This is a genomic window from Comamonas trifloxystrobinivorans (assembly GCF_043359985.1).
Classification (GTDB): domain Bacteria; phylum Pseudomonadota; class Gammaproteobacteria; order Burkholderiales; family Burkholderiaceae_C; genus Comamonas; species Comamonas trifloxystrobinivorans.
The window spans coordinates 164831-219241 of record NZ_JBHZGV010000010.1 but is presented as its reverse complement, the minus strand read 5'-3'; the positions used below and the strand labels follow the sequence as shown (position 1 = coordinate 219241).

Below are 54411 nucleotides of genomic sequence, written 5' to 3'. Positions count from 1 at the left end.
AAGCCCACCAGCAGGGACACCTGGTCACTGAACAGCAAGCCGCCCGGCCAGTACTGGGTATAGATCTGGATCACCCGCTGCGGGTCGCTCACCATGTCGTCGCTGGTGAGTTCTTCAAACTCGGCACGCACCGACTCTGGCAAGGCCTGGTAGAAATAATGGTCTTGTGCTTTGGAGATGCCCCAGGCGCTGAGCGAGAGCAGCGCCATCGTGCTCAGGACCGTGCCGGCAATCCACAGCCCAAAGCGCACCCAGATGCGGTTCAGTCCTCGGGCCATAGCCGGTAACCGATGCCGCGCACGGTCTCAATCAATTGTTCCTGGCCGGCCAGCTGCAGCTTGCGCCGCAATTTGGAGAGATGGGAGTCGATCACGCGCTCAAGCGCATCGCTCTCGGGCAGGCAGTGCTCAATCAGGTGCGCCCGCGAAAAACAACGCTTGGGCTGGGCCGCGAGCAGCGCGAGCAGCCGAAACTCGGTCAGCGTCAGCGACAAGGGCTTGCTGCGGCCGGCCTCGTCATAGACCAGGGCGCTGTGCTCCTCGGCATTGATCTCCAGCGCACCCACCCGGATCGGTGCCGCCTGGGGCTCGGCTTTTGCCTGGCTGCGGCGCAAGACCGCCCGCACCCGGGCCACCACTTCCGCCGGATTGAAGGGCTTGACGACATAGTCGTCCGCCCCCAGGCGCAATGCCACCAGTTTGTCTACGTCGTCGGCCAAGGCAGTGACCATGATCACCGGCGTTTGCCCCTGGTCCCGGATGCTGCGCAGCACGTCGATGCCGTCCATCGTTGGCAAGTGGATATCGAGCAACACCAGGTCGGGCCTCAGGCTGCGAAAAGTCTGCAGGGCTTCGGCACCATCTTCGGCCAGCTGGGCTCGCAGGCCGTCTCGCTCCAGATAGGCTCGCAAGATGGTGGCAATGCCGGGCTCATCCTCAACGACCAGGACCAAAGGTGCAGCAATAGGGGCTTGATTAGGTTTCATCACAAGGCAGTGCCGGGCGCGGGAAACGCCTGGGTGGCACAAATTTCTGGGGCCATTATGGCGTTGAGTCGGTTTTTTGGGGGCACTGTCGCGCCTCCATGTTTTCTCCATCAATAGTGCACCTTTGCGCAAGCTTGCTGGGCCCCAATGGCAGCAGTTGTGTTGGCGAAGATCAAAGCCATGGCCTGGCGCCTTGGCTGATCAGCACCGCCGTCCGACTGCCATATTTGCCCATTCTGACCCTGCACCCGAGTGAGAACCCCTGCCCTTTGCACCCTGTCCAGCCTTGCACTGCTCATGCTTGGCGGCTGCACCGCGCCGCCCCAGGCGGTGCTGGACCGCTCTACGCCTGCGAGCTGGCAGCAAGCCACAGACACCGGCGCTCAGGGCGCGCCCGGCGCCACACGACTGCGCGCCAGCGACCTGGCCACCTGGTGGCGCAGCTGGAACGAGCCCCAGCTCAACGCCTTGGTAGAGCAAGCCCTGGCGCAGAACCTGAGCCTGGCCCAAGCCCGCGGCCGCCTGCGCCAGCAGCGCCTGCTGCAAGGCGTGGCCGATGCAGCCTACCGGCCTGAGCTCAATGGCAATATCCGCACCTTGCAAGATGTTGCAGCCATCGACTCCTACTTTCATGCCAGCATCGACATGGTCTGGGATCTGGGCCTGTTTGGGGCCCGCGAATCCCATACCCAGGCTGCGCGGGCCGAGCTGCTGAGCGCCCAGGCCCAGCTGGAGGCCGCACAGGTGGCGCTGGTAGCCGATGTCGTACACCGCTGGCTGGACATCCGCATGGCGCAAGCCCAGCGTCAATTGCTCGGCGAGCGCGTCGCCCTCGACGAGCGCACGCTGCATTGGGCGCAAGTGCGGCTGGCCCAACGCCTGGATGGCTCCGAGGCCGTCTACCAGGCACAGTTGCAGCTGACCCAAAGCCAAAAACAAGACAGCGCCTTGCAAGAGAGCCAGGCGCGCGCGGCCCATGCCCTGGCCTTGCTGCTGGGGCAAGCGCGCCCAGACCCGGCCTGGCTGGCCCGCAGCGCCGATGCGCGCCTGCCTGCGCCCCCGCCTTTGCAGCTGGAGATGCTGCCGGCCGACTTGCTGCGCACCCGCCCCGATATCCAGGCGGCCGAAGCCGGCGTCTTGCGCGCAGCTGCGGCGCTGGGCCTGTCGCGTGCGGCCTTGAAGCCGCGCTTCGCGTTGGGCGGCTCCCTGCTTTTTTCGTACAACCTCACGCAAAACCACCGCACCACCTCGGACCACATTCCCGTGCTGGGCCCGGTGATCGACATTCCGCTGTTTGACTGGAGCCGCCGCCGCTCGCAAGCCGCCGGCGACGAGGCCGCCCTGGATGTCGCCGTGCTGGGTTACCGCCAAAGCGTGCTGGAGAGCATTTCCGAAGTGGAAGCCGCCCTGGCCGCACTGCAAGCGCAACAAGCCCGCATGACTGGCCTGGCTCAAACTGCCCGGCAAATTGCGGCCCGCGATGCGCTGCAGCAGCGGCGTGAGCAACTGGGCCTGGCCGGCGCTTACCAGCGGGCCAACGAGCAACGCGCTCTGCTGCAAAACCGGTCCGAACAAGTCGTGGCCCAGGCCAGCCAGGCGCTGGCCTATGTCAGCTTGTACAAAGCCTTGGGCGGTGCGCCTTTGCCCGAGGCAGCCGCGACCGCGCCCGAGGCAAAGCCATGATCGCCCTGGCCCGTAAAACCCTGGTCCATGAGTGGCGGCGCTTTGTGCCGTCGATCTTTGCCGTCGGCTTTGCCGGCGTGCTGCTGGTCATGCAAGCCGCCTTGGTGCTGGGCATCTTCAGCAGTGCCGCCATTTACGTCAACGCCAGCTCGGCCGATCTGTGGGTCGGCTACCCCGGCACCCAAAGCGTCAACTTTGGCCGCAACATCAGCGCCGATGTGGAGATGCGCTTGCGCATGGACCCTGACATCAGCACCGTGGAGCCCTATGTCTGGGTAGACGGCGACTGGCGTGCCGCCACCGGCAGCGCCCAGGCGGCGGGCGGTGTGTCGATCTACCTCTCGGGCATTGCCAGCGGCCCGTCGGCCATGATGTTTGACCAGGTGCTGCGGCCTTGGCAACGGGCGCTGCTGCGCGAGCCCGGGGCGGTCATTGTCGACCGCGCCGATCTGGGCACCTTGGCCAGCCAAGAAGGCGGCCGCGCCTGGATCAACAACCACCCGGTGCGGGTCGTGGCCGCGGTGGACGGCCTGCGCGGGCTGGGCGCGGTCAACGTGATCAGCTCGCTTGAAAGTGCGCGCGAGATAGCCGGCCAAAGCGCCGCCCAGGGCAGCACCTACCTGGTAGCGCGCTTGCGCCCGGGCAGCCAGGCCCGGGCCGTGGAGCAGCGCTTGAACCAGTCCGGCCAGAACTTTGGCCCGCACGAGGCCTGGAGCGCCAACACCTTTGCCCACCGCTCACAGCGCTACTGGATGTTCGACACCGGCGCCGGCGCCGGCGTGCTCTTCATGGCCATCGTCGTCAGCCTGGTAGGCGCCGTGGTCACCAGCCAATCGCTCAAGACCGTGGTCACCGGATCAGCCCGCGAATACGCCGTGCTCAATGCGCTGGGCGTCAGCCGCTCGGCCCTGGGCCGCGTGGTGGTGGAGCAGGCCTGCTGGATCGGCGGGCTGGGCCTGCTGCTGGCGGCATTGGCCAGCCTCGCCCTGCTGTCTTTGGCCCAGGTCTACCGCGTACCGGTGGCGCTCAGTGGCCAAGCGCTGCTGGCATGCGCCGTGCTGATCGGCTTGCTGGCCTTGCTCTCGGGCCTGGGCGCCATGCGCGGCCTGCTGCGCGCCGACCCCGCCACCTTGCTGCGTTGATGGAATGACGAGCATGATCCAGACACGCAACCCCTCCCCCACCAGCAGTGCGAGCCCGGCGCCCGCTTCGGCCCAGGCCAGCCTGCAGGCCGTCGATTTGAAAAAATCCTACCTCTCGGGCGTGGTGCGGGTGCATGTGCTGCAGGGCCTGAACGTATCGCTCTACCCGCACGAGCTGTCGCTGATCTCCGGGCCTTCGGGCTGCGGAAAAAGCACCTTGTTGTCGCTGCTCTCGGGGCTGCTCTCGCCCGACGGCGGCAAAGCCTATGCCCTGGGCCAGGACCTCGCCCACATGAGCGAGCGCGAGTTGGAGCGCTTTCGCCTGCGCAACACCGGCTTTGTCTTCCAGGGCTTCAACCTCTTCCCCGCGCTCACCGCGCTGGAGCAAGTGCAGCTGCCGCTGGGCTATATGGGCTTGCGCGCGGCCGAAGCCAGGCGCCGTGCGCAAGATGCGCTCGACGAGGTCGGCCTGTCGCACCGCACGCGCATGCGGCCGGCCGAACTCTCCGGTGGCGAGAAGCAACGCGTGGCCATAGCCCGGGCCATGGCCAAAGAGCCTCAATTGCTGTTTGCCGACGAGCCTACCAGCGCACTCGACGCCGAAAGTGGCCAGCGCGTGATCGACATCTTGCACCGCGCCGCCCGTGCACGCGGCACCACGGTGCTGTGCGTCAGCCACGATCCGCGCCTGATACGCCACGCCGACCGCGTGCTGGGCATGGAAGACGGCAGCATCCGAAGCGACTGGCGCCAAGCCGCCGCCTTGGACGACCCAGAAAGCACCCCATGACACACTCTCCGCGCCTTGTGCGCCCTTTGATCACCACGCTGGCATTTGCCGCACTGGCAGCGCCCCTGCTGGGCGGCTGCTCGCCCTCGGCCAGTGAACTGCCAACAGCCACCGCCCGGGCCGCCGGGCCGCCTGGGGCAGCGGGCTCCGTGGCAGTGGCCCGCGGCAAAATCGATGTCGAAGGCGGGCTGCTGGAGCTGGCGCCAGCCATCGAAGGCACGGTGCAACAGCTGCCGCTCAAAGAAGGCCAGCGGGTACAGGCGGGCCAGTTGCTGCTGCGTATGGCCGACGATGCTTCGCGCGCCGATCTGGGCGTAGCCGAATCCGAATGGCGCCTGGCCCAAACGCGCGAAAAAGCCAAATCTGCCCGCCTCCCGCCACTGGCAGCTGCGCTCAAACGCTGGCAAACCGCCGCCCGCGAAGGCGCAGCCGATGCAAACCATGTGAGCGAAGCCGCCCAGCAGTTGCGCGATGCGCAATCGGAACGCGATATAGCGGCCGCCGAAGTGAAGGTGGCGCAGGCCAAAGTGGAGCAGCTGCGCAGGCAGCAAAAGCGCTTCCAGCTGCAGGCGCCCGAGGCGGCCACCGTCGTGCACATCAAGGCACATGTGGGCGGCCAGGCCGGGCCGCAGCAAACAGCTGTTTCGCTGCTGCCGCAGCGGCCACTGATCGTGCGCGCCGAACTCAACGAGAGCTTTGCCAACGCGGTGCGCGAAGGCATGCGCGCATCGGTCGTCTTTGATGGCGAAGCTGGCAGCAGCAGCGCCGCCCTGCCCGCGGCCAAGGTGCTGCGCATCAGCCCAATGTTTGGCGCAGCGCGCTTGCAAGATGACACGCAGCGCGGGCCGATCCGCGTCATTGAATGCGTGCTGGAGTTCGATAACCCGCCCATTCATGCACGTGTGGGGCAAAACGTAAGGGTGAGCTTCCATGAATAAACGAATCATTGATCTGCGGCCCGTCACCATGGGCTGGACGGTGCAATCCGACTTTGACGGCACCATCAGTTTGCTCGACGTCACCGACACACTGCTCACCCGCTTTGGCCAGCCTGGCTGGCAGGAGCTGGAAGACCAATGGGAGCGCGGCGAAATCGGCTCGCGTGAATGCATGAAGGGCCAGGTGGCGCTGCTCGACATGAGTGAAGACGAGCTGCGCGCGCACTTGGACACCATCGAGATCGATCCTTCATTCGCAGGCTTTGTGGACATGGCGCACATCCACGGCATCAAGGTGCAGGTGGTGAGCGATGGCATCGACTACGCCATCCGCCATGTGCTCGCCCGCCACGGTCTGGGGCACCTTGAAGTGATCGCCAATCGCCTCGTGCAGACGGGCGAGCGCAGTTGGCATCTTGAATCGCCGTGGGCGAGTGCACGCTGCCACCGCGCCAGTGGCAATTGCAAATGTGAGCGTCTGGCCGAGCAGCAAGGCATGCATGGCCGCGTGCTTTATGTGGGCGACAGCACCTCGGACTTCTGCGTTTCGCACAAGGCCGATTTTGTGCTTGCCAAGTACAAGCTCATCGCACATTGCGAGGCGCATGGCATCTCGCACGCACCGTTCGAAACCTTTGCGCAAGCGACCATGCTGCTGGAGAAGGTCGTGCTTGGAATGGAGGTGCTCGCATGAACGTCGCTGATGGATTCGCCGCCGTTCAGAGCAGCGAGCAGGCCAATGCCGTGAACGCGGAGGCGCTGCAGACGCTGTGCCTCACCGAGAATGAGTTTGTGATGCCCGGCTTCGGTCCGGCTGCCCGCACCGGTGTGTTGCTGGTGCATGGCCTGACCGGTACGCCCGCAGAGATGCGCGTGTTGGGCAAAGGGCTCAATCGCCAAGGCTTCACGGTCTATGCGGTGCAGTTGGCCGGGCACTGCGGGACCATGGAAGACTTGGTGAAGACACGTTGGCAGGACTGGTTGGCGAGTGTTGAATCCGGGCTTGAGCGGTTCTCGCAAGTGGTCGATCAGGTGGTGGTCGGTGGCTTGTCGATGGGCGCTCTGCTGTCGCTCGCCATTGCCGAGCGGCAGCCCGCCAAGGTAGCGGGCGTGTGCGCACTCTCTACCACGTTTCGCTATGACGGCTGGAGCATTCCCAGCTACACCAAGCTCGCATTTCTGCTGCCGCTGTTTCGTCGCCTCGGCATTGGCCGCAGGAGCGTTTTCATGGAAGCGCCGCCCTACGGTATCAAGGACGAAGCCTTGCGTGCGCGCATCGTCGAGCAAATGCACAGCGGCAACAGCGCAGCAGCGGGTCTGCCGGGCAACCCATGGTGGTCTGTCATCGAGTTGCGACGTTTGTCGGCCCATGTGCAGTCGCATCTCAAGGATTTGCGTGCGCCGTGCCTCGTGATTCATGCCACCGAAGACGATATTTCCAACGTCTCCAATGCACACGATATTCAGCGTGGCGCGGTCAATGCCAAGGTAGAGTTGGTGCTGCTCGACAACTGCTATCACATGATCACCATCGACCGCGAACGCCGCACGGTAATTGCGCGGATCAACGATTTTCTGAATCGTCTCTCGCAGGCCAACCGGCAAGAGGCCGCACAGCATGGGCAGTGAACTGACGCCGCTGGTCATCACGCTGTGGGTGCTCAATGTATTGGTGGATAGCGGCGGTCAGTTGGCGTTCAAGGCTGCTGCCAGTCAGCCGCCATTGGCGCTGGATGGCTTGGCCCGCTGGCGCTTCATGGCGAGCAAGCCGTGGTTATGGATCGGCATTGGCTGCTATGTGGCCGAGTTTGTTTTCTGGCTGGCATTTCTTTCACTCGTGCCGCTGTCTGATGGTGTGCTGCTGGGCTCCATCAACATTGTGGCCATCATGATTGCCGGGCGCATTCTGTTCAAGGAACGGCTCGCGCCGCTGCGCGTGGCGGGCATTGTGCTGGTGTCGATTGGTGTGGCCATTGTGGGGTTGGCGGGATGAAACGGTTTTATTTCATCGGCTTTCTGGTGCTGATGGCGTTCGACACGCTGGCGCAGCTAAGCTTCAAGCAAGCAGGCAATGCAGCGCTGCCACTGGAGATGTCACCCGCGTGGTTGATGCGCGTGTTCGGGGAGCCGTGGATCTACGGCGCATTCGTTGGCTACATTGGCGCGTTCTTCACATGGATGAGTCTGCTCAAGCGCGCGCCCATCGGGCCCGCGTTTGCGGCGTCTCATCTGGAGATCATCTCGGTGCTGGCGCTCTCGCATTACCTGTTCAATGAAGAGATTGGTTGGTCGCAGATCGTGGGGTGTTTGTTCATCATCGCGGGCATCATCTGCCTGGCGTTGAGCGAGACCGAAGATCCGGACGATGGACACCAAAGCGGCACGGCAAGCGCCGCACGCATCGTAGACAATGCGTGAATGCCAGCCACGCGAGTCACCGTTCCTCCCACTGCCGGATTGCCCCTGCGCTTGGGCGACCTGATGCCTTGGGGCGATGCCAACTTCGACGACGCGTTGGCCGCGTGGCTCAATGTGCCCGAGGTGCAGTTGGAATGCTCGGGCACATCGGCCCTGATGGTGGCGCTGCGCACGCTCCAGAAGATCGCGCCCGGACGCAATGAAGTCATCATGCCGGCCTACACCTGTCCGTTGGTGGCAATGGCGATCTCGCAGTGCGGATTGCAGGCACGCTTGTGCGACCTGAGCCGTGACGCGCTCGACTTGGATGAGGAAATGCTGCGCGCGCTGTGCAGCGAAAAAACGCTGGCCATCGTCCCCACGCATCTGGGCGGGCGTGTGGCCGATGTGCGCGTTGCCAAGCATTTTGCGCGCATGGTGGGTGCCTATGTGATTGAAGATGCAGCACAAGCCTTGGGCGCGCGCGTGAATGGTGAAAGCGTGGGGCTGCAAGGTGACATTGGCCTCTTCAGTCTGGCGGTCGGCAAGGGACTCACCACCTATGAAGGCGGCGTGCTCATCGCGCGCGATCCGGAGCTGTTCGGTCGTTTGCAAGACACGCATGACAGAACCATCGGCTCCAGCCTGGGTTGGGAGCTGCTGCGCAGCGCCGAACTGCTGGGCTATGCCGCCGTCTATCGCCCGTCAACGTTGGACTGGGCGTATGGCGCGCCATTGCGCAAGAGTTTGGCAGAAGACGACTGGATTGCCGCAGCGTGCGACGACTTTGATGCGTTCATCCCGCAGCACACGCTGGGCCGCTGGCGCAGCCGTGTGGGCGTGCGTGGATTGAAGCGCTTGAGCGCGCATTTGCAATCTGCACAGGTGCGTGCCGAGCAACGAATCGCACGGCTGGCGTCCATTCCCGGAGTCGAAGTGGTGCGTGATATGGCGCCTGGTGCGCAAGGTACCTGGCCGGTGATGCTGCTGCGCATGCCAAATCGTGCATCACGCGATGCGTTGATGCGTGCGCACTGGGCTTCGGGCTGGGGGCTGTCGCTGCCATTCGTGAATATCGTCTCGGACTACGTGCGCTACGCGCCATTGCTTGGCAGCGGCGTGCAGGGCAGCGTGATGGTGGCGCGCGATTGGGCGCAGCGCCTGGTCTCGGTGAGCAACAGCGAATGGCTCACAGATGCGCTGTTTGATCAACTCTGTGCGCATATCGCGGAGACAGTCTCTCGCGCGCCTTGAGCGTTTCACGGCGCGGGCCAATGTAGTCACGCGTAAGCGGAACGGACTCCTGCTTGCGGGCCAATTGAATCTGGAAGATCGCAATGTCCTGATAGCGGAAGGCGGTCTCCGACATCGATAGATAGAACTCCCACATCTTGCAAAAGCGCTCGTCATAAAGCGCCTTGGCCTCATCGCGCCGCGCCAGAAAGCGCTCACGCCACAGTCGCAGTGTGCGTGCGTAGTGCAGGCGCAGTACTTCGATGTCGGTCATGATCAAGCCAGACCGTTCAATCGCCGCAGTGAACTCCGACATCGCCGGAATATGCCCGCCGGGAAAGATGTAGCGCTCGATCCAGGGATTGTTGAAGTCCGGGGTTTCGAGATTGCCAATGAAGTGCAGCAGCATCACGCCGTCATCGCTGAGCAAGTGGTGGCATTGCTTGAAGAAGGCGTCGTGATAACGCGTTCCCACATGCTCGAACATGCCCACGGAGACGATGCGCTCAAACGGGCCTTGGGTGTCGCGGTAGTCTTCGAGCTTGTATTCCAGACGTTCAGGCACCCCGGTTTCGGCGGCCCGCTGGGTGGCCACTTCCAACTGCTCCTTGGACAGGGTCACGCCTTTCACGTGGCCCGCCTGAGCGACTTCCGCCAGATAGCGTGCCATACCGCCCCAGCCGCAGCCAATGTCGAGCACGCGGTGCCCCGGCTCCACCAGTAGTTTGGCTGCGATGTGGCGCTTCTTGGCGAGTTGCGCCGTCTCGAGGTCCTCGTCGCCTTGCTCGAAATACGCGCAGGAGTATTGGCGATCATCGTCCAGAAACAGCGCATACAGGCGGTCATCCAGATCGTAGTGATGCGCGACATTGGCCCGTGATTTGCTGCGCATATTGTTCTGTAGAACGGGCCGCAGCTTCATACGCCATGCATCGAGAATCTGTACCGCCTTGCTGTCAGGGACCTGCTTGGCGTGACGCAGCACCAACTCCAGCACGTCGTAGACGGAGCCTTGGTCTACCACCAGACGCTCTTGCATGAACATCTCGCCGAAGTTCAGATCCGGGTCACGCAGCAGGTGGAAGACGGCACGTCGGTCGGTGAACCGGATGCGCGCCTGAGGCTGGCCGCCATCACCAAACGACAGCATCTTGCCCCATGGAAGCACCACGTCAAGCTGCCCCGTTTTCACCAGTGGCGCGAAGGCACGTTGCAGCATTTTGGTGACCAAGGGATCGAACATATGAAGACTCTCTGTGTAAATTCAGTGGGGCGATAGCAGCGGCGCCCTGTGACAGCGCTCCAGGCGCGCCAGCAGGCGTTCGTTGAAATCGTTTTGACCGGCTTGAGCCACTGCAAGGGCAGCCGCATCGATCTGTATGTCTTGCCCATCGCCAGCGCTCAGCAGGCGCTTCCACCACGTGGCATAGCGCCAGGATGAAATGTCGCCGGTGATGTCGCTGCCTGCCATCTGCCCCGTCAAGACCTGGATGATCTGCGCAGCCTGCTCTTCACGCATCTGCCCTTGGTCCCAATTGGTTTGCACCACATCGGTCGCGAACACATCCTTGTCAATGCTGAGATACGTGGGCTGCGGCGCTCCGCTCAATGTGCGCGACAGCGCTTGCGTGAGCGCTTCAAGGTCGTCAAAGCTGCGCAACGCCTGGCCCAAACCTTTGCGCGCAGCCCAACTGGTATCAACGCCACAACTCCAGTACGTGAGCTTGCCCGCGCGCAGCGGTGCAAGCTGGTTTTCCCACGCGTGAGCGGCGCCAATGTCTTGAGATGTGATACCCGCCACATGCACATGCGATACGGCCGGGTGCATCGCCACACGCTTCACCCACGAGCCGCAGTGCACGCCCCAGGGGAACAGCATGTTGTCGGGATGGTTGTCGAGCACCACTACGCGCAGCGGTCTGGCTGCGCTGAAACCTTGTTGCGCAATGCAGCGCTCGATCAGCAGCCAGCTCAGGTGATGGAAATCCCCGCTGCCCATGAACGCCGTGCCGTAGTCCTGGGGCAGCTGCTTTTCAACCGAAGCGCGAAATGCGGCATAGCGCTTGAGCGTGCAGCCAAAACGGATCGCTTCCTGCCAATCCTGCAACGGCAGCCGCACCTCGCCAGCGAGCACGCCAACCGAATTGTCGACATCCAGAATGAGCGGCTTCATGTCGCTTGCTCCTCGCGCCACTGGCGGTCACTCTCAAAGTGGCCGGCAAACTTGCGGCCCAGTGCCCGCAGCAGCGAATTGCGGATGAACACCGCATGCTGCGTGAACGTGAATTTTGCGCCGAGCTGGGCCTTCACGTCCGGGTCTGTCCAACCGGCAATGTAATGCGTGAGGCCGCGCTCGATGGCGTACTCTAGATTCACCATCCAGCTCACAAAATACAGGTTGGCCTCGCGTGCGCGCGGGTAGGACAGGCCGATGTACTTGTCGATCAGCCTGCCATCGTGCTCGAAGCAGAGATTCCAACCGAGCAGTGCGTGGTCTTCTGCGCTTCGGTATTCAAAGACGATGCCGTTGTTGGATGCATCGCGCAATACAGCGGCAAAGAACGCGCGCGTGAGTTTGTCGAAGTGAATTTCGCTTTGCGCATACACCGCATCGAACAGCGCGTAATACCCATCCACGCGTTCATCGCTGGCGAAAGCTTCGCCGGTTGGAATCCGCGTCACCTGCAAATCGGCGCGGCTCTTGAGCTTGCGCTTCAGGTTCTGGCGGCGGCTTTTGGACAGGCGTGAAAGGTACTCGTCGATGCTGCTGAAATCAACTGGCACATAGGCCAGTGCTTGACCTTCCACGAGGATGAAGCCCGCCTTGGCCAACTGCTGCATCAACTCGGCGGAATACGCGTTGTCTTCATCGCTGAGCAATGGCGAGGCTTGCGGTAGATCCTTCACGATGGTGAGCATGCGCACGCCAGACTTCGCACGCCATTGCGCTGCCAGCGTGGACGCATCGATGCCCAGCGGCAGGGGCGCGTATTCGGTCAACGTGGTGCCCACAAAGTCGGTCCTGAGCTTGAGATGCGACGCCAACCAGCCACCGCCCGGCAGCTTCTGCAGTTTGGCTTTGAGTTCGGCATCCGCCGTGGTCAGCAGATCAAACGGCGCGGTGAATGCAGGTGCCGGCCCATCGGCAAGCACGGCAAAGCCCTCGGGCGGATGCGCGGCAAATTGCCCGATCAGCGCCGAAGGCTCCAACTGGTTACGGTAGAGCGTGGAATTCAACTCGATTCTTGGCATTTAACGCCCTCGCCCCCTTGGGGGTGAGGGCGCAAGTCCTCAGTGCTTACTTTTTAGCTTTGGTGAGCAACTGGTCGAGCAACACCATCGCCTCATCAATCTCAGCACGCGTAATCATCAGAGAAGGCGCAAACGTGATCACGTTCTTGTAGTAGCCACCCACGTCCAGCACCAGGCCGCGCTTCTGGCCTTGGTATTCCAGGCCGCCTTCCAGACCGATATCGACCATCTTGTCGAGCAGCGCCTTGTTGGGTGTGAAGCCGTCTTCGGTGCAGATTTCGGCGCGCAGCGCGAGGCCGAGGCCGTCCACATCGCCGATTTCCTTGTGGCGCTTTTGCAGCTCCTTCAGGCCTTCGAGGAAGTAGGCACCCGATTCGCGCACCTGCTTGCCAAAGTCCACTTCGTGCGTCATCTTCATCACTTCCAGCCCCAGCGCTGTGCCCAATGGATTGGAGGCGAAGGTGGAGTGTGTCGATCCAGGAGGGAACACGGTGGGGTTGATGAGTTCTTCACGCGCCCACAGGCCGGAGAGCGCATTCAGGCCATTGGTCAGTGCCTTGGCAAACACCAGCACATCCGGCGTGATGCCAAAGTTTTCTACCGACCACAACGTGCCGGTGCGCCAGAAACCCATCTGAATTTCATCGACCACCATCAGCACGCCGTGATCGTCGAGCACCTTCTTCAAGCCTTTGAAGAAGTTCGCCGGAGGCACCACGTAGCCGCCCGTGCCCTGAATCGGCTCCACATAGAAGGCCGCGTATTCGCACTGGTTGGTCTTGGGGTCCCACACCGCGTGGTATTCGTTCTCGAACTTGCGCGCAAAGTCGCGCACGATCTGCTCGGAATACTCTTCAGCCGTCATGCCCTTGGGCCGACGGAACGGGTAAGGGAACGGAATGAACTGCGCGCGCTCGCCAAAGTGGCCGTAGCGGCGGCGATAACGGTAGCTCGACGTGATCGACGAAGCACCCAGCGTACGGCCGTGATAACCGCCTTCAAAGGCGAACATCAGGCTCTTGCCATTGCTCGCGTTGCGCACGACCTTGAGCGAATCCTCAATCGCCTGCGCGCCACCCACGTTGAAGTGCACGCGGCCTTGCTTGCCCCATTTCTTCTCGGCGTCCTGCGCGATGAACTTGGCCAACTCGATCTTGGTGGGGTGCAGATACTGGCTGGCCACCTGCGGCAACTCCTTGAGTTGCTCGATCATCTTCTCTTCAAGACGCTTGTTCTTGTAGCCAAAGTTGACCGCCGAGTACCACATCTGCAAATCGAGATACGGCGTGCCAGCATCGTCAACCATGTAGCTGCCATCGCAGCCGGTGAAGATCTTGGGGGGATTGACGTAGTGGACGGTGTCGCCAAACGAACAGTATTTGGCTTCATCGGCCAAGAGTTGAGCGGTATTGATAGTCACAGCGGAAAGGCTCCAAAATTAAGCCTCTCCAGTGTCTGCGCCCAATCTTGTGGCCGTATCGAGCTTGTTTGGAGAAATTGTGGAGGCGCCCCGCCCCCCGGCGTTATTCGTCGTTTTCTACCGGCCAGTCGCGGATATAGGCCTTGAGCATCTTGTTCTCGAAGTTCTGGCTGTCGACCACGGCCTTGGCCACATCGTAGAAGCTGATCACGCCCATCAGCATTTTCTTGTCCATCACCGGCATGTAGCGGGCGTGGCGGTCCAGCATCATGCGGCGCACCTCGTCCATGTCGGTTTCCATGGTGCAGGTGAGCGGTGCGTCGTCCATCACGCTGCGCACCAGGGTGCTGCCGGCAGTGCCGCCGTTGTTGACGATGGCCACGATCACTTCGCGGAAAGTCAGCATGCCCACCACGTCGCCGTGCTCCATCACCACCAGAGAGCCGATGTCTTTCTCGGCCATGGTCTGGATGGCGTCACTCAGCGGATCGTTCACGCTGGCGGTGTACAAGGTATTGCCTTTGAGGCGCAGGATGTCGCTGACTTTCATGCTTGTCTCCTTCAAAATCCCCCGGCGGAGGCATGTCCTGGCTGGCGGCAGACGGGCGCAATACCTGCGCGACAGCCCGGCCAGCAAGGGTTTGCTAAATATAGCCGACAATGCGCTCCCAGAATGACAATCTGATGGAGATCTGCCATGCCCGGCTATTCCGACCCCGGTTTTGACACCCTGAGCCTGCACGCGGGCGCACAACCCGACCCAGCCACCGGCGCCCGGGCCGTGCCCATCCATTTGACGACTTCCTTCGTCTTCGAATCCAGCGACCACGCGGCGAGCCTGTTCAACCTGGAGCGGCCCGGCCACGTTTACAGCCGCATCAGCAACCCGACGAACGCGGTGCTGGAGCAACGCGTATCGGCGCTGGAAGGCGGCGTAGGCGCTATCGCCGTGGCCAGCGGCCAGGCAGCGCTGCATCTGTCGGTTGCCACGCTGATGGGCGCGGGCAGCCACATCGTCGCCAGCACGGCGCTGTACGGCGGCAGCCAGAACCTGTTGCACTACACGCTGGCGCGCTTTGGCATTGAGACCACCTTCGTCAAACCTGGCGACATTGACGGCTGGAAAGCCGCCGTGCGCCCCAATACCAAGCTGTTCTTTGGCGAAACCGTGGGCAACCCCGGCCTGGACGTGTTGGATATTCCCACCGTCTCGGCCATCGCCCACGAAGCCGGCGTGCCGCTGCTGGTCGATTCCACGCTCACCTCGCCCTGGCTCATCAAGCCGTTTGAGCATGGCGCAGACATCGTCTACCACTCGGCCACCAAGTTTCTCTCCGGCCACGGCACGGTGATCGGCGGCATCGTCGTCGATGGCGGCAGTTTCGACTGGGAGAAATCCGGCAAATTTCCCGAGCTGACCCAACCGTACGACGGCTTTCACAACATGGTGTTCAGCGAAGAGAGCACCACCGGTGCCTTCCTGCTGCGCGCCCGCCGCGAAGGCCTGCGCGATTTTGGCGCCTGCATGAGCCCGCACAGCGCCTGGCTGATTCTGCAAGGCATCGAAACCCTGCCGCTGCGCATGGAGCGCCATATGCGCAACACCGAGAAAGTGGTGCAGTTCCTGGCCAGCCACCCGCTGGTCAGCCGCGTGGGCCACCCGATGCTGGAGACGCATTCCTCTTATGCGTTGGCCAAAAAGCTGCTGCCGCGTGGCGCGGGCTCGGTCTTCAGTTTCGACATTGCCGGCAACCGCAACCAGGGCAAGAAGTTCATCGAAACGCTCAAGGTCTTCAGCCACCTGGCCAATGTGGGCGACTGCCGCTCGCTGGTGATCCACCCGGCCAGCACCACGCACTTCCGCATGACGGACGAGGCGCTGGCGCAGGCCGGCATTGGCCAGGGCACGATCCGTTTGTCGATCGGTCTGGAAGATGCCGACGACCTGATCGACGATTTGAAGCGCGCGCTCAAAGCAGCTGAAAAGGCCGCCTGATGCAAGTGCGCCCGTTCGCCCCGGCAGACACGGAAGCCGTCATCCAGCTCTGGCATGACTGCGGCCTGGTGCGCCCCTGGAACGACCCGCACAAAGACATTGCGCGCAAGCTCAGCGTTGCGCCCGAGCTGTTTTTGGTGGGCTGCGATGCGAGCGGCCAGCTCATCGCCTCGGTCATGGTGGGCTACGAAGGCCATCGCGGCTGGATCAACTACCTGGCCGTGCACCCCAGCCAGCAGCGCCAAGGCCATGCGCGCCATTTGATGCAGCTGGCCGAGCAACTGCTGACCGAGCGCGGCTGCCCCAAGCTCAACTTGCAGGTACGCGCCGGCAACGAGGCGGTGATCGCCTTCTACGAAAGCCTGGGCTACGCCGATGACAAGACCGTGTCCATGGGCAAACGCCTGATTGCGGATATTTAGGCCGCGCCCCCATTCGGAGACAACTATGCGAATCCAAGTTCAAGGCGCCGATATTTACGCCTACACCGGCGGCAAGGCATTTGACGCCAACAAGCCGACCGCCCTCTTCATCCACGGTGTGCTGTGCGACCACAGCGTCTGGGCGCTGCAAAGCCGCTACATGGCCAACCACGGCTGGAACGTGCTGGCCATCGATCTGCCCGGCCACTGCAAAAGCGGCGGCGAAGCACCGGCCAGCGTGGAAGCGGCGGCCAGCTTTATCGGCCAGCTGCTCGATGCTGCCGGCCTGCAAAAGGCCGCCCTCATCGGCCACAGCTGGGGCAGCCTGATTGCCATGCAAGCCGCCGCACAGCTGGGTGCCCGCATCAGCCACTTGGTACTGGTGGGCACGGCAGCGCCCATGAAGGTATCGCCCGTATTGCTGGACCTGGCGGTAAACGCGCCAGACAAAGCCATCCACATGGTGCAGACTTTCTCGCGCGCCACGCTGGCACCGCCCAACGGCGCGGGCAGCTGGGTGTTTGGCGCTGGTACGGCGTTGGGCAAGCGTGTGCTCGCCAGCAACAGCCAAACCAATTTGCTGCACACCGGCTTTGTCGCCTGCGACAGCTACAGCGGCGGCGAGGCCGCCATGGCCGCCTTGCAATGCCCGGTGCTGTTCGTTCTGGGCGAGCAAGACCAGATGACGCCGCCCAAGGCAGCCAAAAGCCTGGTCGAAGCGGCCAAGGCTGCGGGCAAGAGCGTCAAGCTGCAAACCATTCCCAACGGCCACAACCAGATGACCGAATCGCCGGACGAAACCCTGTTCGCGATCCGCGATTTTCTGGCGGCTTAATACGGGCGGCCTGGCACAGCGAACAGATGCTGCGCACCGCTTTTTCGCACCACGGCGATCTGGCTGCGGCCTGCGCTGCCGCAGCGCAGATTCCGCTCGCCAGCCTGCAACCGCGCCGCAAGCTGAATCTGGCAGGCAAAAGAGCGGAGTGGAAAGCGCTGCTCGGCGAGCTGCGCCGCTTTGCCAGCAGCTACCGCTACCGCGAAGCCACGTCGCTCGCCGCCCATGCGGCGCTGGAAAACTATTGGCACTGGCAGCAAAGCGGGCAAACGGCTTGCCAGCTGCTGGTCTGCGGCATCGATCTGGGCCTGAGCGGCGAGCAGTTGCGCCCGCTCTACCTGCAAACCGTCGCGCTGTGGCGCGATGCTGCCGCCGTAGCTGACCATGCCCGCGCCAGCATGCGCGAAGCCACGGGCGCAGATTTTGGCGTGGGCGCGCCGCTGGCCACACGCACGCAAGACTACCGCTTTGCCATCGTGCTACTCACGCTGGCCAGCTTGCTGAACGCTACGGACGAGGTGCCAGCCATCGTGCAAGAGGTACTGGCTTTTGAGACCGACCAGTTGCTCGACTACCTCAGCGCTGGCGGGCTGGAGCTGCAACAGGTGAGCGAGGAGCTCTGGCACAAGCGCCCGTTTGGCGCCTTGCGACCGTTTTTTGAACAGCTGCAAGCAGAGCCCGAGCCCTTGCATGCTTATCTGCAAAACCAATATCGTGATCTCAGCGCTGTCTCACCCAAGCAGCAAAAGAAGGGCGGCCCCTGGAGCGGCCCGCACTATTGGGCGCTGGAGGTGGGCGCTCTGGCCGTGCTCTACGGCTGGGACGACAGCGCTTTGCGCAGCAGTCCGCACTACCCGGCCGATCTGGTGGACTTTGCGCGCCGCGCCGAGCCCGCTTGAAGCGTGCCCGGCCGGCGGGCAAAAAACTTACATTTTGATAGCAGCATCGGCAACCTGTATCTGCCGTAAGCAGTGGTAAGACGCCTGGAGTTTTGGCTTGCAAAGCCCTCTAAATCGGCTAGCCTATCGGCTACGTCAAACGCCGCGTTGCCATGCGCAGGGTTTGCGCACCGAGACTGCCATGCAAGAGACCGCCCTGCCCCACCTGCTGCAACACTGCCACGCCCTCGCCTGGCACACCTTGCCGCCGCCCCAGCCCATGGATGTGGAGCGCTGGAGCGAAGCCTGGGCCGATGCACTGGCCCAGCTCAACGAATTTGCCAGCCACGGATACTACGGCTTGGATGTGCCCGACCTGCCGCCCGAGCAACAACGCCAAGCCTGGCAAGAATGGCAGCAGGCTGCGCGCCAATCGGTGCACTTGCTGGAGCTGGCCTACCAACGCGGCTTGCCACCCACCGGTCTGGAAACCCTGTTTGGCCATGTGCTGCACTGGTGCAATGAATACGCGCAAACGCTGCGCCAGGCGGCCGATGCCGATGCCACCCCGCCCGCCTTGTTGGAAGTGGCAGGCACCGATTATTCTGCCGCCGTGCTGCTGGTAGCGCTGCCGGTGTTGTTGGAGCGACAGGAGCTGATTCCCGGCATTACCCAGCGCCTCTTGGGCGAGCGCTGCGACCGCCTGCTCGATTACCTGAGCGCCGCCGCCTGCGACAAATCCGAGGCGGTAGAGCAAGTCTTCCGCCCCGAGCCCTATGCGGCGCTGACGCCGTTCTTTGAGCAGCTCGATGTCACCGCTGGGCCGCTCTTACAGTATTTGCAGCAGGCCTATCCGGCTGCGCAAGACTGCAGCTGCGCCTGGGAAGTGGGCGCGCTGGTGGTGTTGTATGGGCTGGATGATGGCGCCTTCCGCCAGCACCCGCACTACCCGGCCCAGCTGGTGGATTTTGCCCGCCAGCGCCTGCAAGCCAGCTACCCCCAATCGCTGCGCGCCTGAAGCGGCAGCCGCTACGTCAAGCCACTTGTTCCAGCTGCGCTGGCGGCGTGTCGTCAGCCGATACGCGGCGCTCCAGCAAATCGATCAGCATGATCTGGTCCAGCCCGCAATGCCACCAAAAAGGCTCGGTGGCGGCGTTATGGTCCAGCAACAAGGCAGCAAACAAGGGCTGAGCCTTGGTGGCAGCGGGCTCCACTAGCAACACATAGCGCAGATCGTGGCCACCACCATCGACGCCATGCGCGGGCGTGCGGCCTTCCACATCAACCACAGCGCCCACCCAATCGAGCTGGGCCAGCACCTCTAAGGCGCGGTGCAACTGCACGTCTTCCACCTGCATGCGCGCGGCCAGTTGGTGCAGATACAAGCCTTTCTCGGGCTGGTAGCGCATGGGGTTGAGCGCGTGCAGGCATTCCAGCGCCAGCTGAAAATCCCAGCTTTGCGCGGTAGGCAAACGCGCCACGCCGGCCAGCAAACTGGGCAGGTACGCGGCCACCACGGCGCCGAGCAGCACGATCACCCAGGCCACATAAATCCAGATCAGCAAAATCGGCAACGTGGCGAAGGTGCCGTAGATATTGGAATACGTGGGCACAGCCACCAGGTACAGCGCCAGCACTTTCTTGGCCACTTCCATGCCCAGCGCCACAAAAATGCCGCCTGCCAAAGCATCGCGCCAGCGCACAAAGGTGTTGGGCACATAGCGAAACATGGCGGTAACGCCCGCGCCCAGCAACACAAACTCCAGCGAATCAAAAGCCAGCCGAATCAGATACGGCACCTCGCCCATGGCGCTGCGCGAAGCAGCCACCACCGATGAGGTGAGTGCCAGACTGGCGCCCAGCAGCAACGGCCCGAGCGTCATGGCGGTCCAGTAAATCAGCACCCGCTGGCCCAGCGGGCGCAGCTCGCGCACGCGCCAGATGTTGTTGAGTGTGCGGTCCATCGTCAAGATCAGGGCCAGCGCCGTCACCAGCAAAAAGCTCAAGCCTGCCAAGCCCAGGCGGCTTGCCTTGCTGGCGAACTGCGTGATGTAGCCCAGCACCTGACTGGCAATGCTGCTGGGGATCAAACTCTCCACCAGCCAGCGCTGCAGCTGCGCCTCCATCTGCGAGAACATCGGGAACGCGGTAAACAAAGCCAGCGCCACCGTGACAAACGGCACCAGCGCGAGCATGGTGGTGAAAGTCAGGCTGGCGGCGGTCAGGCCCAGGCGGTCTTCGCCAAAGCGCGTGCGCAAGGTGTTGACCGTGTTGCGCCACGGGAAATCTGCCAGCGTCTGCCACCAGCCCTCGGTGCGTGCCGCGGGCAAGGGCGCAGCCGCTGTGCGCGTATTTTTCTCATCACTGCCGTACATGCCGATATGATGCCAGTTTCACACCGCACACCATGGCACCTGCATCATCGAATCTGCCTGAATTGGTAACCCCGCCCGCTTCGGGCGTGGCGCGGCTCTCGCGCACGCTCGCCGTAGCGGCGCTGCTGGGCCTGGTGCTGCTGTCGCTGGCCTGGGAGCTGTGGCTGGCGCCGCTGCGGCCCGGCGGCTCGTGGCTGGCGCTCAAGGCGCTGCCGCTGTGTATACCGCTGGCCGGCCTGCTCAAACACCGCATGTACACCTACCGCTGGGTCAGCCTGCTGGTATGGTTGTACTTTATCGAAGGCGTGGTGCGCGCCTGGGGCGACCCGGCGCCCAGCCGCTGGCTGGCGCTGGCCGAAGTGGCGCTGTGCCTGCTGCTGTTTGCCGCCTGCGCCCTGCATGTGAAAGGCCGCCAACGCGCGTTGCGCACGGCGCCCTGACTCCCGTTTTACCGCTTGTTATCCGAGACATTACCAATGACCGATCTGCTTGCCACCCTGCGCGAAATTGTGGGACCGACCCATGTGCTGACCGACGGCGACTTGAGCGCCTACGAACAAGACTGGCGCCGCCGCGTACACGGCAAATCGCTGGCCGTGGTGCGCCCGGCCAGCACCGCCGAAGTGGCTGCCGTGGTGAAAGCCTGCGCGGCCAACGGCACGGCCATCGTGCCGCAAGGCGGCAACACCGGTTTGGTGGTGGGCTCTACGCCTGATGAATCGGGCACCCAAGTAGTGCTCAACCTGGGCCGCATGAACCAGGTGCGCGCGCTCGACAAAGACAACCTGACCATCACCGTCGACGCCGGCTGCATTCTGCAAAGCCTGCAAGAGCGCTGCGAAAAGGAAGGCTTTCTGTTCCCGCTGTCGCTGGCGGCCGAAGGCAGTTGCACGATTGGCGGCAACCTCGGCACCAATGCGGGCGGCACGCAGGTGGTGCGCTACGGCAATACCCGCGAGCTGTGCCTGGGCCTGGAAGTGGTGAACGCGCAAGGCGAAATCTGGAACGGCTTGAAAGGCCTGCGCAAAGACAACACCGGCTACGACCTGCGCAACCTCTTCATCGGCAGCGAAGGCACGCTGGGCGTGATCACTGGCGCCACGATGAAGATCTACCCCATGCCGGCGAGCCAGCTCACCGCCTGGGCGGCGCTGCCGTCTTTCGAGGCGGCCGTGCAATTGCTGGGCCTGGCACACCAGTACCTGGGCGCCGGCCTCACCGGCTTTGAGGTGATGAACCGCTTTGCGCTCAGCCTGGTCGACAAGCACATGCCGCAGCTGCGCGTGCCCTTTATCGACAACCCCGATTTTCCGTATGCCGTGGTGCTGGAGAACTCCGACAGCGAATCCGAAGAACATGCACGCGCCCGTTTTGAGGCGCTGATGGAAGCGGCTTTCGAGCAAGAAATTGTGCTCGACGCCGTGGTGGCCGAGAACCTGAGCCAGGCGCACAACCTGTGGCACATCCGCGAGAGCATTCCGCTGGCGCAGGTGGAAGAAGGCCTGAACATCAAGCACGACATCTCGGTGCCGATCTCGCGCATCCCTGCGTTCGTGGAACACGCCACCGCCGTGCTGCAGCAAAAAGTGCCGGGCATGCGCCTGGTGAACTTTGGCCACCTGGGCGACGGCAACCTGCACTTCAACGTGCAAGCGCCCGAAGGCGTGGACGCCAAGCTGTTCTTGAACGAGCGCGAGCACGAAATCAACCACATCGTCTACGACGCGGTGGCCGAGTTTGGCGGCTCCATCTCGGCCGAGCACGGCATTGGCTCGCTCAAGGCTGACACCCTGCCCGATTACCAATCGCCCGTGGCCCTGGGTATGATGCGCGCCGTGAAAAAAGCGCTCGATCCGCAAGGCATCATGAACCCCAACTGCATGCTGGCGCGCCAGTCGGCCTGAGCTGCAATTACTGCGCGGGTGCGCCCACCGCGTTGTTGATCAGGGTGTTCACCTCTTGGGGCCAGCGAAAAGCTGTGCCCGCCTCTTGCACCACGCGTGGCTGGCCGTCCTGCAGCCACCAGATGCGCATCTTGTTGCTTTGCGCGTCCAAGGCCACCGCCGCGGCGTTGTTGCCGCCATCGTGCTGGCGGTTGCCGGTGATGTAGTACACGGCGCCCTGTTTTTGCAGCGGGCCAGCCACCTGCAGGTTTTGCAAAAACGCCTCGTAATGCGTGCCCAGCAAATGCTGCATGCGCTCGGCCATCAGGCCTTGCTGCAAAAACGGCGCCTGGTTCTGGTACAGGCCCACCTGGGCTTGTAACTGGTTCCAGGCCAGTTGCGGGTCTGCAGCTGTGCCACTGCTCTGGCAGCCAGCCAGCGCCAAGGCTGCTGCCGCTGCCCAGGCCAGGCAGGAATTGCGCGCCATCTTCCACATAAACACATCCTTCTTCATACCCAGCGCCCAGCCGGCAAGCGCAGGAAACCCATCAAAATATCAGCCAAGGCCGGTACGATGCCGCCCTGGCAAGGCTATGTGCCCGAGGGTAACAGCGCGGGCACACCAGTTCGGTGACGCCATACGATTGGTTGCGACTGTAACCGTACGCGGTGAGCGCATCGACAAACCCATATGAGCGAGACGGAGTCGCCAGTCGTAATACAGTCGCCTGGTACGCACGGGCTCTGCCCCGCTGCTCCCTGATCCTGCCCGGCACCGGCAGCCCCTGGCTGTGGTGCCGCACACGCGAAGAAAAATGAAGCAATACCTGCAACTCGTACAAGACATTCTGGACCACGGCTCTTGGCAAACCAACCGTACCGGCATCCGCACGCGGAGCCTGCCCGGCGCCACGCTGCGCTTTGATTTGCAGCAAGGCTTTCCGGCCGTCACCACGAAAAAACTGGCCTTCAAATCCGCCATCGGCGAGCTCGTCGGCTTTATGCGCGGCTGCCGCAGCGCCGCCGATTTCCGGGCGCTCGGCTGCAAGGTCTGGGACCAGAACGCCAACGAAAACCAGGCTTGGCTGGCCAACCCCTATCGTCTGCAAGAGGATGATCTGGGCCCCGTCTACGGCGTGCAATGGCGCCAATGGCCGGCCTACAAACTGATCGATCTGGCGCAGCCCCAAAGCGAGGCACAGATTGCCGACGCGCTGGCCAAGGGCTACCACCAGATTGGCGAGGTCAACGAAGGCGGCGCACGCCAAGTGGTGCTGTACAAGGCCATCGACCAGCTGCGCCAGTGCCTGGACACCATCATGAAAGACCCGGGCAGCCGCCGCATCCTGTTCCACGGCTGGAACTGGGCGCAGCTCGAAGAAATGGCGCTGCCGCCTTGCCACCTGCTCTACCAGTTTCTGGTGAACCAGGAGGCGCACGAGATCTCGCTGTGCCTCTACATCCGCAGCAACGACGTGGGCCTGGGCACCCCCTTCAACCTGACCGAAGGCGCCGCGCTGCTGCACCTGGTGGGTCGCCTGACGGGCTACACGCCGCGCTGGTTTACCTACTTCATCGGCGACGCGCACATCTACGAAAACCATCTGCCCATGGTGCAAGAGCAGCTCAAGCGCGAGCCCTTCCCCGCTCCCAAGCTGGTGCTGTCCGACCGCATTCCGAGCTATGCCGAAACCGGCAAGTACGAACCCGAGTGGCTGGAAAAGGTGGAGCCTTCCGACTTCTCGCTGGAAGGCTACCAGCACCACGCACCGCTGACGGCGCCGATGGCGGTTTGATACAGCCGGCTGCGGTCAGTGCCAGCAAAGCGCCACCGGCTCAAGCCCGTGGCGCTTTTTTTATGACGCAGCGTGCGCGCGCCTCAGCTGCGCGTTGTTTGCAGGCTGGTTTTCTAACTGGCATTAGGCTTTTTGCTTGCTGCAGCTGGCCGGGTCTCGCCCCGGCAGGCGACTGACTTTCTTGCTACACGGCAAGAAAGTCAGCAAAGAAACGTGCCCGGTCCATCGACCCCGAAAGCTTCGCAAAGCGAATCTTTCGGGGTCGATGGAAGCAGGGTTCGGGGAACAGCCAACAGCCTGCGAGAATTGCGCCACTTGACCGCCTTTCCCGCAGCCCCAATCGACCAGATTAGCTACGGCGCCTGACGTTCAAATTCCTCTTTTTATTGCTGGCCTGGCGTGCCCACGCCAGACATCGCACTCACCTGCTCCCAAGTACTCTTGACCGCGCTTTGCGCGCTGCGCTTGCTCATGCCCAAGGCAACCATGTTCATGACCAGCAGGCCCCGGATGTAATCGTCGTCCCGGCGGCCGCCGGATACAAAGCGCAGCACCGCCTGGCGGCAAGAGCCCACCAGCAGATCCAGGGCCGGCTCCAGCAGCGGGAAGTCCAGCACGCCGGCTTTTTGCGCCACCAGCAGATCGCGCGCCACGGCGTGGCGGATCAGGCTTTTGGAATTGAGTTCGCTCAGATGGTCGAAGCGCAGCACAAACAAGCCCCACTGCGGGTCTTGCGCGGCCCGCACCAGATACATCAGCGGCCCGGCCACCGCCCGCTGCGCGGGCTGCGGCAAACGCTGCAGCACCTCGGCCACGTTGGCCACCATCTCCAGCATCAGCTCGCGGCCCAGCTCGTCAATAGCTTCTTCGAGCGAGGTGAAGTAGTTGTAGAAGGTGCCACGCGAGACTTCGGCCGCTGCCAGCACATCGTCAATCATGGCCGGTTTGCGGTAGGTCTCACGCGAGCAGACGTGCAAGGTGGCGTCCAGCAAACGGCGACGCATCTTCTCCCGCTTCTCTCGGGCGGTTCGCACCCGGAAATCTTCGGGCTCCGTCTCCAGCAGACGGGGGTCGGTATCGGCGGTCTTGGGCATTCCACTCCTGCGGCTAATGGCTTGATTCTAGCCAGTGCCTACACGCGCAGCGCCAGAGTCCAGCCCTATCGTCTGGCTGGAATGCGGGCTTTGGCAAAGCCAAAGATGGCACAGGGATTACACTGATTTGTCATAGTGACACATGCGTCTATTCTTACTTCGTCAAAAGCGCAGCCGCCTCGCAACCGCGGCAGCGCCACCGGCCACGAATGAGGAAAAAGACGATGACCACCACCACCGAAACCCCTTACCGCAGCGTTTGGATGTGCTTGAACGACCTGCCTTTCACCCAAGGCTTTGTCGATGCCGATGGCATCCGCACGCGCTACATCCAGGCCGGCCCGGCCGATGCGCCCGCCGTGATCTTTTTGCACGGCACCGGCGCCAGCTGGGAGAGCTGCTGCGCCAACATCCGCCCGCATGCCGAGCACTTCAACACCTTCGCGATTGATATGGTCGGCACCGGCTTCAGCACCAAGCCCGACAAGCTCTACACGCTGGAGGTGTACGTGGAGCACCTGCGCGCTTTCATGGACGCGATGGGGCTGAAAAAAGCCTCCATCGTCGGCGTATCGCTGGGCTCGTTCATAGCCGCCAAGTTTGCGCAAAAGTACCCAGACCGCACGCACAAGATCACCATGGTCTCGGCCGTGGGCCTGCCCTTCAAGCACAACCCCAACATGAGCGAAGAAGAGCAAGGCCAGCACATGCTCGACGCGGCCCGCAAACGCCGGCGCGAGCAAGTGGAGAACCCCACCTGGGACGCCATGAAAACCCTGCTCTCGCGCCTGATCCTCAAGCCCGAGAACGTGGTGGACGATCTGGTCGGCGTGCGCCAATCGGTCTACCGCCAGCCCGGCATGGCCGAGGCCATGGAGCACATCATGGATCTGTATGCGCCCGAGGTTTTCAACCGCGACGCCATCCAGCCCGAGCAGTGGCGCCAGATCCAGACGCCGGTGCTGATCACGCTGTCGGTCGATTCCAAAGACTGGTTCTACGAGACCGCGCAGGAGATTCACACCCTGCTGCCGCACAGCCAGATGCTGGAATGCCCGGGCGCCTCGCACTGGCCGCAATGGGAATGCGCTGACGCATTCAACCGCGCCAACATCGCCTTTTTGCAGCAAGCCTGATCCCTCAAAAAATACCAGGAGACAAACCATGATCGGTGCTGCCAGCCACAGCGCTGCGCCGGATGCTGCTTCGCAGGCAGCCCGCGTGCGCGACGCCATCAACCAGGGCCAGATGAGCCCGCTGCAAATCCGCACCGTGCTGTTGTGCGCCCTGCTCAATGTGATGGACGGCTACGACATCATGGCCATGGTGTTTACCGCTTCGGCCATCTCCACAGCCTGGAGCCTGAGCGGCACGCAGCTCGGCCTGCTGCTGAGCGCCGGCATGGTGGGCATGGCCTTCGGCTCGGTGCTCATCACGCCGCTGGCCGACCGCCTGGGCCGCAAGGCCATCGTGCAGCTCAGTCTGGCCGTGATCACCGCCGGCATGGCCTACAGCGCGCTGACGCAGAGCTTTCAGGAGATGGCGGTTGCCCGCCTGGTGACCGGTCTGGGCGTGGGCGGACTGGTGCCGGGGCTGAGCGTGATCGTGGCCGAGTTTTCGTCGGACAAATGGCGCGGCGGCGCGGTGAGCTTCATGGGCGTGGGCTACACCTTTGGCGCGGTGCTGGGCGGCCTGGCGGCGGGCGAGCTGCTCTCGTCTTACGGCTGGCATTCGGTGTTTGCCGTGGGCGCCATGGCCACGTTTGCGCTGATGCTGGCCGTCTGGCTGTGGCTGCCCGAATCGGTCGACTTTTTGCTGCAAAAGCAGCCGCGCAACGCCTTGCCCAAGCTCAACCGCATCTTGTCGGCCATTGGCGCGCCCACGCTGCAAAGCATGGAAGCCCCCAACCAGCAGCAAGCCCAGGCCGGTGGGCTGCGCAGCCTGCTGACCCCGCCGCTGCGGCGCCTGAGCCTGCAGCTGTGGTGCGTCTCTTTTCTGGTGCTGATGTGCGCCTACTTTGTGATCAGCTGGACGCCACGGCTGCTGGTGCTCTCGGGCCTGTCGCAATCGCAATCCATCATTGGCGGCGTGCTGCTCAACAGCGGCGGCGTCATCGGCTGCCTGCTCTTTGGCTGGCTCGCCACGCGGGTGCGGGCGCAGAGCATCACGCTGGTGTACTTCGGCATCGGCCTGCTCAGCCTGCTGACGCTCAGCCAGTTCCACAACCAGCTCATGCTGGCTTTCGCGCTCACCTTGTTGATCGGCATCTGCCTGTTTGGCGCCATTGCCGGCATCAACACCCTGGCCCCGGCCATCTACCCGGCGGCCAACCGCAGCAGCGGCGTCGGCATGGTGACCGGCATTGGCCGCCTGGGCGGCATTTTGTCGCCAGCGCTGACGGGCGTGATGGTCGATGCCGGCCAGCCCATTGGCGCTTTGTACATCTACTACTGCGTGCCCTTGGCGGCTGCGGCAGTGCTGATGTGGTCCTTGCGCCATGCGCAATCGCAGTACGGCAGCGTCTGAACCGCGCCGCCCCCCCATTCCAAAGGAAAAGACATGAGCATTCAACTCCAAGACATCGCCTACGGCCGCGTCAACGCGCCCGATCTGGATGCGATGCAAAGCTTTTTGCAGGACTTCGGCATGCAGCTTTCCGCCCGCACGCCCGATGCCCTGTACCTGCGCGGCCACGGCCCATCCCACCACATCCATGTGGTGCACCGGGGGGCACCCGGCGTGCGCTCGCTGGCTTTTGACGCCGCCAGCCAGGCAGACCTGGAGCGCGCCGCGCAGCTGCCCGGAGCCAGCCCGGTCATGCCCTTGCAAGACCCCGGTGGCGGCCACTGCGTGCTACTGACCGAGCCCAACGGTCTGTGCATCGAAGTGGTGTTTGGCCGCCAAACCCTGGCGCCGCTGCCGCTGCAATCGCATGCCATGAACACGGCCCAGGCGCCCCGCCAGCGCTCCAGCGGCATGACGCTGATGCCGCCGCGCCCGGCCCAGGTAGTGCGCATAGGCCATGGCGTGATTTTCACGCCGCAGGTCAAGCAGACAGCGCAATGGTTTCAGGACAGCTTTGGCATGCTGCAGTCCGATGTGCTCTACGAAGGCAGCCAGGACAACGTGATCGGCATCTTTCTGCGCATGGCCCAAGGCCCGACCTTGGTCGACCACCACACGGTTTTTGTGGCCCACGCCGCACAGCCTGGCATTCACCACCTGAGCTTCGAGGTGGCCGACATCGACGATCTGCTGCGTGGCAAGGAATACCTGGCCCAGCGGGACTACCAGCACCTGTGGGGCATCAGCCGCCATGTCCAAGGCGGCCAGATCTCCGACTACTGGGTCGACCCGGCGGGCGTGATGCTGGAGCACTGGACCGACTCGGACCGTCTGGACGAGAACGAGCCTCCGCGCCTGCTCACCCGCGAGGAATCGCGCAGCTTCTGGGGCCCGCAGGCCAGCACCGCCTTCCGCGCCCACCGACTCTCGCCAATTGCGCCCTTTAGCGCACCAGGAGACCAGCCATGAACCAGCGCTTTGACGTCGCCATCATCGGCAATGGCCCGGCCGGCAAACTGCTGTCCATCTTGCTGGCACAACAGGGCCTGCAAGTAGCGGTGCTCGACCGCTTTCACACTGTTTATCCGCTGCCTCGCGCGATCCATTTTGACGATGAAGTGGGCCGCATGCTGGACCAGGCCGGCATTGGCGATGCCGCCAAGGCCATCTGCATTTACCGTAACGCGCCGGCCGAATTTCTCTCCGGCCAAGGCGAGGTGCTGATCCGGCTGGAATCGCAGAGCAACCCCGAGCACCGCTGGCCGCAGCGCAATTTTTTCCACCAGCCGCAGCTCGAAGCGATCATGCAGCAGCGCGCTGCCGAGTTGGCCAACATCCACTTCATCGGTGGCGTGGAAGCCTTCGCCATTGAAGAAAAAGCCGACCACGCGGAAGTGCGCTTCCACGAGCTCAACGACAGCAGCGCGCGCAGCTTGCAGGCCCGCTATGTGGTGGGTTGCGACGGCGCCAACAGCTTTGTCAAAGCCCATATCGGCGGCGGCGATACCGGCCTGGATTTCGAGCATGACTGGCTGGTGGCCGATTTCACCCGCGCCAACGCCGACGCCTGGCCCGATGCTGGCCGCCAATACTGCCGCCCCGAGCGCCCTACCACTTACGTGCCCATGGGGCCGACCGCTTTCCGCATGGAATTCATGCTGCGCCCGGGCGAGCGGCGCGAAGACTTTGAATCACCGGCCGCGCTCTACCAGATGCTGCGCGAAACCGGCCTGCCGCATGAGGGGCTGCACATTGTTCGCCAGGCCATCTACACCTTCCGCGCCCGATGGCGCAACCAGTGGCGCAAAGGGCGGGTCTTCATCGCCGGCGATGCGGCGCACCTGACGCCGCCGTTCCTAGGCCAAGGGCTGTGCGCTGGTGCACGCGACGCAGTGAACCTGGCCTGGAAGCTGCCTCTGGTGCTGCAAGGCAAAGCCAGCGAGCAGCTGCTGGACAGCTATGCCAGCGAAAGAATTCCGCACGCGCAAGCCCTGATTGAAGGCGCCGTGGAATACGGCCACGTGATCTGCGTGCGCGACCCGCAGCAAGCCCGCCAACGCGACGCCGACATGCTGAGCCAAGGCATGCGCACGCTGCCCAGCGTGCCGCGCCCGCTGCTCGGCCCCGGTGTGCGCAGCCAGGGCTCCGCGCTTGCCGGCACCTTGCTGCCGCAGTTTGCGGTCGACAACGAAAGCCGCAAACCCAACCTGGACCGCTGGCTCTCAGGCATCAGCCTGATCAGCCAGGAGTCGTCCGCTGCGGCCACCGAGGCCGCCGGGCCGCTGGGCCGACAACTGGGACTGACCATCATCAGCGCCCAGGACACGGCCCCAAAAACCCAGGCTGCACTGCTGCGCTGGCTGCAAGACAACGGCTGCCAGCATGTGCTGGTACGGCCCGATTTCTATATCTACGGCAGCGCCAACAGCCCTGCCGAGCTGCAAGCGCTGCTGCAGCAACTGCAGGCCGATCTGGGCAGCACCACTGCCATGGACCGCGCAGCCTGAAATGCATTTTTCAACTCCAAGGAGAAACCCATGAACCCAGACACCGAATGGGGCCGAATACGCGCCGAGCTGGATATTGCCAACCTGGTCTACACCTGCGCACGGGCCACCGACCAGCGTGACGAAGCCGCCTTCGCCCAGTGCTACACCGAAGACGGCGAGTTCCACCGCTCCGGCAAAGTCTTCCGTGGCAGCACCGAAATCGCCCACAGCTTGCGCGAGCGCAAAGCCAGCTTGCAACGGCGTCACGTTTTCACCAACGTGCAGGTGCAGTTGCAAGGCACCGACCAGGCACAAGGCCAGAGCTACTGCCTGGTCTACGACAAAGACGAAGCCGCAGAGGCTGGCCTGCCACCCATCGTGGCCGACATTCAGGACGAGTACCTGCGCGTCAACGGCCAGTGGAAGATCCAGCGTCGCGTGGTGCGCCGCTCATTCATCTGAGGGGAGCCAAGCCATGCGTTTTGTCCGCTACCGCCACAACGACCAGGCCTGGACCGGCCTGCGTGAAGGCGAGCAAGTCTGGCCCATAGCCACCACCGCGCTGGAAGATTATCTGCGCCAGGGCGTGCCGCTGAGCAGCCTGCCAGCTTTGGCGCAGCGCCAGCAGCCGCTCGCCTTCCACAGCCTGGAGCTGCTCAGCCCGCTGGAGCGCCCCGGCAAGATTCTTTGCGTGGGCCTGAACTACCGCGACCATGTGGCCGAAAGCCGCTACGAACAACCCGATGCGCCCGTGGTCTTTTTGCGCGCTGCATCGAGCCTGGCCGGACACGGCGCGCCCGTGGTGCAGCCGGCTTGTTCCGACAGCCTGGATTACGAAGGCGAACTCGCCGTGGTGCTGGGCGCTGGCGGCCGCAACCTGGATGCCGAAACCGCGCTCGCCAGCATTGCCGGCTACTCGGTCTTCAACGACATCACGGTGCGCGAATTCCAGTTCAACAGCACGCAGTGGACGCTGGGCAAAAACTTTGACGGCACCGGCATCATGGGGCCCGAACTGGTCAGCGCCGACGAGCTGCCCGCTGGCGCCCAAGGCTTGCAGCTCAAGACCTGGCTCAATGACGAGTGCATGCAAAACGCATCGACCAGCGACATGATCTACGGCCCGGTGGCACTCATCCAGTACTTCAGCCGCTACCTGCAACTGGAAGCGGGCGACGTGATCGTGACCGGCACGCCCTCGGGCGTGGGCTGGGTGAGAAAGCCGCGCCTGACCATGCAACCCGGCGACATCTGCCGCGTCAGCATCGAGTCCATCGGCGCCGTCGAAAACCGCATCGTCCAAGAATAAAAAACCACGCCAGCGCTTGCCGTGCGCAGCGGCAAGCGCTGCTCTCGAACGATTTTTACAACACCAGGAGACAAGCCATGAGCAAGGGGAAGAAAGCCAGCAAGCATCTGCTTATAGCACTGGCCAGCAGCGGCGCCGCCGTTGGCAGCACCAGCGTGCAAGCGCAAAACGTAACGATCTACGGCATCATGGATACCGCCGTCGAATATGTGAACCGCATGCCGGCCGACACCGGCACCGCCAGCCGCTGGGGCATGACCCGCATCGGTGGCATGGCGCCATCGCGCTGGGGCATCCGCGTCAATGATGATCTGGGCAGCGGCTGGCAATCCACCATCTGGCTGGAAAGCGGCTTTGCGCCCGACAATGGCGAGCTCGCACCGGCCGCCAATGGTGCTTATTTCCAGCGCCAGGCCTCCATGGGCATCCGCCACGCCGACTACGGCTCCTTCACCATGGGGCGGCTCTACACCACTTTTTTCGACTCGGTGATCAACTTCGCGCCCATGCGCATGGCCACCACCTATGAGCCCATATCCATGATTGGCGGCGCCTTCACCCGCGAAAACAATGCGCTGAAATACACCTTGGACCGGGGCAACTGGCACTACGGCATGCACTACTCGTTTGGCACCGGTATCCCGTTGCTGGCGGGCATGCCGTCGGCGGTGGCGGGTGGAGAAATCCCCGGCGACTCGCGCGCGCAAACCGCCTATGGTGTCTCGGGCTTTTATATGAAAAACGGCACCGGCTTCGGCATGGGTTACGACCAGCTCAACATGGCCTTGACTGCCCACTCCGACAAAGGCTACGAGAAAAAATTCTACGTCGCAGGCTCTTACGCCCATGGAAAAATGCGGCACTTTGCCGGCTACCGCTGGCTCAACGCCCGCTTTCCCAATGGCCAAACGGCCAACCGCAACGACTTCTTCTGGTGGGGCACCACTTACCAGGCTAGCGACCAGCTGGCACTGACGGGCGCGCTCTACTACATGAATCCCAAGAAAGCCTCGCTCACCACCAGCGACGCGGTCACCAAGCCCAAGAACGCGCAGCAACTGTCGTTCTTGGCCGACTACGCGCTCTCCAAGCGCACCGATCTGTATGCCACCGTTTCTTGGACGCGCAACGCAGCGCTCAACTTTGACTCCACCATCCACTCGGGCAACATCTATGGTTACTCCGACCCGGCCACTGTCTCCGGCCTGCGCGATGGCCAAAAGAACATGGTGGGCTTTGCCATGGGCATGAGGATTGTTTTCTGACCATGCAGCAGCAGCGATGCAGGCCACTGCATCGCTGCTGAGCTAAACCCTTGAACGCCAAGACCCTGCTTGTGCTGCCGCCTGCGGCAGTGCCAGGGCCTTCAGCTTTTATTCCTGCGTGCTGGCGTGGGCCTGGGTTTCAGCCAACAACGCTTCCAGTTGGGCTTTGCCAAGTTCTTTGAGCTCGGACAATTTGCGCACAGTTTGCGCATGGGGCCGGGCCTTGCCTTGCTCGTACTTGTAAATACTTTGGCCGGAAACGCCCACCAGCGCCCCATATTGCGCAGCCGACAACCCGGTTTTCTGGCGGTGAGCCACCAGACGCGAAGCGCTGAAGCGGCGCTTGACGCCCTCTTCCGCCGCATCGCCGGCTTGCGCCGCTCGCGCGGACTGGGCCGGCTGCACGCGTTTGATGCCCTTGTGCAGATCGGCGATCTCGCGCTTCAGGGCAGCGATCGCCGAGCGCTGTGCCGCCAGCGCTTTGCGCAGGGAATCGACCTCCGCACGCACTTCCTTGCGGGCAACGCGTGTGATTTCGGCTTTGAATATGTTGGCAATATTTGGCATAAAGCCATTTTGCGGTATTCCGGCAATATTTGGCAATGGCTGTTTATGTAGGCCATAAGCCACAGTTACAACAGCAGCGATCCGGTTTTCCTCTACCGTTTGGCATTTTGCTTATTCAGCCACGCATGCATGGCAGACAGCACCGTGCCCATGGCTTTCAGCCATATTCAATATAGCTTGCCCATGCCCTACAAGCCCTTGGGAAAATGCGCGTTCTATCTACTCTTACTTCTTGAATGAAGCTTTCAAACCAACCGAAACTGCGGCAGTGTAATCTCATCGCTGGCCCGCTCAAAACACACTTGCACCTTGGCGCCAATGGCGATGCGGCTCAGGTCGGAATCGATGATATTGGCCATCATGCACGGGCCTTCTTCCAGCTCTACCATGGCCACCGCATAAGGCAAGCGCTCTTTGAAAAAGGCATGCGTCGCCCGCCGGTTGATGGTGAAGGTATAGATCTTGCCCTTACCTGCCGAAGCTTGCCAGGACAGATCTTCGCTGCCGCAATGGCAGCAAAAGGCACGAGGAAAAAACTGCCAGTTCTGGCATTGCTGGCAGTGCTGCAGAAGCAGTTTTTCTTGCTGCGCGGCCTGCCAATAAGCTGCCGTGATATCGGTGGGTTGCGGCAAGGGGCGTTGGGTGGCGGTCATGGTCACACTCCCAGAATCAAAGTCGTGTTGCAGGAAAAAACCAGGCCTGGCGCATGGCAAAGTGCCAGCTCGTGCTGGGGCAATTGGCGCTCGCCGCACTCGCCGCGCAGCTGCCTCACGGCCTCGATCAGCAAGAAGATGCCAAACATGCCGGGGTGGCCATAAGAGAGGCCACCGCCCGAGGTATTGATGGGGAAACGCCCGCCCGGTGCCAAAGCGCCGCCAGCAACAAAATCGCCGCCTTCGCCGCGCTGGCAAAAGCCCAGCTCTTCGAGCGACTGCAGCACGCCGATGGTGAAGTGGTCGTAGATTTGCACCACATCGATGTCGGCGCGGGAGACACCGGCCATGTCCAAAGCCGCCTGCGCAGTTTGCGCCACGTTGGTGTCCAGCCAATCTGCGGTATTGAATGGCGTGTAGTGGTGCGAAAAGCTCTCCGCAATGCCTTGCACGAAGATGGGCCGGCTACGCAAATCCTTGGCCCGGTGCGCCGCCACCAGCACCACGGCTCCGCCACCGTCGGTGACCAGGCAGCAATCGCGCTGGCGCAGCGGATCGGCGACCTGCGGCGATGCCATCACTTCCTCCAAGCTGGTGGGCTCGCGCCGGTAAGCCTTGGGATTGAGCTGGGCCCAGCGCCTGGCCGCCACGGCAATTTCGGCCAAGTCTTTGGGCGTGCTGCCATAGCGGTGCGCATGCAGCTGCGCCACCATGGCGTAGTAGCCGATGGGGCTGAGGTGGCCGTAAGGATGAATGAACTGCCCGCGCGGATTGGCTGCGCTGTCTTGCGCCACCGCACCACTTTTGCGCGAACCGTCAGACAACTGTGTGCTGCCATAGCTGATCAAGGCCACTTCGCACAGGCCGGCAGCCATGGCGGCCATGGCATGGCGGATGTGCATCAGATTGGACATGCCGCCCACGTTCGATGAGTCGACATAACGCGGCCGGATGCCCAGGTATTCGGACACCTGCAAGCTGGAGAAGCGGTCGTCGGTGTGCGCAAAAACGGCATCGACGTCGGACAAGCGCAAGCCCGCCTCCTTCAGCGCAGCGATGGCGGCCTGGCCTTGCAGCTCCAGCGCGCTTTTACCGGGCACTTTGCCCAGGTCTGACTCGGCCACGCCTGCAATGGCCGCTGAGCGGGAGAGTTGGTGGTGCATGGTTTTTTTCCTGTTTTCCTGTTTTCCTGTTTGTCAGCTCTACAGCGCACGGGCGATGACTTCGCGCATGATCTCGGACGAGCCGCCATAGATGCGGTTGGGCCGCACATCGGTGTAGGCGCGCGCAATGGGGTATTCGCGCATATAGCCGTAGCCACCGAAGAACTGCATCAGAACGTCGATGGAGCGGGTCGCCTCGCTGGCCCAGAGCTTGGCCATGGCCGCGCCGTCAGGCGTCAGGCTGCCTTGCTGGTACTGGGCAAGGCAACTGTCCACCAAGGCCCGGGTAGCCCAGGCTTGCGACTTGATGTCAGCCAGCTTGAAGCGGATGAACTGGTTGTCGAGCAAGGGCTTGCCGAACGCATGGCGCTGCTTGACGTAATCCACCGTCCACTGCAAGGCCACTTCCAGCGCCACAGCACAGCGCAAGGCGATGAGCAGCCGTTCGCGCACCAGCCCGTTCATGCCGTAGGCAAAGCCTCGGTTCAGCTCGCCCACCAGCATGTCTTGCGGTACAAAGACCTGGTCGAAGAACAACTCGGCGGTGTCCTGGGCTTTCTGCCCCAGCTTGTCGAGCAAGCGGCCTCGGCTGAAGCCCGGGCTCTGCGTATCCACCCACAGCAGGCTGATGCCTTTGGCGCCAGCGGCCGGATCGGTTTTGGCAAATACCAGCACGCGGTCGGCGTGGTAGCCGTTGGTGATGAAGGTCTTCTGCCCACTGAGCAAAAAGCCGCCTTCAACCACAGTGGCGGTGGTACGGATGGCCTTGAGATCGCTGCCGGTGCCGGGCTCGGTCATCGCCAGCGAACCCACAATGTCGCCGCTGGCCATACCGGGCAGAAATGCCTGTTTCTGCGCTTCGCTGCCAAACTCCAGCAGATAAGGGGCCACGTTTTCCGAGTGCGTGGTAAAGCCCGTCACCCCGGTGGCAAGCGCACGAGCAATTTCTTCCACCACGATGGCGCTGAAAAGAAAATCGCCACCGCCGCCGCCGTATTCCTCCGGGATGCCGGGCAGCAACAAGCCGGCCGCGCCAGCATCGCGCCAAAGTTGGCGTGGCACCAAGCCCGCCTCCTCCCACTCGGCATGGTGCGGCGTGATTCGCTCCGCAATAAACCGGGCGACATTGGATCGATACAGCTCATGCTCGGCAGAAAAGGCCGTGCGCGGCATGCTTTGGTTGTTGGGGTCTGTCATGTTTTTGTCTCCTGCTCCAGCCGGCCTTTGTCAGCTGGTAAGCATGCGGTCATCTGGTTCAATGCGCGATCTGGCTTTCGCTCGGCCAGTAACGCGCTTTGACCATGCGCTTGAGCAATTTGCCCGATTCGGCACGCGGCAGCTCGGTGACAAAATCCACCGAGCGCGGGCATTTGATGGCTGATATCTGGCTGCGGCAATGGGCGATCAGCTCGGCCGCCAAAGCATCGCAGGCTTGAGCCGGGTCTTGCAGCTGCACCACCGCCTTGACCTCTTCGCCAAACTCCTCGTTGGGCACACCTACTACAGCCACATCGGCCACCGCCGGATGCGTGGCTAGTATGTTTTCAGCTTCCTGCGGATAGATGTTGACGCCGCCAGAAACGATGGTGTTGGCCAGGCGATCCGTCAGGTACAGATAACCGGCTTCGTCGACATGCCCTATATCGCCGTAGGTGGCCCAGCCTTTGTCGTTGTAAGCACGGGCGGTTTTCTCCGGGTCCTTGTGGTAGTCAAAACGCCCGCCACCGGAGAAATAGATAACGCCCGTTTGCCCGGCTGGCTGCTCCTGCCCGGTTTCATCGACGATGTGTACCTGGCCAAATTCCACCCGCCCTACCGAGCCTTTGTGCGCCAGCCATTCGTGCGAATCGAGCGAAGTGCGCCCGACCAGCTCAGTGCCGCTGTAGTACTCGTAAAGAATCGGCCCCCACCAGCCAATCATCTGCTCCTTGACCGAAGCCGGGCAAGGCGCTGCCGCGTGAATGGCGTAGCGCATGCTGCTCAGATCAAACTGCGCCTTGTCTTCTTCTGCCAGCCGCAGCAAGCGGATGAACATGGTCGGCACCCACTGGGCGTGGCTGACGCGGTAGTGCTCAATAGCGGCCAGCGCGGTGAGTGGATCAAACTTCTCCAGCATCACGCAACTGCCACCTGCCTTCATCACGTTCATGCACCAGCGCACGGGCGCGGTGTGGTAGAACGGCGCCGTCGACAAGTAGACCGATTGCGGGTCGAAATCTTTCCAGCGCGTGCGGGCATCCCCTTTGGCGGCAAAGAACTTGTTCGCATCGGCCAAGGGGCGTTTGATGCCTTTGGGCAAACCGGTGGTGCCCGACGAATAGCAAAAATCCATGCCTTGCAAGGTACTGGGCAGGCTGGCATCTGCAGGCACCGATTGCAGAAAGGATTCGTAGTTGTCAAAGCCGCTGCGTTCTGCATCCAGAATTACGCGCCGTATGGGCAAATCCTCAAGCACCTGAACATCAAAGCCTTCCAGCGTTTGCGACGAACAGAAAACGGCCTTGGCATCGCAGTCCTGCACGATGTACTTCAGCTCATCGGCCTTGAGGTGGCGGCTGATGGTGGTGTAGTACAAGCCCACCCGGAAAGCCGCCCAGATGATCTCGAAATAGCGGACATGGTTCTCCAAAAAGATGGCGATGCCGTCGCCCTCTTTCAGACCCGTAGCTACCAGCGCGGCGGCGCAACGGCGCGAGCGCTGCTCCAACTCTTGCCAGGTGACGATCTGCCCCGATGGCACCATGGCGTAGGCCATGCCCGTGGGGTTGCTTTTTGCAAATGCTTCAATGCTCGGCATCATGGGCTCCTTGCTGGCTGGCGACCTCGGGTAATGCGGCGTGCAATACCTCGGCCACGCCGTGGCTCAGCACCTTGCAGGCGCGCTCTTTCACAAACATCTCGAAGTGCATGGTTTGAGAGTCTTCTGTTGCCAGGCCTCGCCACAAGTGCAGCACCAAGGTTTCCCCCGGATGCACAGGCGCCGAGAACCGCGCCGCAATGCTGCCCAGCTTGGCCGCATCACCCGCACAAGCCAAGCGCACAATGCCTTGGGCGGCCGTGCCGTAGGTGCACAGGCCATGCAGAATGGGCTGATCAAAACCGGCCTTTTGCCACGCACTGGGCAGCGCATGGATAGGATTGCGGTCGCCGTTAAGGCGGTACAAAAGCGCAGCATTTCTGTGCGTGGGCAACTCCAGGCTTGCGTCATGCGCATGCGTTGGCGCTGCAGGCAAAGCAGGCAATGCTTCGTCACTGGCGCCAGCGCTGGCGCTGTAGCCGCCGTCGGCGCGGCAAAAAGATACGTGCTCAATTTGCGCCAGCAGCTCGCCTGTTTCGGCAAGTTGCACTTGCCGCTGCGTAGTCACCAAAGCACCCCGGCCCAGGCCTTTGTCGACCACGGACAACACGCGCGTTTGGCTGAGCAAGCTCCCTTGCGTGGGCAAGCGGCGGAAAAAGCGCATGCGGTGTTCGCCGTGGAGGATCTGCATCCAGTCGATGCCGGTGGGCGGCTCTGATGCCCAGGCGCCGGGCGCGCCCACCGTGGCCACAAAAGTGGGCAGCGCCTGGAGCTCGTACTCGGTGACAAAGCACAGCTGCTCTTGCGCCAGCGGGTCTGTCGCAACGCCTACGCTCAAGGCATAGCGAATGCAGTCGTCTGCGCTGTAGCTGTTGGTCACTGGCGCAAACGGCCAGTTTTTGACGGTTTCGTATTGCAGCATGGCTGGCTCACACAGGGTCCCAGCAGAACACTTCGGGCGAGCGCTCCAGCGGGGTGAATGCACGGCGCAGTGCCGGCAACGCATGCTGGCTCAGGCTTTGTTGATTCCAGCCCTCAGCCTGGTGCACGGAGGCCACAGGCCGAGGCTGGCTCATCACCATGATCTCGTTGCCACGCACCGCCAGTATCTGGCCGCTGACATCGGTAGCTTCATCGCCGAGCAAAAATGCCGCCACGGCCGCCACCTGCTCAGGCTTCATTGATTGCATGCGCGCCAAGCGCTGCTTTTCTGCCTCTGTCTCGCTGGGCAAGGTGCCTATCAGGCGGCTCCAGGCAAACGGTGCAATGCAGTTGGAGCGCACACCAAAGCGCTGCATGTCCAAGGCGATGGATTTGGACAAGCCCGCAATGCCCAGCTTGGCTGCCGCATAGTTGGCCTGGCCAAAATTGCCCACCAGGCCGGAGGTGGACGTCATGTGCACATAGGCACCGCTTTGCTGGTCTTTGAAAAACGGCGCCGCTGCCCGGCTAACAAAAAACGAGCCATGCAAATGCACATCCACCACAGCGCGCCACTCGTCCTCGTTCATTTTGTGAAATATGCGATCACGCAAAATGCCAGCGTTGTTGACGACGCCATCAATGCGCCCAAAGCTGTCTACCGCAGCCTGAACCATGGCTGCAGCGCCATCGCGCGTGGCTACGGAATGCGTGTCGGCCACTGCTTGCCCACCCGCAGCTTCGATCTCTCGCACCACGGCCATGGCAGGCCCATCGTCCCGGCCCTCGCCGCTGCCGCTGGAGCCCAGATCGTTCACCACCACCTTGGCGCCCAACTGCGCCAACAGCAAGGCTGTGGCGCGGCCAATGCCATTGCCAGCACCTGTTACCAGCACTACTTTGTTCTTCATCTTGCGTCTCCTACTCTCAATCCACTTTGATGTTGCCGCGCTTGATCACTTCGGCCCAGCGGCTTTTCTCAGCCAGAACAAAGCGTTCAAAATCTTCGGGGCTGCCGCCCACGGCAGAGCCGCCTTGCAAGGCAATCGTCTTGCGCACTTCCGGGTCTGCCAGCACCTTGTTGAGCTCGGCGTTGAGTGCAGTCACCACGGCCTTGGGCGTTTTGGAAGAGACGAACAAACCCAGCCAGACCGTGACATCAAAATCGGGATATCCCAGCTCCACCATCGTGGGCACATCGGGCAGCTCGGGACTGCGCTCTTTGGTGGTGACCGCAATCGGGCGCACTTTGCCGCCACGCGCCAGCGGCAAGGTGGTGATCAGGTTGTCGACCATGTAATCCACTTGCCCGGCCACCAGATCTGTCAGAGCCGGAGCGGCGCCTTTGTAGATCACATCCACAGCCTTGATGCCCGTGCGCTGGTTGAGCAGCGCACCCGCCAAGTGCCCGGACGAGCCACTGGTGGACACCGCCATGGCCAGGCCCTGGGCCTGTGAGGCGGCGTACTTTTTCAGCTCTTCCACCGATTTGACGGGCAGCTTGGGGTTGACCACCACCACGTCGGGCATGGAGAGCACGTGGATCACCGCCGACAGATCTTGGTAGGCGTACGGCAGCTTGCTTTGCAGCTCGTAATTGGCGGCGTTGGGGCCCAGGCTGCCCATCACCAAGGTACGGCCATCCGGATCAGCGCGCAGCATGTTCTGGATGCCGATGGTGCCACCCGCGCCGGCATGGTTCTCCACGATCACCGGCTGCTTGATGCGCTCGCCCAGCGTCTTGGCCACCAGGCGGCTGGTCAGATCCAGAATGCCGCCGGGCGCTCCGGGGGCAATGATCTTGAAAGGCTTGCCCATGGGCAATTGGGCATGCACATCCGGCGTTTGCGCCCCGGCTGTGACATGGGCCCCGAATACAGCCAGTGCCGCTGCACTGGCCAAAAGATGGCGTCGCTTCATGCTTGTCTCCTGAAAATGGCTGGGTTAAAATGTCCGCCTAGCGGATTTAAAAATCCGTCTAACGGTTATTTAAGACCATTTGCCGCAGACCGTCAACACGAAAAGCGGAATCGGTACTTTGGGGATCGTTAAGGGGCTCTTCCGGCCCGCAAGCCTGCTTGTGGCATCGTCCATCAGCAACACGACAAGCATGCTCTGACGCAGGGCAATACTTGCCCCCTGCGATGGCGTTGTATGGGCTGCCTGAGAGCAAGATTCAGATGAGAAAAAATGCGCGGTGCCCCATTGCCGCGCCCGGAGTATTGAGATGACGACACCTGACAGCGACGGATTTGTGCGCTCGTTTGCACGCGGCCTGGCCGTTCTTGAAGCCATGGGCAAGCGCGGCGAGCACAACGTTGCCAGCATTGCCGAGGCCACGGGCCTGCCCCGCACCGTGGCCCGCCGCATATTGCTCACGCTCACCGAGTTGGGCTATGCCGTGATCGACAGCGACAAATCCATCCACCTCACACCCAAGGTACTGAGCCTGGGCACGAGCTACCTCACATCACTGCCGTTTTGGGGGCACTCGCAACGCGTGCTGGAGCAACTGTGCATGCAAGTTCAGGAGTCTTGTGCCATAGCGGTTTTTGATGGCCAGGACGCCGTGTTTGTGCTGCGCATTCCGTCTGGGAAGATCATGTCCTTGCGGCTGGGCATGGGCAGCCCGGTGCCCGCTTACGCTACCGCCCCCGGCCGGGTATTGCTGGCCCACAGCGAAGACAGCGTCTTGGGTCGCTACCTGGAGCAGCACGAGCTGAAACCACTGACGCCCGCCACAGTGACCAACACCAGCGATTTGCAAGACTCGCTCGCACAAATCCGCAACCAAGGATACGCCTGGGTAGAGGGCGAGTTTGACGCCCACGTGGCCGGCTTGGCCGTACCCATTTACGACGAGAAAAACCAGGTCGCCGCCGCCATCAGCACCAACCTGCTGCGCTCAGAATACACGCAAGCAGAAGCGGTGGAAGAGCTGCTGCCCCAGCTGCGCCAGGCATCAGCACAACTGGCAGGTCTGGCACCGGCGTTTTTGCATACTAGGTAGGCACGGCAAGTTTTTCTACGCTGTCCGCACTTACAAAAAAGACTCAAGCTAGCGCCAAACAAGCTAGGTACTCCGCATCAATGGCTTCGTACGTGGACGCCTTGACCCAAGCGCGCGAGCCGCTTTGGTAGCCGTTGCCATAGCCCCAGGCGGCAACACGCCGTGTGGTGTGTACATCGGCCGCTATGCCTGCGTGGGCGCCGATTTCTTGCAGCTGTGCAGACTTGTGCATCAGCCGCTGCAGCCAGCGCTCCAAATGCCGCCTGCCGGCCAGCGAATCAGACTTGCTGCGGTTGCACTGCGGATGCGCCAAAACAAAGTTGTGCGCCATGTCTCTGGGGTAGAGCGCGAACGGGACGAAGTGGTCGACATCCACTCCCAGCAATGCATGGTCGCAATAAAAGCAGCGGGCACCGTCGAGTTTGCAACTGCCATTGCGCTGATGGCGCCGCACTAGCCACCGCGTGCGCTCCAGTAGTCGGCCTTTTCTGGCATCACCCAGCGCACGCCGCCGCGCGGGTCTGCCAGATCGCCCAGGTAACGCGGAATCAAATGGATGTGCAAATGCCCGATCGTCTGCCCGGCAGCAGGACCGTCGTTGATGCCGATATTGAAACCATCGGGTTGAAATTCGGCCATGGCGGCCGCCTTCGCCTGGTCCAGCAGCTCCAACAAGGCGGCGCGCTCGGCTTCGCTGGCGTCGAAGAACGATGCCATGTGCCGTTTCGGAATGACCAGGCTATGGCCTGGCGATACGGGGAAGCCATCGCGTAACCAAATTGCATGTTCGTTCTGGCCCAGAATGCGTTGCGCGGGCAAAGTGCAAAAGGGACAGGGCTTGCTGGTCATGCGTTTTTTACTAAGACGCGCCAGAACGAGGCACGGTAGATTTCAAAGGCTACTCGCGCCTCGGCTGGCTGCAGCGGTGGTGCGCGAACGATGCACTTTATGTTACATGAGCTGCGCGGTTGATGGCAAAAACTGGCGACGCCGCTGCCGGCTCCAAGCTGAGCAATCGCAATGGCCGCAAGCTCTTGCTCAGGCATTGCAGCCAGCAGTAGGTTTAGTCAGCATGGCTATTTTCACGCCAGCAAACTGGCATTCACTCGGGTGAAATGGCTCATGCGCGCAGCTGTTTTTCCGAATGCCATTGGCGATAAGCGCCCGTAGACAACGCTAAGCCAGTTCCGGCTCAGTTCAGCAGCTTGAGCAATGCCTGGGCGGATGCCTCGGAAGAACCCGGGTTCTGGCCCGTTACCAGCAGCCCATCGACCTGCACATGCGACTGCCAGTCGGCGGCCTTCGCGTAGCTGCCACCATGGGCTTTGAGCATGTCTTCCACCAGAAAGGGCACCACCTTGGTCAAGCCCACCGCTTCTTCCTCGCTGTTGCTGAACCCTGTGACGGTTTTGCCGAAGACGAGCGGCTTACCATCGGCTCCCTTGGTGTGGCGAAGCACGCCGGGAGCATGGCAGACGGCAGCGACCGGTTTGCCGGCTTGAATGGCCTGCTCGATGAGTGCGATCGACACCGGGTCTTCGGCCAGATCCCACAACGGGCCATGGCCGCCGGGGTAAAACACCGCGTCAAACTGAGCGAGCGAAACATCGGCCAGCTTCTTCGTAGTGGCCAGGGCCTGCATGGCAGCCGTATCGTTCTCGAAACGGCGGGTGGCTTCAGTCTGGAAGCCCGGTTCGTTGCTCTTCGGATCCAGCGGCGGCTGCCCGCCCTTGGGCGAAGCCAGGGTCAGCTCCGCACCCGCATCCAGAAACGTGTAGTAAGGAGCGGCGAGCTCTTCCAGCCAGAAGCCGGTTTTTTCGCCCGTGTTGCCCAGTTGGTCATGGGAGGTGAGAACAACAAGAATCTTTTTCATGGGGAGAGTCTTTCTCAGGGTATGAGATGAAAAGCGCCGACTTTTGTGAAGTGGCGCAAAGCGCAATCAGTGTTGACCAAGGCGCACCACGACCTTGCCGAAGTTTTTACCGTCCAGCAGATCAATGAAGGCTTGCGGAGCACGCTCCAGTCCGTCAACAAACTCCTCGCGCAGCTTGACCTTGCCGTCAGCAACCCAGGCGCTCATGTCGCGCAGAAAGTCTGCAAAGCCAGTGGCGTAGTGGTCGGAGATGATGAAGCCCTGCACATGCAAGCGCTTGGAGAGGATCTGCATCAGCAATTGCGGAGCGCGGTTCGGCCCGGCAGGCAACTCGGTGGCGTTGTAGTGCGCGATCAGCCCGCAAACCGGAACACGCGCACCAATGTTGAGCAGTGGCAGAACGGCTTCGAACACAGCGCCACCGACGTTCTCGTAGTACACGTCAATGCCTTGGGGCGTGGCTGCAGCCAGTTGGGCAGCGAAGTCCGGCGCACGGTGATCGATGCAGGCATCGAAACCCAGCACATCCACCGCGTACTGGCATTTGGACGCTCCGCCTGCAATGCCGATCACTCTGGCGCCCTTGAGCTTGGCGATCTGCCCGACCACCGATCCAACGGCGCCCGTGGCAGAGGCCACCACCACCGTCTCGCCCGACTTCGGTTGGCCGATGTTGAGCAGGCCGTGATAGGCCGTGAAACCAGGCATGCCCAGCACACTCAAGGCCAGGGATGGCTGCGGGATGCGCGGATCGACGACGGCCAGATCGCTGCCGTCGGACAGTGCGTACTCTTGCCAGCCCGAGAAACCCGTCACCAGATCACCCACCTTGAAGCCGGGATGGCGTGACGCCTCGACACGGCTGACCGTGCCTCCCACCATGACGGCACCCAACTCCACGGGTGCAGCGTAGGACGGGCCTTCGCTCATGCGGCCACGCATGTACGGATCGAGCGACAGGTAGACTGTGCGCAGCAGCACCTGTCCCTGCGCTGGTTGCGGGATGGCTTGCTGCGCGATGCGAAAGTCGGTGGGCTTGGGGGCACCGACCGGGCGGGACTGCAGGACGATTTGTTGATATTTGGCTGTTGCGGTGGACACGGTTTTCTCCATGAGGTTGGCTTCAAAGGCTGGCTTCGAGAATGCGGCGGCTGACGTCTAGGGTCACATCGTTGCGCTCACCCAAACCGGTCATGTGGTGCGCTTCGAGCTGCCCGATCAAGGCATCGATGTCCGTGGCGCCCAGACCATGGTCGGCCAATCGGGTGCCAACGCCGAGGCTCTCGAAAAATCTGCGTGTGCGCTCGATGGCGGTGTCAATGCGCTGGTCTTCACTGCCCTCGGTGAGGTTCCAGACACGCGTGGCGTACTGCAGCAGCTTGGCCCGCTTGGCCTCGCGACGCACCTGCAGGTTGGCTGGCAGCACGATGGCGAGCGTGCGTGCATGGTCGATGTTGTGGAGCGCGGTCAGTTCATGCCCGATCATGTGGGTGGACCAGTCCTGCGGAACACCGGCGCCAATCAGCCCATTGAGGGCCAAGGTGGCGGTCCACATCAGATTGGCGCGAGCTTCAGGGATCGCGGGCTGCGCGATGGCCTGCGGGCCAATCTCGATCAGCGTCTGCAACAAGCCTTCGGCAAAGCGGTCCTGAACCCGAGCATCCACAGGATAGGTCAGGTATTGCTCCACCACGTGCACGAAGGCGTCGACCACGCCGTTGGCAAGTTGCCGCTCGGGCAAGGTATAGGTCTTGGTCGGGTCCAGCACCGAGAACTGCGGAAATACCTGCGGACTCATGAAGGCCAGCTTGGCTTGTGTGGCCTTGCGTGTGATGACGGCCCCGTTGTTCATCTCCGAGCCCGTAGCCGGCAAGGTGAGCACGCTGCCGAAGGGCAGTGCCCGAGCAATGCCGGCGCCACGGGTTTCGAGGATGGTCCATGGATCGCCGTCATAAAGCGCCGCAGCTGCCACGAACTTGGTGCCGTCGATGACCGAGCCGCCGCCCACGGCCAGCAGAAAATCGAAGCCTTTCTCTCGGATCAATTGCACCGCGCCCATCAAGGTCTCGAAGCTCGGATTGGGCTCGATGCCACCGAACTCCTCGAACGCACGTGCGCCCAGAGCGTTTTGCACTTCGGCCAACGTGCCGTTCTTGCGGGCACTCTCACCACCGTACAGAATCAAAACACGGGCATCGGCAGGCACCAGCTCGTTCAGGCGCTCCACGCTGCCGGCACCGAAGACGATGCGCGTGGGGTTGTAGAAATCAAAGTGAAGCATCGTGCGTCCTTTCATTAGTAGACCAGTCGTCTAGAATCGAGGCAAAAAAAAGCGCCTGGCTTTCCCATGCAACTAGGAAGCCAAGCCCAGCAAACGTTGTGTGGCAAAGAGCGCCGCCTCCATGGGCGCGCGGTCGCGGGTAATTTTGGCGCGCACACTGGCGCCCAGCCACAGTTGGTAGAGCGTGGTCGCCATTTGCGTGGTGTCTCCTACCGAGGCCAGCGAGCCCTCGGCCACAGCGGCATCCAACGACCTTGCCAGCCGCGCAATGATGCAGTCTGTGCCTTGGTGCAGCGCCGCGCGCATGGACTCGGACAAGTCGCTCACCTCGGCGGCCAACTTCACCGCCAGGCACTTGCCTCTGGGATCGCAGGTAGCTTGGCTTTCGAGCCAGTTCTGCCAATAACCCATCAGGCGCTGCGCGTGAGACAGGCCCGGCAAATTCAGCTGCACTTCCAGCGCATCCATGTACTCGGCAAAGTAGCCTTTCAGCATGGCTTCGCCAAATGCTTCCTTGGAGCCGAAGTAATGGTAGAACGAGCCCTTGGGCACATTGGCCGTCTGAAGAATTTCGTTCAATCCCACCGCAGCAAAGCCCTTGCCGCCCATGATGACCTGGGCGGTATCCAGAATGTGCTGACGCACGTCGACAGGGGCAGCAATCGAATTCATGCGCGCATTCTAGAGGCTATTAGACCAGTCGTCTACAAACGTATTCAGAAAACCCGCATCGTCCTGCGGCCATCGGCTGCGCTGCAACGTGACCATCGATGCCGGGTACCGCCAAGCGCCAAACACCTTTCTGCAGTACGCCGAAGCCCTACCCGAACCAGACCCGCAGTAAGCCCCATAGAAAAAGGACTTAGCTCCTCTCGAAGCTAAGTCCTTATCTGTTTGGTCGGAATGGCGGGATTCGAACTCGCGACCCCTTGCACCCCATGCAAGTGCGCTACCAGGCTGCGCTACATTCCGAAGACTTAGATTATACAAGCAGTTTGGCACCCGCCAGACAAACTGCGGCAATGTGCGAGAAGCAAGCCCACCATGGCAGCGCCATCGCTGCGGAAGGCAGAAATAGAAAAAGGGTCCTGGCTTTTCAGCTAGGACCCTTGTCTGTTTGGTCGGAATGGCGGGATTCGAACTCGCGACCCCTTGCACCCCATGCAAGTGCGCTACCAGGCTGCGCTACATTCCGAAGACATTGATTATAACCTCAGTTTTCGGCCTCACCAGAAAGAATGCGGCGAATTTCGGCCAATTCGATGGCCGCCTGCTTCCAGGTGACCGGTTCGCTGCTGGCCAAAGCGGCATCAGCCAAACCGGCATCGCTGCCCTGCTCGTCCAAACCAAAGGCAAAAGCAGCATCGTCAGACAATGCATCCAGCATGGCCTGGCCGCGTGGCAAGGCTTGCAGCTGGTTGCGGGCGCCGCTGATGGTGAAGCCGCGCTCGTACAGCAGCTCGCGGATGCGACGAATCATCAGCACTTCGTGGTGCTGGTAATAGCGCCGGTTGCCACGGCGTTTGACGGGGCGCAGCTGCGTGAACTCCTGCTCCCAATACCGCAGCACATGTGGCTTGACGTCGCACAGCACCGAGACTTCACCGATGGTGAAGTAGCGCTTGGCGGGGATGGGAGGGAGCTGTTTGTCCATGGGCAAATTGTAGACAGCCGCCAAGGCGGCTGTGTTGCACAAAAGCACGGGAGCCGGATGAACGGCCCACGTGGCACGCCGATTGGCGGCGCCGTGGCGTCAACCCGGCGGGTGGCCTGCCTTCAGGCCTGGTCAGCCGGCGCCTGGACCGAGTCTTTGAGCTTGCCGCTGGCGTGGAAGGTGACCACGCGGCGCGCCTCGATCGGCACTTCTTCACCGGTGCGCGGGTTGCGGCCCGGGCGGGCTTTTTTCATGCGCACCTGGAAGTTGCCGAAGCTGGAAAGCTTGACGTCTTCGCCCTTGACCAGGCTTTCGGCGATCAGGTCGAAGAAAGCATCGACCATGTCCTTGGCTTCGCGCTTGTTCAGGCCGATGTTGTCAAACAGCATGTCGGCCAGCTGCGCCTTGGTCAGCGCGGGTTGCTCCAGGCTTTCTACTGTGAATTCCATAACAGTCCTCGCAATACCGTTTAGCGCAGGCGGGCGCCAACGCTTTGTTTGAGTTGCTCCAACACGGCTTGCATGGCGGTGTCGATCTCGGTGTCTTCCAGCGCACGTTCGTCGTTGCCCAGCGTCAGGCGCACGGCCAGGCTCTTTTCGTCCTGGGCCAGGCTACCCGCCGCGGCTTCTTCGCCAGCCTTGAGCTTTTTGGGGCGGAACACGTCGAACAAGACTGCATTACGCAAGATACCACCGACCGAGGCCGCTTGGATAGCCGTCATGACTTGTGCGTGGGTAACAGCTTCCTTCACCACCACGGCGATATCGCGCTCCACGGCCTGGTGCTTGGCCACGGGCTTGAACACTGGTACTTGGCGGGCCAGCACAGCATCCAGCTCCAGTTCGAACATCACCGGTGCCTGGGCCAGATCCCACTCTTGGCGCCACTTGGGATGCAGCTCGCCAACAAAGCCGATGGCCTTGCCGTCCAGCAGCACGCGGGCGCAACGGCCAGGATGCATGGCAGGGTGTTCAGCAGGCTCGAACACAGGCTTGGCCGGTGCCAGCAGGGCTTCCACATCGCCCTTGATGTCGTAGAAATCGACCTTGGCTTCGGCACGGCACCATTGCAGTTGGTCAGCAGCGCCGTAGGCCAAACCGGCCACGCGCATGGGCTGGTAAAAGCCTTTGACGGTGGTGTCGGATTCAACGACCGATTCGTCCTTGAAGAACACACGGCCCAGCTCAAACACGCGCACACGTTGGGCCTTGCGGTCCACGTTGAACTTGAGCACTTGCAGGAGCGAACCCAGCAGCGACGAGCGCATCACGCTCAGGTGACTGGCAATCGGGTTGAGCAGCTTGATGGCGTTGTTATTGCCAGCCAGCTCTTGCTCCCACTTTTCTTCAACAAAGCTGAAGTTGATGGTTTCCTGGTAGCCCAGGGCGGCCAGTTCGTGGCGCACGCCAAACGGGCTGCGTTGGTTCTCAGCGCGCAACTTGGGCGAGATGGGAGCCAGCGGCTTGGTGGTCGGCAGGTTTTCGTAGCCGATCATGCGGGCCACTTCTTCGATCAAGTCTTCTTCCAGATTGATGTCGAAGCGGAAGGTGGGAGCCGTCACACTGACCACCCCTTCGGAAGCCACCGTAGCGGGCAGGCCCAAACCGTTCAGCGCATCCAGCACTTGCTGTTGCGTGACGGGCATGCCGATGACCTTGGCCGCACGGGCCACGCGCAGTTGCACGGTCTTGGGCGCAGGCATGTTTGGCTTTTGGTCGTCCATGGCGCCGACTTGCGTCTCGGGCGTGCCGCAGATTTCCAGCACCAGTGCGGTAATGCGCTCGATGTGTTCGGTGGTGAACTCAGGGTCTACACCGCGCTCGAAGCGGTGGCCAGCATCGGTCGAGAAGTTGAAGTGACGCGAGCGGCCAGCAACTGCCTTGGGGAACCAGAAAGCGGCTTCGATGTAGATGTTCTTGGTGTCATCCGACACAGCGGTGGCGTCGCCACCCATGATGCCGGCCAGCGATTCCAGGCCATGCTCATCGGCGATCACGCCGACTTTGATGAAGTCGTCGATCTTGATGGTGTTGCCGTTGAGCAGCTTGAGGGTTTCGCCCTCTTTGCCCCAGCGCACGTTCAGGCCACCGCTGATCTTGTCCAGGTCAAAGATGTGGCTGGGGCGGCCCAGCTCGAACATGACGTAGTTGGAGATGTCGACCAATGGCGAGACGCCACGCTGGCCACAACGGGCCAGACGGTCCAGCATCCACTGGGGCGTTTTCACTTGCGTGTTGACGTTACGAACGATGCGGCCCGAGAAGCGGCCGCACAGGTCGGTCGCTTCAATCTTGACGGGCAGCTTGTCTTGCGTGGCCACGGCGGCAGCGGGGAAAGACAGCGGCTTGAGCGGCGTGCCGGTCAGCGCCGACAGCTCGCGCGCCACGCCGTACACGCTCAGGCAGTGCGCCAGATTGGGCGTGAGCTTCAGGGTGAACAGTGTGTCGTCGAGGTTGAGATACTCGCGCACATTCTGGCCCAGCGGCGCATCGAGCGGCAGCTCCAGCAGGCCGCCGTGGTCGTCGGCAATGCCCAGCTCTTTGGCCGAGCACAGCATGCCAAAGCTTTGCACGCCGCGCAGCTTGCCGATCTTGATTTTGAAGGGCTTGCCATCAGCACCGGGCGGCAGCTCGGCGCCCACCGTAGCGCAAGGCACGCGGATGCCGACGCGGGCATTGGGCGCACCGCAAACAATGTTCAGCAACTCTGGGCCGCCCACATCGACCTGGCAGACACGCAGACGATCTGCGTCGGGGTGTTGCACAGCTTCTTTGATTTCGCCAACGACGATGCCGGTGAAGGCAGGGGCCACCGGGTCGAGTTCTTCGACCTCCAGGCCTGCCATGGTCAGGGTATCGGCCAGCTCTTGGGTCGTCAGCTTCGGGTTGCAGTACTCGCGCAACCAGGATTCAGGAAATTGCATAGTCAGACTCTTTGGCTTTCAGGCCAGTGCTGGTTGGGCAGCCACTGGCCAAGGCGTTCTTGCTTTCAAAACAGGAGCGGGTGTGCTGTGGGGCCGACGCTGGTATCCAGCATTTCAACCCAGGGAAGCAGCAGCAGCCGCTCGCTTTTCAATCACTGAAACTGCGACAGGAAACGGATATCGCCGTCGAAGAACAGGCGCAGGTCGTTCACGCCATAGCGCAGCATGGTCAGGCGATCGGGGCCCATGCCAAAGGCAAAGCCGATGTATTTCTCGGGGTCCAGGCCCATGTTGCGCACCACGTTGGGGTGCACCTGGCCGGCGCCCGAAACTTCCAGCCACTTGCCAGCCAGCGGGCCGCTTTGGAACTGGATGTCGATTTCCGCCGATGGCTCGGTGAACGGGAAGAAGCTGGGGCGGAAGCGCAGCACCAGATCGTCCTGTTCGAAAAAGGTTTTGCAGAAATCGGTGAAGACCACTTTCAGGTCTTTGAAGCTGACGTTCTCGCCAATCCACAGGCCTTCGCACTGGTGGAACATGGGCGAGTGGGTGGCATCCGAATCCACGCGGTAGGTGCGGCCCGGCGCGATCACGCGGATCTCGGGCATGCTTTGGCCAGCGTCGATCAGGTTGCGGTAGCGCTTGACGTGCTGCACCGCGTGGCGCACCTGCATGGGGCTGGTGTGCGTGCGCAGCAGGTTGGGCGCGTGCTGCGTGCCACCTTCTACGTAGAAGGTGTCGTGCATGGAGCGCGCGGGGTGGTCTTCGGGCGTGTTGAGCGCGGTGAAGTTGAACCAGTCGGATTCGATCTCGGGGCCTTGTGCCACTTCAAAACCCATCGAGCCAAAAATGCCTTCGATGCGCTCCATGGTGATGGAGACCGGGTGCAGGCCACCTGCGCCACGGCGGCGACCGGGCAGGCTCACGTCCAGCACTTCGGCTTTCAGATGGGCTTCCAGCTCGGCATCGGCCAGGGCTTTGCGGCGGGCGGTCAGGGCCGCTTCGATGGCCTGCTTGGCCACGTTGATGGCAGCACCGCGCGATTTTTTCTCTTCGACGGAAAGCTGCGCCATGCCCTTCATGAGCTCGGTCATCTTGCCCGACTTGCCCAGAAACTGCGCCTTGGCGTTTTCCAGATCAGCGGGGGTGTGGGCTTGCGCAAACAACTGCTTGGCGCTTTCGACCAGAGAATCCAACTCGTTCATACCGACTCTTTATCGATTCTTGAAAATAAACAAGGGCTAGTGCCTTTTCAAGCCCTAGCCCTTGCTGTGTTGCACCAGCAGCTACTAAACGGAGAGTAACTACCGATCGTGACCTCAGGCAGCCAGCTTGGCCTTGACTTGGTCGACGATGGCTGCAAAAGCGGCCTTGTCGTGCACGGCGATATCGGCCAGCATCTTGCGGTCGATTTCGATGGCAGCCTTCTTCAGGCCGTTGGCGAATTGGCTGTAGGTCAGGCCCAGTTCACGTGCAGCAGCATTGATACGAGCGATCCACAGTTGGCGGAACACGCGCTTCTTGTTGCGACGGTCACGGTAGGCATACTGACCAGCCTTCATGACGGCTTGCTTGGCAACGCGGAAGACGTTACCACGGCGGCCACGGAAACCCTTAGCAAGGGCCAGAACTTTTTTGTGACGGGCGCGAGCCGTTACACCACGTTTGACGCGAGGCATGTGTTTTCTCCTTGTTCGTCAGTGAATTACAGGCCCATGCCGGGCAGCATCTGTGCCATGTGACCCATGTTGGTCTCATGCACGTTCACTGCACCACGCAGATGGCGCTTGTTCTTGGTGGTCTTCTTGGTCAGGATGTGACGCTTGAAGGCTTGACCGCGCTTGACGGTGCCACCTGGACGAACGCGAAAACGCTTCTTCGCGCTGCTCTTGGTCTTCATTTTGGGCATGTGAATGCTCCTTATGGATTGTGCTCGTGAGGCGTTCAGACCACTTGGCTGAACTTGTTGGCCCCGAGCCACTTTTGCGACAGACCGGAAACCCTATCCATCTAAGAAAGTGCAGCTACCCGCAGCCAACGCATGCACACATGCGCCAGTGCAAAAAGCAGCTCTCCCTATAAAAACCGAAGGCGGCTGAGCGCCGCCTGTCGGAATTTGCTATTTTAAGCGATTTTTCAAGCCGCCGCTACTGGGGCTTTATCGCCTTCGGCAGATTTACCACCGCCGGCAGCGCCTGCAGCACCGGGCTTCTTGCGCGCCGGAGCGATCATCATGATCATCTGGCGGCCTTCCAGCTTGGGAAACTGCTCGACCTGGATGGTATCGGCCAGCTCGTCGCGGATGCGGTTGAGCAGGTCCATACCCAGGCTTTGGTGCGTGATTTCGCGGCCACGAAAGCGCAGCGTCACCTTCACCTTGTCGCCGTCAGCCAGGAAGCGCTTGATGTTGCGCATCTTGACGTTGTAGTCACCATCATCGGTACCGGGGCGGAACTTGACTTCCTTGATGTCGATGACGGTTTGCTTGGCCTTGGCTTCGGCCGCCTTCTTCTGCTCTTGGTACTTGAACTTGCCGTAGTCCATCAGGCGACAGACCGGCGGCACGGCCGTGGCGGCGATTTCCACCAGGTCGACGTCCAGCTCGCCCGCCATGCGCAGTGCTTCCATCAGCGGCACGATGCCCAGAGGTTCATTGTTAGGACCGGACAGGCGCACTTCAGAGGCCTGGATCTCACGATTCAGACGGTGTTTGCGCTCTTCGCGGTGGCGGCGATCACGAAATTCAGTAGCTATGGCTTTCACCCTAAAAATTTAAAAGCTACGACAGCGTAGCTGCTAAGACGCAGTCCACGCTGTCCAAAGCCCACTTACCAGAGAGTTTTATGCTTTAGAGGCGATGTCTTGAGCCATCAGATCGACGAAGGCATCCAGAGACATCACACCGAGGTCTTTACCGCCCCGGGCGCGCACTGCTACGGCACCAGCTGCCTTTTCCTTGTCGCCGGCGACGAGGATGTAGGGCAGCTTTTGCAACGAATGCTCACGTATTTTATACGTAATCTTCTCGTTGCGCAGATCGGTAACCACACGCAGGTCTTGGTGTGGCAAGGCCTTACGCAGTTTGTCGGCCACTTCCTGCACGTAATCGGCCTGTGCGTCGGTGATGTTGAGGATGGCCACTTGCGTGGGCGCCAGCCAGGTGGGCAGCGCGCCAGCGTGCTGCTCGATCAGAATGCCGATGAAGCGTTCGAGCGAGCCGACGATGGCACGGTGCAACATGATCGGGCGGTGGCGGTTGCCGTCTTCACCAACGAATTCGGCATCCAGGCGCTCGGGCAGGTTCGGGTCGACCTGGATCGTGCCGCATTGCCATTCGCGGCCCAGCGCGTCCTTCAAGGTGTACTCGATCTTGGGGCCGTAAAAAGCGCCTTCGCCGGGCAGGTATTCAAAATCGCAGCCCGATGCACGCAGACCTTCGGCCAGCGCGGCCTCGGCCTTGTCCCAGCTCTCTTCGGTGCCGATGCGCTTTTCCGGACGGGTCGACAGGCGGTACAAGATGTTGGTAAAGCCAAAATCCTTGTAGACCTTTTGCAACAGCGAGGTAAAAGCCGTCACTTCGGCCTGGATCTGATCGGGCATGCAGAAGATGTGGCCGTCGTCTTGCGTGAAGGCGCGCACCCGCATGATGCCGTGCAGCGAGCCGGTGGGCTCGTTGCGGTGGCAGTTGCCGAACTCGCCAAAGCGCAGCGGCAGATCGCGGTAGCTCTTGATGCCTTGCTTGAAGATCAGGATGTGGCCCGGGCAGTTCATCGGCTTGAGCGCGTACTCGCGCTTTTCCGATTCGGTGGTGAACATGTTCTC

Annotated in this window: 57 protein-coding genes and 2 tRNA genes (2 of these 59 only partly in view); 25 read left to right on the top strand and 34 right to left on the bottom strand. The window is 62.1% G+C overall.

The window, feature by feature from the left end; all coding sequences use genetic code 11:
- Both ACFIQF_RS14155 and ACFIQF_RS14150 read right to left on the bottom strand, forming a co-directional pair.
- A protein-coding gene (locus tag ACFIQF_RS14155) for a sensor histidine kinase (RefSeq protein WP_393943798.1) crosses the window boundary here: on the bottom strand, window positions 1–278 show its 5' end (the start). It extends 910 nt beyond the left edge of the window; only the first 278 of its 1188 coding nucleotides appear in the window; the start codon lies at window positions 276–278; its stop codon lies off the left edge, out of view.
- Window positions 263–985: a response regulator gene (locus tag ACFIQF_RS14150; RefSeq protein WP_393943796.1), complete on the bottom strand. Its 723-nt coding sequence runs from the start codon at window positions 983–985 to the stop codon at window positions 263–265. The genes ACFIQF_RS14155 and ACFIQF_RS14150 overlap by 16 nt, the downstream gene beginning before the upstream one ends.
- 297 nt (window positions 986–1282) lie before the next feature.
- On the opposite strand from ACFIQF_RS14150, the gene ACFIQF_RS14145 reads away from it, so the two are divergent.
- Genes ACFIQF_RS14145 through ACFIQF_RS14105 form a run of 9 tightly spaced genes read left to right on the top strand, consistent with a single transcriptional unit; the run spans window position 1283 to window position 9189 of the window.
- Window positions 1283–2668: a TolC family protein gene (locus tag ACFIQF_RS14145; protein WP_393943795.1), complete on the top strand. Its 1386-nt coding sequence runs from the start codon at window positions 1283–1285 to the stop codon at window positions 2666–2668.
- Entirely contained in the window at window positions 2665–3810 is a 1146-nt protein-coding gene (locus ACFIQF_RS14140) for an FtsX-like permease family protein (protein WP_393943794.1), read from the top strand. Before ACFIQF_RS14145 ends, ACFIQF_RS14140 begins: the two co-directional genes overlap by 4 nt.
- Before the next feature lie 13 nt (window positions 3811–3823).
- Complete coding sequence (locus ACFIQF_RS14135) at window positions 3824–4600, top strand: ABC transporter ATP-binding protein (RefSeq protein ID WP_393943792.1); 777 nt, start codon at window positions 3824–3826, stop codon at window positions 4598–4600.
- On the top strand, window positions 4597–5538 hold the full coding sequence (locus tag ACFIQF_RS14130; protein ID WP_393943791.1) for an efflux RND transporter periplasmic adaptor subunit: 942 nt from the start codon (window positions 4597–4599) through the stop codon (window positions 5536–5538). The genes ACFIQF_RS14135 and ACFIQF_RS14130 overlap by 4 nt, the downstream gene beginning before the upstream one ends.
- Window positions 5531–6232, top strand: a complete 702-nt coding sequence (locus tag ACFIQF_RS14125) for an MtnX-like HAD-IB family phosphatase (RefSeq protein WP_393943789.1) — start codon at window positions 5531–5533, stop codon at window positions 6230–6232. Before ACFIQF_RS14130 ends, ACFIQF_RS14125 begins: the two co-directional genes overlap by 8 nt.
- On the top strand, window positions 6229–7167 hold the full coding sequence (locus tag ACFIQF_RS14120) for an alpha/beta hydrolase (RefSeq protein WP_393943787.1): 939 nt from the start codon (window positions 6229–6231) through the stop codon (window positions 7165–7167). The genes ACFIQF_RS14125 and ACFIQF_RS14120 overlap by 4 nt, the downstream gene beginning before the upstream one ends.
- A complete protein-coding gene (locus tag ACFIQF_RS14115; protein ID WP_393943786.1) occupies window positions 7157–7531 on the top strand; it encodes a DMT family transporter in 375 nt (124 codons plus the stop codon). The genes ACFIQF_RS14120 and ACFIQF_RS14115 overlap by 11 nt, the downstream gene beginning before the upstream one ends.
- Window positions 7528–7956, top strand: a complete 429-nt coding sequence (locus tag ACFIQF_RS14110) for a DMT family transporter (RefSeq protein WP_393943784.1) — start codon at window positions 7528–7530, stop codon at window positions 7954–7956. Before ACFIQF_RS14115 ends, ACFIQF_RS14110 begins: the two co-directional genes overlap by 4 nt.
- Window positions 7957–9189, top strand: a complete 1233-nt coding sequence (locus ACFIQF_RS14105; RefSeq protein ID WP_393943782.1) for a DegT/DnrJ/EryC1/StrS family aminotransferase — start codon at window positions 7957–7959, stop codon at window positions 9187–9189.
- On the opposite strand, the gene ACFIQF_RS14100 is transcribed toward ACFIQF_RS14105, so the two are convergent.
- From ACFIQF_RS14100 to ACFIQF_RS14080, 5 genes are all read right to left on the bottom strand, one after another.
- The gene (locus ACFIQF_RS14100; protein WP_393943781.1) at window positions 9125–10411 is read right to left on the bottom strand and encodes a class I SAM-dependent methyltransferase; all 1287 of its coding nucleotides are present in this window, start codon (window positions 10409–10411) and stop codon (window positions 9125–9127) included. The two genes, ACFIQF_RS14105 and ACFIQF_RS14100, sit on opposite strands and share 65 nt — an antisense overlap.
- A 21-nt stretch (window positions 10412–10432) precedes the next feature.
- A complete protein-coding gene (locus ACFIQF_RS14095) occupies window positions 10433–11341 on the bottom strand; it encodes an arginase family protein (protein ID WP_393943779.1) in 909 nt (302 codons plus the stop codon).
- A complete protein-coding gene (locus tag ACFIQF_RS14090) occupies window positions 11338–12405 on the bottom strand; it encodes a GNAT family N-acetyltransferase (protein ID WP_393943777.1) in 1068 nt (355 codons plus the stop codon). The genes ACFIQF_RS14095 and ACFIQF_RS14090 overlap by 4 nt, the downstream gene beginning before the upstream one ends.
- 61 nt (window positions 12406–12466) lie before the next feature.
- Window positions 12467–13840 (bottom strand): aspartate aminotransferase family protein, encoded by a 1374-nt coding sequence (locus ACFIQF_RS14085; protein ID WP_393943775.1) that lies wholly within the window; start codon window positions 13838–13840, stop codon window positions 12467–12469.
- Between the two features lie 103 nt (window positions 13841–13943).
- On the bottom strand, window positions 13944–14390 hold the full coding sequence (locus ACFIQF_RS14080; RefSeq protein WP_393943774.1) for a CBS domain-containing protein: 447 nt from the start codon (window positions 14388–14390) through the stop codon (window positions 13944–13946).
- Window positions 14391–14537: 147 nt separating this feature from the next.
- Between ACFIQF_RS14080 and ACFIQF_RS14075 the strand changes: the two genes are divergently transcribed.
- The 5 genes from ACFIQF_RS14075 to ACFIQF_RS14055 all read left to right on the top strand — a co-directional run bounded on the left by ACFIQF_RS14075 (window position 14538) and on the right by ACFIQF_RS14055 (window position 18989).
- Complete coding sequence (locus ACFIQF_RS14075) at window positions 14538–15836, top strand: O-acetylhomoserine aminocarboxypropyltransferase (protein ID WP_393943773.1); 1299 nt, start codon at window positions 14538–14540, stop codon at window positions 15834–15836.
- Window positions 15836–16258 (top strand): GNAT family acetyltransferase, encoded by a 423-nt coding sequence (locus tag ACFIQF_RS14070; protein ID WP_393943771.1) that lies wholly within the window; start codon window positions 15836–15838, stop codon window positions 16256–16258. Before ACFIQF_RS14075 ends, ACFIQF_RS14070 begins: the two co-directional genes overlap by 1 nt.
- 25 nt (window positions 16259–16283) lie before the next feature.
- Complete coding sequence (locus ACFIQF_RS14065) at window positions 16284–17093, top strand: alpha/beta fold hydrolase (protein ID WP_393943769.1); 810 nt, start codon at window positions 16284–16286, stop codon at window positions 17091–17093.
- Window positions 17094–17119: 26 nt separating this feature from the next.
- Window positions 17120–17992 carry a PoNe immunity protein domain-containing protein gene (locus tag ACFIQF_RS14060; RefSeq protein WP_393943767.1) on the top strand — a complete coding sequence of 291 codons (873 nt, stop codon included), beginning with the start codon at window positions 17120–17122 and terminating at the stop codon, window positions 17990–17992.
- A 181-nt stretch (window positions 17993–18173) separates the two neighbouring features.
- Window positions 18174–18989 (top strand): PoNe immunity protein domain-containing protein, encoded by an 816-nt coding sequence (locus tag ACFIQF_RS14055; protein ID WP_393943766.1) that lies wholly within the window; start codon window positions 18174–18176, stop codon window positions 18987–18989.
- Window positions 18990–19005: 16 nt separating this feature from the next.
- On the opposite strand, the gene ACFIQF_RS14050 is transcribed toward ACFIQF_RS14055, so the two are convergent.
- Window positions 19006–20346, bottom strand: a complete 1341-nt coding sequence (locus ACFIQF_RS14050; RefSeq protein WP_393943765.1) for a YihY family inner membrane protein — start codon at window positions 20344–20346, stop codon at window positions 19006–19008.
- A 32-nt stretch (window positions 20347–20378) separates the two neighbouring features.
- Between ACFIQF_RS14050 and ACFIQF_RS14045 the strand changes: the two genes are divergently transcribed.
- Both ACFIQF_RS14045 and ACFIQF_RS14040 read left to right on the top strand, forming a co-directional pair.
- Window positions 20379–20786: a DUF2069 domain-containing protein gene (locus ACFIQF_RS14045; protein WP_393943764.1), complete on the top strand. Its 408-nt coding sequence runs from the start codon at window positions 20379–20381 to the stop codon at window positions 20784–20786.
- A 36-nt stretch (window positions 20787–20822) separates the two neighbouring features.
- Window positions 20823–22250 carry an FAD-binding oxidoreductase gene (locus tag ACFIQF_RS14040; RefSeq protein ID WP_393943762.1) on the top strand — a complete coding sequence of 476 codons (1428 nt, stop codon included), beginning with the start codon at window positions 20823–20825 and terminating at the stop codon, window positions 22248–22250.
- A 7-nt stretch (window positions 22251–22257) separates the two neighbouring features.
- Here ACFIQF_RS14040 and ACFIQF_RS14035 read toward each other — a convergent pair whose 3' ends face one another.
- Complete coding sequence (locus ACFIQF_RS14035; RefSeq protein ID WP_393943760.1) at window positions 22258–22725, bottom strand: Ivy family c-type lysozyme inhibitor; 468 nt, start codon at window positions 22723–22725, stop codon at window positions 22258–22260.
- A 319-nt stretch (window positions 22726–23044) separates the two neighbouring features.
- Between ACFIQF_RS14035 and ACFIQF_RS14030 the strand changes: the two genes are divergently transcribed.
- Complete coding sequence (locus ACFIQF_RS14030; protein WP_393943758.1) at window positions 23045–24025, top strand: thymidylate synthase; 981 nt, start codon at window positions 23045–23047, stop codon at window positions 24023–24025.
- A gap of 383 nt (window positions 24026–24408) precedes the next feature.
- On the opposite strand, the gene ACFIQF_RS14025 is transcribed toward ACFIQF_RS14030, so the two are convergent.
- Complete coding sequence (locus ACFIQF_RS14025; protein WP_393943757.1) at window positions 24409–25119, bottom strand: TetR/AcrR family transcriptional regulator; 711 nt, start codon at window positions 25117–25119, stop codon at window positions 24409–24411.
- Between the two features lie 224 nt (window positions 25120–25343).
- On the opposite strand from ACFIQF_RS14025, the gene ACFIQF_RS14020 reads away from it, so the two are divergent.
- From ACFIQF_RS14020 to ACFIQF_RS13990, 7 genes are all read left to right on the top strand, one after another.
- Window positions 25344–26255, top strand: coding sequence for an alpha/beta fold hydrolase (locus ACFIQF_RS14020; RefSeq protein WP_393943755.1), 912 nt, complete (start codon window positions 25344–25346; stop codon window positions 26253–26255).
- Between the two features lie 28 nt (window positions 26256–26283).
- Entirely contained in the window at window positions 26284–27645 is a 1362-nt protein-coding gene (locus ACFIQF_RS14015; protein ID WP_393943754.1) for an MFS transporter, read from the top strand.
- Between the two features lie 33 nt (window positions 27646–27678).
- Window positions 27679–28653 carry a VOC family protein gene (locus ACFIQF_RS14010; protein WP_393943753.1) on the top strand — a complete coding sequence of 325 codons (975 nt, stop codon included), beginning with the start codon at window positions 27679–27681 and terminating at the stop codon, window positions 28651–28653.
- Window positions 28650–30191: a bifunctional 3-(3-hydroxy-phenyl)propionate/3-hydroxycinnamic acid hydroxylase gene (locus ACFIQF_RS14005; protein ID WP_393943751.1), complete on the top strand. Its 1542-nt coding sequence runs from the start codon at window positions 28650–28652 to the stop codon at window positions 30189–30191. Before ACFIQF_RS14010 ends, ACFIQF_RS14005 begins: the two co-directional genes overlap by 4 nt.
- A 30-nt stretch (window positions 30192–30221) precedes the next feature.
- The gene (locus ACFIQF_RS14000; protein ID WP_393943749.1) at window positions 30222–30635 is read left to right on the top strand and encodes a nuclear transport factor 2 family protein; all 414 of its coding nucleotides are present in this window, start codon (window positions 30222–30224) and stop codon (window positions 30633–30635) included.
- A gap of 13 nt (window positions 30636–30648) precedes the next feature.
- Window positions 30649–31482, top strand: coding sequence for a fumarylacetoacetate hydrolase family protein (locus ACFIQF_RS13995; RefSeq protein ID WP_393943747.1), 834 nt, complete (start codon window positions 30649–30651; stop codon window positions 31480–31482).
- Between the two features lie 77 nt (window positions 31483–31559).
- Window positions 31560–32747 (top strand): porin, encoded by a 1188-nt coding sequence (locus ACFIQF_RS13990; RefSeq protein WP_393943745.1) that lies wholly within the window; start codon window positions 31560–31562, stop codon window positions 32745–32747.
- 108 nt (window positions 32748–32855) lie between these two features.
- Here the strand turns inward: ACFIQF_RS13990 and ACFIQF_RS13985 are convergent, their stop codons facing one another.
- The 8 genes from ACFIQF_RS13985 to ACFIQF_RS13950 all read right to left on the bottom strand — a co-directional run bounded on the left by ACFIQF_RS13985 (window position 32856) and on the right by ACFIQF_RS13950 (window position 40768).
- The gene (locus tag ACFIQF_RS13985) at window positions 32856–33377 is read right to left on the bottom strand and encodes a helix-turn-helix domain-containing protein (protein WP_393943743.1); all 522 of its coding nucleotides are present in this window, start codon (window positions 33375–33377) and stop codon (window positions 32856–32858) included.
- Window positions 33378–33559: 182 nt separating this feature from the next.
- On the bottom strand, window positions 33560–33946 hold the full coding sequence (locus ACFIQF_RS13980; protein WP_393943741.1) for a Zn-ribbon domain-containing OB-fold protein: 387 nt from the start codon (window positions 33944–33946) through the stop codon (window positions 33560–33562).
- Window positions 33947–33969: 23 nt separating this feature from the next.
- Window positions 33970–35130, bottom strand: coding sequence for an acetyl-CoA acetyltransferase (locus ACFIQF_RS13975; RefSeq protein WP_393943739.1), 1161 nt, complete (start codon window positions 35128–35130; stop codon window positions 33970–33972).
- 39 nt (window positions 35131–35169) lie between these two features.
- Complete coding sequence (locus ACFIQF_RS13970; RefSeq protein ID WP_393943737.1) at window positions 35170–36327, bottom strand: acyl-CoA dehydrogenase family protein; 1158 nt, start codon at window positions 36325–36327, stop codon at window positions 35170–35172.
- A 58-nt stretch (window positions 36328–36385) separates the two neighbouring features.
- Window positions 36386–37930: an AMP-binding protein gene (locus tag ACFIQF_RS13965; protein WP_393943735.1), complete on the bottom strand. Its 1545-nt coding sequence runs from the start codon at window positions 37928–37930 to the stop codon at window positions 36386–36388.
- A complete protein-coding gene (locus tag ACFIQF_RS13960; RefSeq protein ID WP_393943733.1) occupies window positions 37914–38849 on the bottom strand; it encodes a MaoC/PaaZ C-terminal domain-containing protein in 936 nt (311 codons plus the stop codon). The genes ACFIQF_RS13965 and ACFIQF_RS13960 overlap by 17 nt, the downstream gene beginning before the upstream one ends.
- A 7-nt stretch (window positions 38850–38856) precedes the next feature.
- Complete coding sequence (locus ACFIQF_RS13955; RefSeq protein ID WP_393943731.1) at window positions 38857–39759, bottom strand: SDR family NAD(P)-dependent oxidoreductase; 903 nt, start codon at window positions 39757–39759, stop codon at window positions 38857–38859.
- Window positions 39760–39775: 16 nt separating this feature from the next.
- Window positions 39776–40768: a tripartite tricarboxylate transporter substrate binding protein gene (locus ACFIQF_RS13950; RefSeq protein ID WP_393943729.1), complete on the bottom strand. Its 993-nt coding sequence runs from the start codon at window positions 40766–40768 to the stop codon at window positions 39776–39778.
- A gap of 307 nt (window positions 40769–41075) precedes the next feature.
- On the opposite strand from ACFIQF_RS13950, the gene ACFIQF_RS13945 reads away from it, so the two are divergent.
- A complete protein-coding gene (locus tag ACFIQF_RS13945; protein WP_393943728.1) occupies window positions 41076–41858 on the top strand; it encodes an IclR family transcriptional regulator domain-containing protein in 783 nt (260 codons plus the stop codon).
- A gap of 43 nt (window positions 41859–41901) precedes the next feature.
- Here the strand turns inward: ACFIQF_RS13945 and ACFIQF_RS13940 are convergent, their stop codons facing one another.
- The 16 genes from ACFIQF_RS13940 to thrS form a co-directional block, all read right to left on the bottom strand.
- The gene (locus tag ACFIQF_RS13940) at window positions 41902–42234 is read right to left on the bottom strand and encodes an HNH endonuclease (RefSeq protein WP_393943726.1); all 333 of its coding nucleotides are present in this window, start codon (window positions 42232–42234) and stop codon (window positions 41902–41904) included.
- Window positions 42235–42311: 77 nt separating this feature from the next.
- Window positions 42312–42707 carry an HIT family protein gene (locus tag ACFIQF_RS13935; protein ID WP_393943724.1) on the bottom strand — a complete coding sequence of 132 codons (396 nt, stop codon included), beginning with the start codon at window positions 42705–42707 and terminating at the stop codon, window positions 42312–42314.
- Between the two features lie 343 nt (window positions 42708–43050).
- Window positions 43051–43731 carry a type 1 glutamine amidotransferase domain-containing protein gene (locus tag ACFIQF_RS13930; RefSeq protein WP_393943723.1) on the bottom strand — a complete coding sequence of 227 codons (681 nt, stop codon included), beginning with the start codon at window positions 43729–43731 and terminating at the stop codon, window positions 43051–43053.
- Between the two features lie 66 nt (window positions 43732–43797).
- Window positions 43798–44832, bottom strand: a complete 1035-nt coding sequence (locus ACFIQF_RS13925) for an NADP-dependent oxidoreductase (RefSeq protein ID WP_393943722.1) — start codon at window positions 44830–44832, stop codon at window positions 43798–43800.
- Window positions 44833–44854: 22 nt separating this feature from the next.
- Window positions 44855–46012, bottom strand: a complete 1158-nt coding sequence (locus ACFIQF_RS13920) for an iron-containing alcohol dehydrogenase (RefSeq protein WP_393943721.1) — start codon at window positions 46010–46012, stop codon at window positions 44855–44857.
- 72 nt (window positions 46013–46084) lie between these two features.
- Window positions 46085–46684, bottom strand: coding sequence for a TetR/AcrR family transcriptional regulator (locus tag ACFIQF_RS13915; protein ID WP_393943719.1), 600 nt, complete (start codon window positions 46682–46684; stop codon window positions 46085–46087).
- 223 nt (window positions 46685–46907) lie between these two features.
- Window positions 46908–46984, bottom strand: a tRNA-Pro gene (locus ACFIQF_RS13910).
- Window positions 46985–47130: 146 nt separating this feature from the next.
- A tRNA-Pro gene (locus tag ACFIQF_RS13905) sits at window positions 47131–47207 on the bottom strand.
- Between the two features lie 18 nt (window positions 47208–47225).
- Window positions 47226–47666: a MerR family transcriptional regulator gene (locus ACFIQF_RS13900; protein ID WP_393943717.1), complete on the bottom strand. Its 441-nt coding sequence runs from the start codon at window positions 47664–47666 to the stop codon at window positions 47226–47228.
- Window positions 47667–47788: 122 nt separating this feature from the next.
- A complete protein-coding gene (locus tag ACFIQF_RS13895) occupies window positions 47789–48115 on the bottom strand; it encodes an integration host factor subunit alpha (RefSeq protein WP_393943715.1) in 327 nt (108 codons plus the stop codon).
- A 20-nt stretch (window positions 48116–48135) separates the two neighbouring features.
- The gene (pheT, locus tag ACFIQF_RS13890; protein ID WP_393943714.1) at window positions 48136–50589 is read right to left on the bottom strand and encodes a phenylalanine--tRNA ligase subunit beta; all 2454 of its coding nucleotides are present in this window, start codon (window positions 50587–50589) and stop codon (window positions 48136–48138) included.
- 152 nt (window positions 50590–50741) lie between these two features.
- The gene (gene pheS / locus ACFIQF_RS13885) at window positions 50742–51794 is read right to left on the bottom strand and encodes a phenylalanine--tRNA ligase subunit alpha (protein WP_393943712.1); all 1053 of its coding nucleotides are present in this window, start codon (window positions 51792–51794) and stop codon (window positions 50742–50744) included.
- A 114-nt stretch (window positions 51795–51908) separates the two neighbouring features.
- The gene (gene rplT / locus ACFIQF_RS13880) at window positions 51909–52268 is read right to left on the bottom strand and encodes a 50S ribosomal protein L20 (RefSeq protein ID WP_184710706.1); all 360 of its coding nucleotides are present in this window, start codon (window positions 52266–52268) and stop codon (window positions 51909–51911) included.
- 26 nt (window positions 52269–52294) lie between these two features.
- Window positions 52295–52498: a 50S ribosomal protein L35 gene (gene rpmI, locus ACFIQF_RS13875; RefSeq protein ID WP_105729206.1), complete on the bottom strand. Its 204-nt coding sequence runs from the start codon at window positions 52496–52498 to the stop codon at window positions 52295–52297.
- A 227-nt stretch (window positions 52499–52725) separates the two neighbouring features.
- Window positions 52726–53352, bottom strand: a complete 627-nt coding sequence (gene infC / locus ACFIQF_RS13870) for a translation initiation factor IF-3 (RefSeq protein ID WP_393943710.1) — start codon at window positions 53350–53352, stop codon at window positions 52726–52728.
- 78 nt (window positions 53353–53430) lie between these two features.
- Window positions 53431–54411, bottom strand: partial view of a threonine--tRNA ligase gene (gene thrS, locus ACFIQF_RS13865; protein ID WP_393943708.1) — the 3' portion only. The gene runs 951 nt beyond the window's last position; 981 of the gene's 1932 nt are visible here — the last part of the coding sequence; its start codon lies off the right edge, out of view; the stop codon is at window positions 53431–53433.

Excerpts from the sequence above, each read along its gene's own strand:
- ACFIQF_RS14150 (WP_393943796.1), bottom strand. The coding sequence starts at position 985 with ATGAAACCTAATCAAGCCCCTATTGCTGCACCTTTGGTCCTGGTCGTT.
- ACFIQF_RS14145 (WP_393943795.1), top strand. The coding sequence starts at position 1,283 with ATGCTTGGCGGCTGCACCGCGCCGCCCCAGGCGGTGCTGGACCGCTCT.
- ACFIQF_RS14140 (WP_393943794.1), top strand. The coding sequence starts at position 2,665 with ATGATCGCCCTGGCCCGTAAAACCCTGGTCCATGAGTGGCGGCGCTTT.
- ACFIQF_RS14135 (WP_393943792.1), top strand. The coding sequence starts at position 3,824 with ATGATCCAGACACGCAACCCCTCCCCCACCAGCAGTGCGAGCCCGGCG.
- ACFIQF_RS14130 (WP_393943791.1), top strand. The coding sequence starts at position 4,597 with ATGACACACTCTCCGCGCCTTGTGCGCCCTTTGATCACCACGCTGGCA.
- ACFIQF_RS14125 (WP_393943789.1), top strand. The coding sequence starts at position 5,531 with ATGAATAAACGAATCATTGATCTGCGGCCCGTCACCATGGGCTGGACG.
- ACFIQF_RS14120 (WP_393943787.1), top strand. The coding sequence starts at position 6,229 with ATGAACGTCGCTGATGGATTCGCCGCCGTTCAGAGCAGCGAGCAGGCC.
- ACFIQF_RS14115 (WP_393943786.1), top strand. The coding sequence starts at position 7,157 with ATGGGCAGTGAACTGACGCCGCTGGTCATCACGCTGTGGGTGCTCAAT.
- ACFIQF_RS14110 (WP_393943784.1), top strand. The coding sequence starts at position 7,528 with ATGAAACGGTTTTATTTCATCGGCTTTCTGGTGCTGATGGCGTTCGAC.
- ACFIQF_RS14105 (WP_393943782.1), top strand. The coding sequence starts at position 7,957 with ATGCCAGCCACGCGAGTCACCGTTCCTCCCACTGCCGGATTGCCCCTG.
- ACFIQF_RS14100 (WP_393943781.1), bottom strand. The coding sequence starts at position 10,411 with ATGTTCGATCCCTTGGTCACCAAAATGCTGCAACGTGCCTTCGCGCCA.
- ACFIQF_RS14095 (WP_393943779.1), bottom strand. The coding sequence starts at position 11,341 with ATGAAGCCGCTCATTCTGGATGTCGACAATTCGGTTGGCGTGCTCGCT.
- ACFIQF_RS14080 (WP_393943774.1), bottom strand. The coding sequence starts at position 14,390 with ATGAAAGTCAGCGACATCCTGCGCCTCAAAGGCAATACCTTGTACACC.
- ACFIQF_RS14075 (WP_393943773.1), top strand. The coding sequence starts at position 14,538 with ATGCCCGGCTATTCCGACCCCGGTTTTGACACCCTGAGCCTGCACGCG.
- ACFIQF_RS14070 (WP_393943771.1), top strand. The coding sequence starts at position 15,836 with ATGCAAGTGCGCCCGTTCGCCCCGGCAGACACGGAAGCCGTCATCCAG.
- ACFIQF_RS14065 (WP_393943769.1), top strand. The coding sequence starts at position 16,284 with ATGCGAATCCAAGTTCAAGGCGCCGATATTTACGCCTACACCGGCGGC.
- ACFIQF_RS14060 (WP_393943767.1), top strand. The coding sequence starts at position 17,120 with ATGCTGCGCACCGCTTTTTCGCACCACGGCGATCTGGCTGCGGCCTGC.
- ACFIQF_RS14055 (WP_393943766.1), top strand. The coding sequence starts at position 18,174 with ATGCAAGAGACCGCCCTGCCCCACCTGCTGCAACACTGCCACGCCCTC.
- ACFIQF_RS14050 (WP_393943765.1), bottom strand. The coding sequence starts at position 20,346 with ATGTACGGCAGTGATGAGAAAAATACGCGCACAGCGGCTGCGCCCTTG.
- ACFIQF_RS14045 (WP_393943764.1), top strand. The coding sequence starts at position 20,379 with ATGGCACCTGCATCATCGAATCTGCCTGAATTGGTAACCCCGCCCGCT.
- ACFIQF_RS14040 (WP_393943762.1), top strand. The coding sequence starts at position 20,823 with ATGACCGATCTGCTTGCCACCCTGCGCGAAATTGTGGGACCGACCCAT.
- ACFIQF_RS14035 (WP_393943760.1), bottom strand. The coding sequence starts at position 22,725 with ATGTGGAAGATGGCGCGCAATTCCTGCCTGGCCTGGGCAGCGGCAGCA.
- ACFIQF_RS14030 (WP_393943758.1), top strand. The coding sequence starts at position 23,045 with ATGAAGCAATACCTGCAACTCGTACAAGACATTCTGGACCACGGCTCT.
- ACFIQF_RS14025 (WP_393943757.1), bottom strand. The coding sequence starts at position 25,119 with ATGCCCAAGACCGCCGATACCGACCCCCGTCTGCTGGAGACGGAGCCC.
- ACFIQF_RS14020 (WP_393943755.1), top strand. The coding sequence starts at position 25,344 with ATGACCACCACCACCGAAACCCCTTACCGCAGCGTTTGGATGTGCTTG.
- ACFIQF_RS14015 (WP_393943754.1), top strand. The coding sequence starts at position 26,284 with ATGATCGGTGCTGCCAGCCACAGCGCTGCGCCGGATGCTGCTTCGCAG.
- ACFIQF_RS14010 (WP_393943753.1), top strand. The coding sequence starts at position 27,679 with ATGAGCATTCAACTCCAAGACATCGCCTACGGCCGCGTCAACGCGCCC.
- ACFIQF_RS14005 (WP_393943751.1), top strand. The coding sequence starts at position 28,650 with ATGAACCAGCGCTTTGACGTCGCCATCATCGGCAATGGCCCGGCCGGC.
- ACFIQF_RS14000 (WP_393943749.1), top strand. The coding sequence starts at position 30,222 with ATGAACCCAGACACCGAATGGGGCCGAATACGCGCCGAGCTGGATATT.
- ACFIQF_RS13995 (WP_393943747.1), top strand. The coding sequence starts at position 30,649 with ATGCGTTTTGTCCGCTACCGCCACAACGACCAGGCCTGGACCGGCCTG.
- ACFIQF_RS13990 (WP_393943745.1), top strand. The coding sequence starts at position 31,560 with ATGAGCAAGGGGAAGAAAGCCAGCAAGCATCTGCTTATAGCACTGGCC.
- ACFIQF_RS13975 (WP_393943739.1), bottom strand. The coding sequence starts at position 35,130 with ATGCACCACCAACTCTCCCGCTCAGCGGCCATTGCAGGCGTGGCCGAG.
- ACFIQF_RS13970 (WP_393943737.1), bottom strand. The coding sequence starts at position 36,327 with ATGACAGACCCCAACAACCAAAGCATGCCGCGCACGGCCTTTTCTGCC.
- ACFIQF_RS13965 (WP_393943735.1), bottom strand. The coding sequence starts at position 37,930 with ATGATGCCGAGCATTGAAGCATTTGCAAAAAGCAACCCCACGGGCATG.
- ACFIQF_RS13960 (WP_393943733.1), bottom strand. The coding sequence starts at position 38,849 with ATGCTGCAATACGAAACCGTCAAAAACTGGCCGTTTGCGCCAGTGACC.
- ACFIQF_RS13955 (WP_393943731.1), bottom strand. The coding sequence starts at position 39,759 with ATGAAGAACAAAGTAGTGCTGGTAACAGGTGCTGGCAATGGCATTGGC.
- ACFIQF_RS13950 (WP_393943729.1), bottom strand. The coding sequence starts at position 40,768 with ATGAAGCGACGCCATCTTTTGGCCAGTGCAGCGGCACTGGCTGTATTC.
- ACFIQF_RS13945 (WP_393943728.1), top strand. The coding sequence starts at position 41,076 with ATGACGACACCTGACAGCGACGGATTTGTGCGCTCGTTTGCACGCGGC.
- ACFIQF_RS13935 (WP_393943724.1), bottom strand. The coding sequence starts at position 42,707 with ATGACCAGCAAGCCCTGTCCCTTTTGCACTTTGCCCGCGCAACGCATT.
- ACFIQF_RS13930 (WP_393943723.1), bottom strand. The coding sequence starts at position 43,731 with ATGAAAAAGATTCTTGTTGTTCTCACCTCCCATGACCAACTGGGCAAC.
- ACFIQF_RS13920 (WP_393943721.1), bottom strand. The coding sequence starts at position 46,012 with ATGCTTCACTTTGATTTCTACAACCCCACGCGCATCGTCTTCGGTGCC.
- ACFIQF_RS13915 (WP_393943719.1), bottom strand. The coding sequence starts at position 46,684 with ATGAATTCGATTGCTGCCCCTGTCGACGTGCGTCAGCACATTCTGGAT.
- ACFIQF_RS13900 (WP_393943717.1), bottom strand. The coding sequence starts at position 47,666 with ATGGACAAACAGCTCCCTCCCATCCCCGCCAAGCGCTACTTCACCATC.
- ACFIQF_RS13895 (WP_393943715.1), bottom strand. The coding sequence starts at position 48,115 with ATGGAATTCACAGTAGAAAGCCTGGAGCAACCCGCGCTGACCAAGGCG.
- pheT (WP_393943714.1), bottom strand. The coding sequence starts at position 50,589 with ATGCAATTTCCTGAATCCTGGTTGCGCGAGTACTGCAACCCGAAGCTG.
- pheS (WP_393943712.1), bottom strand. The coding sequence starts at position 51,794 with ATGAACGAGTTGGATTCTCTGGTCGAAAGCGCCAAGCAGTTGTTTGCG.
- rplT (WP_184710706.1), bottom strand. The coding sequence starts at position 52,268 with ATGCCTCGCGTCAAACGTGGTGTAACGGCTCGCGCCCGTCACAAAAAA.
- rpmI (WP_105729206.1), bottom strand. The coding sequence starts at position 52,498 with ATGCCCAAAATGAAGACCAAGAGCAGCGCGAAGAAGCGTTTTCGCGTT.